The organism is Arthrobacter sp. 10N44_2 (genome assembly GCF_056394385.1).
In genome coordinates, this window is sequence record NZ_JBFTHT010000004.1 from 1 (window position 1) to 57,671 (window position 57,671).

Annotated in this window: 46 protein-coding genes and 3 tRNA genes; 22 read left to right on the forward strand and 27 right to left on the reverse strand. The window is 67.7% G+C overall.

The window, feature by feature from the left end; genetic code table 11:
- Nucleotides 1–295 precede the first annotated feature (295 nt).
- From AC1DBX_RS06040 to AC1DBX_RS06055, 4 genes are all read right to left on the reverse strand, one after another.
- Nucleotides 296–727, reverse strand: coding sequence for a DUF805 domain-containing protein (locus tag AC1DBX_RS06040; protein ID WP_476931287.1), 432 nt, complete (start codon nt 725–727; stop codon nt 296–298).
- Between the two features lie 173 nt (nt 728–900).
- Nucleotides 901–1,077: a hypothetical protein gene (locus AC1DBX_RS06045; protein WP_476931288.1), complete on the reverse strand. Its 177-nt coding sequence runs from the start codon at nt 1,075–1,077 to the stop codon at nt 901–903.
- A gap of 257 nt (nt 1,078–1,334) precedes the next feature.
- Nucleotides 1,335–2,075, reverse strand: a complete 741-nt coding sequence (locus tag AC1DBX_RS06050) for an HNH endonuclease family protein (protein ID WP_476931289.1) — start codon at nt 2,073–2,075, stop codon at nt 1,335–1,337.
- A gap of 148 nt (nt 2,076–2,223) precedes the next feature.
- On the reverse strand, nt 2,224–3,813 hold the full coding sequence (locus tag AC1DBX_RS06055; protein ID WP_476931290.1) for a cellulase family glycosylhydrolase: 1,590 nt from the start codon (nt 3,811–3,813) through the stop codon (nt 2,224–2,226).
- A 388-nt stretch (nt 3,814–4,201) separates the two neighbouring features.
- Here AC1DBX_RS06055 and AC1DBX_RS06060 point away from each other — a divergent pair, with 388 nt between their 5' ends.
- Entirely contained in the window at nt 4,202–5,515 is a 1,314-nt protein-coding gene (locus AC1DBX_RS06060) for an MFS transporter (protein ID WP_476931291.1), read from the forward strand.
- Here AC1DBX_RS06060 and AC1DBX_RS06065 read toward each other — a convergent pair.
- A complete protein-coding gene (locus tag AC1DBX_RS06065; RefSeq protein ID WP_476857935.1) occupies nt 5,512–5,985 on the reverse strand; it encodes a hypothetical protein in 474 nt (157 codons plus the stop codon). The genes AC1DBX_RS06060 and AC1DBX_RS06065 overlap by 4 nt on opposite strands.
- Nucleotides 5,986–6,071: 86 nt before the next feature.
- Here AC1DBX_RS06065 and AC1DBX_RS06070 point away from each other — a divergent pair, with 86 nt between their 5' ends.
- Together AC1DBX_RS06070 and AC1DBX_RS06075 are read left to right on the forward strand one after the other, a co-directional pair.
- A complete protein-coding gene (locus AC1DBX_RS06070) occupies nt 6,072–7,109 on the forward strand; it encodes a hypothetical protein (protein WP_476931292.1) in 1,038 nt (345 codons plus the stop codon).
- A gap of 36 nt (nt 7,110–7,145) precedes the next feature.
- The gene (locus tag AC1DBX_RS06075; protein WP_308443740.1) at nt 7,146–7,403 is read left to right on the forward strand and encodes a hypothetical protein; all 258 of its coding nucleotides are present in this window, start codon (nt 7,146–7,148) and stop codon (nt 7,401–7,403) included.
- Between the two features lie 195 nt (nt 7,404–7,598).
- Here AC1DBX_RS06075 and AC1DBX_RS06080 read toward each other — a convergent pair whose 3' ends face one another.
- The 7 genes from AC1DBX_RS06080 to AC1DBX_RS06110 all read right to left on the reverse strand — a co-directional run bounded on the left by AC1DBX_RS06080 (nt 7,599) and on the right by AC1DBX_RS06110 (nt 14,316).
- The gene (locus AC1DBX_RS06080; RefSeq protein WP_028276361.1) at nt 7,599–8,444 is read right to left on the reverse strand and encodes an aldo/keto reductase; all 846 of its coding nucleotides are present in this window, start codon (nt 8,442–8,444) and stop codon (nt 7,599–7,601) included.
- 153 nt (nt 8,445–8,597) lie between these two features.
- Nucleotides 8,598–9,065: a hypothetical protein gene (locus AC1DBX_RS06085; RefSeq protein WP_243181865.1), complete on the reverse strand. Its 468-nt coding sequence runs from the start codon at nt 9,063–9,065 to the stop codon at nt 8,598–8,600.
- Between the two features lie 7 nt (nt 9,066–9,072).
- On the reverse strand, nt 9,073–9,750 hold the full coding sequence (locus AC1DBX_RS06090) for a bacterial proteasome activator family protein (protein WP_028276362.1): 678 nt from the start codon (nt 9,748–9,750) through the stop codon (nt 9,073–9,075).
- A gap of 189 nt (nt 9,751–9,939) precedes the next feature.
- Entirely contained in the window at nt 9,940–10,131 is a 192-nt protein-coding gene (locus AC1DBX_RS06095) for a YbdD/YjiX family protein (RefSeq protein ID WP_476860400.1), read from the reverse strand.
- A gap of 13 nt (nt 10,132–10,144) precedes the next feature.
- Nucleotides 10,145–12,484: a carbon starvation CstA family protein gene (locus tag AC1DBX_RS06100; RefSeq protein WP_476931293.1), complete on the reverse strand. Its 2,340-nt coding sequence runs from the start codon at nt 12,482–12,484 to the stop codon at nt 10,145–10,147.
- Nucleotides 12,485–12,618: 134 nt separating this feature from the next.
- Nucleotides 12,619–13,155: a PadR family transcriptional regulator gene (locus AC1DBX_RS06105; RefSeq protein ID WP_223914389.1), complete on the reverse strand. Its 537-nt coding sequence runs from the start codon at nt 13,153–13,155 to the stop codon at nt 12,619–12,621.
- Between the two features lie 177 nt (nt 13,156–13,332).
- Nucleotides 13,333–14,316 (reverse strand): NAD(P)H-quinone oxidoreductase, encoded by a 984-nt coding sequence (locus AC1DBX_RS06110; protein ID WP_476931294.1) that lies wholly within the window; start codon nt 14,314–14,316, stop codon nt 13,333–13,335.
- A gap of 163 nt (nt 14,317–14,479) precedes the next feature.
- Here AC1DBX_RS06110 and AC1DBX_RS06115 point away from each other — a divergent pair.
- Nucleotides 14,480–14,567: transfer RNA gene (locus AC1DBX_RS06115), tRNA-Ser, on the forward strand.
- 759 nt (nt 14,568–15,326) lie between these two features.
- Nucleotides 15,327–15,608, forward strand: a complete 282-nt coding sequence (locus tag AC1DBX_RS06120) for a YciI family protein (protein ID WP_476931295.1) — start codon at nt 15,327–15,329, stop codon at nt 15,606–15,608.
- 54 nt (nt 15,609–15,662) lie between these two features.
- Here the strand turns inward: AC1DBX_RS06120 and AC1DBX_RS06125 are convergent, their stop codons facing one another.
- The gene (locus AC1DBX_RS06125; protein ID WP_476850606.1) at nt 15,663–16,550 is read right to left on the reverse strand and encodes a helix-turn-helix transcriptional regulator; all 888 of its coding nucleotides are present in this window, start codon (nt 16,548–16,550) and stop codon (nt 15,663–15,665) included.
- Nucleotides 16,551–16,781: 231 nt separating this feature from the next.
- Here AC1DBX_RS06125 and AC1DBX_RS06130 point away from each other — a divergent pair, with 231 nt between their 5' ends.
- Nucleotides 16,782–18,041, forward strand: coding sequence for an MFS transporter (locus tag AC1DBX_RS06130; protein WP_476931296.1), 1,260 nt, complete (start codon nt 16,782–16,784; stop codon nt 18,039–18,041).
- A 261-nt stretch (nt 18,042–18,302) separates the two neighbouring features.
- Here the strand turns inward: AC1DBX_RS06130 and AC1DBX_RS06135 are convergent, their stop codons facing one another.
- From AC1DBX_RS06135 to AC1DBX_RS06150, 4 genes are all read right to left on the reverse strand, one after another.
- Nucleotides 18,303–18,899: a PadR family transcriptional regulator gene (locus AC1DBX_RS06135; protein WP_476931297.1), complete on the reverse strand. Its 597-nt coding sequence runs from the start codon at nt 18,897–18,899 to the stop codon at nt 18,303–18,305.
- Between the two features lie 187 nt (nt 18,900–19,086).
- The gene (locus AC1DBX_RS06140; protein ID WP_476870957.1) at nt 19,087–19,821 is read right to left on the reverse strand and encodes a polysaccharide deacetylase family protein; all 735 of its coding nucleotides are present in this window, start codon (nt 19,819–19,821) and stop codon (nt 19,087–19,089) included.
- A complete protein-coding gene (locus AC1DBX_RS06145) occupies nt 19,818–20,816 on the reverse strand; it encodes a glycosyltransferase family 2 protein (protein ID WP_476870958.1) in 999 nt (332 codons plus the stop codon). The genes AC1DBX_RS06140 and AC1DBX_RS06145 overlap by 4 nt, the downstream gene beginning before the upstream one ends.
- A complete protein-coding gene (locus AC1DBX_RS06150; RefSeq protein WP_476931443.1) occupies nt 20,813–21,796 on the reverse strand; it encodes a glycosyltransferase family protein in 984 nt (327 codons plus the stop codon). The genes AC1DBX_RS06145 and AC1DBX_RS06150 overlap by 4 nt, the downstream gene beginning before the upstream one ends.
- A 372-nt stretch (nt 21,797–22,168) precedes the next feature.
- Here AC1DBX_RS06150 and AC1DBX_RS06155 point away from each other — a divergent pair, with 372 nt between their 5' ends.
- Both AC1DBX_RS06155 and AC1DBX_RS06160 read left to right on the forward strand, forming a co-directional pair.
- Nucleotides 22,169–22,972 carry a VOC family protein gene (locus AC1DBX_RS06155; RefSeq protein WP_230009777.1) on the forward strand — a complete coding sequence of 268 codons (804 nt, stop codon included), beginning with the start codon at nt 22,169–22,171 and terminating at the stop codon, nt 22,970–22,972.
- A gap of 374 nt (nt 22,973–23,346) precedes the next feature.
- Nucleotides 23,347–27,894, forward strand: a complete 4,548-nt coding sequence (locus AC1DBX_RS06160; protein ID WP_476931298.1) for an ExeM/NucH family extracellular endonuclease — start codon at nt 23,347–23,349, stop codon at nt 27,892–27,894.
- Nucleotides 27,895–28,124: 230 nt separating this feature from the next.
- On the opposite strand, the gene AC1DBX_RS06165 is transcribed toward AC1DBX_RS06160, so the two are convergent.
- Entirely contained in the window at nt 28,125–30,347 is a 2,223-nt protein-coding gene (locus AC1DBX_RS06165) for an FAD/NAD(P)-binding protein (protein ID WP_476931299.1), read from the reverse strand.
- A gap of 83 nt (nt 30,348–30,430) precedes the next feature.
- Between AC1DBX_RS06165 and AC1DBX_RS06170 the strand changes: the two genes are divergently transcribed.
- The 4 genes from AC1DBX_RS06170 to AC1DBX_RS06185 all read left to right on the forward strand — a co-directional run bounded on the left by AC1DBX_RS06170 (nt 30,431) and on the right by AC1DBX_RS06185 (nt 36,292).
- Entirely contained in the window at nt 30,431–32,710 is a 2,280-nt protein-coding gene (locus tag AC1DBX_RS06170; protein ID WP_476931300.1) for a prolyl oligopeptidase family serine peptidase, read from the forward strand.
- Between the two features lie 146 nt (nt 32,711–32,856).
- Nucleotides 32,857–32,944: transfer RNA gene (locus AC1DBX_RS06175), tRNA-Ser, on the forward strand.
- A 173-nt stretch (nt 32,945–33,117) separates the two neighbouring features.
- Nucleotides 33,118–34,749, forward strand: coding sequence for a phytoene desaturase family protein (locus tag AC1DBX_RS06180; protein WP_476860409.1), 1,632 nt, complete (start codon nt 33,118–33,120; stop codon nt 34,747–34,749).
- 73 nt (nt 34,750–34,822) lie between these two features.
- On the forward strand, nt 34,823–36,292 hold the full coding sequence (locus AC1DBX_RS06185; RefSeq protein ID WP_476931301.1) for an MFS transporter: 1,470 nt from the start codon (nt 34,823–34,825) through the stop codon (nt 36,290–36,292).
- On the opposite strand, the gene AC1DBX_RS06190 is transcribed toward AC1DBX_RS06185, so the two are convergent.
- Nucleotides 36,237–38,417 carry a RecQ family ATP-dependent DNA helicase gene (locus AC1DBX_RS06190; protein WP_476931302.1) on the reverse strand — a complete coding sequence of 727 codons (2,181 nt, stop codon included), beginning with the start codon at nt 38,415–38,417 and terminating at the stop codon, nt 36,237–36,239. The two genes, AC1DBX_RS06185 and AC1DBX_RS06190, sit on opposite strands and share 56 nt — an antisense overlap.
- A 123-nt stretch (nt 38,418–38,540) precedes the next feature.
- Between AC1DBX_RS06190 and AC1DBX_RS06195 the strand changes: the two genes are divergently transcribed.
- The 4 genes from AC1DBX_RS06195 to AC1DBX_RS06210 all read left to right on the forward strand — a co-directional run bounded on the left by AC1DBX_RS06195 (nt 38,541) and on the right by AC1DBX_RS06210 (nt 42,444).
- Nucleotides 38,541–39,959: a phosphomannomutase/phosphoglucomutase gene (locus AC1DBX_RS06195; RefSeq protein ID WP_223914399.1), complete on the forward strand. Its 1,419-nt coding sequence runs from the start codon at nt 38,541–38,543 to the stop codon at nt 39,957–39,959.
- 2 nt (nt 39,960–39,961) lie between these two features.
- Nucleotides 39,962–40,447: a hypothetical protein gene (locus AC1DBX_RS06200; protein ID WP_028278122.1), complete on the forward strand. Its 486-nt coding sequence runs from the start codon at nt 39,962–39,964 to the stop codon at nt 40,445–40,447.
- Between the two features lie 20 nt (nt 40,448–40,467).
- Nucleotides 40,468–40,917 (forward strand): RrF2 family transcriptional regulator, encoded by a 450-nt coding sequence (locus tag AC1DBX_RS06205; RefSeq protein WP_230009078.1) that lies wholly within the window; start codon nt 40,468–40,470, stop codon nt 40,915–40,917.
- Nucleotides 40,918–41,283: 366 nt separating this feature from the next.
- Entirely contained in the window at nt 41,284–42,444 is a 1,161-nt protein-coding gene (locus AC1DBX_RS06210) for a globin domain-containing protein (protein WP_476931303.1), read from the forward strand.
- Nucleotides 42,445–42,531: 87 nt separating this feature from the next.
- Here AC1DBX_RS06210 and AC1DBX_RS06215 read toward each other — a convergent pair whose 3' ends face one another.
- The gene (locus AC1DBX_RS06215; RefSeq protein ID WP_476931304.1) at nt 42,532–43,944 is read right to left on the reverse strand and encodes an FAD-binding oxidoreductase; all 1,413 of its coding nucleotides are present in this window, start codon (nt 43,942–43,944) and stop codon (nt 42,532–42,534) included.
- Between the two features lie 319 nt (nt 43,945–44,263).
- Nucleotides 44,264–46,099, reverse strand: a complete 1,836-nt coding sequence (locus AC1DBX_RS06220; protein ID WP_223914403.1) for a phosphoenolpyruvate carboxykinase (GTP) — start codon at nt 46,097–46,099, stop codon at nt 44,264–44,266.
- A 277-nt stretch (nt 46,100–46,376) separates the two neighbouring features.
- Here AC1DBX_RS06220 and AC1DBX_RS06225 point away from each other — a divergent pair.
- Nucleotides 46,377–46,450 (forward strand) — tRNA-Arg (locus AC1DBX_RS06225).
- Nucleotides 46,451–46,619: 169 nt separating this feature from the next.
- Here the strand turns inward: AC1DBX_RS06225 and AC1DBX_RS06230 are convergent.
- Nucleotides 46,620–47,348, reverse strand: a complete 729-nt coding sequence (locus AC1DBX_RS06230; RefSeq protein ID WP_476850662.1) for a FadR/GntR family transcriptional regulator — start codon at nt 47,346–47,348, stop codon at nt 46,620–46,622.
- A gap of 165 nt (nt 47,349–47,513) precedes the next feature.
- On the opposite strand from AC1DBX_RS06230, the gene AC1DBX_RS06235 reads away from it, so the two are divergent.
- The 5 genes from AC1DBX_RS06235 (at nt 47,514) to AC1DBX_RS06255 (ending at nt 53,234) form a co-directional block, all read left to right on the forward strand.
- Nucleotides 47,514–49,049 (forward strand): dihydrolipoyl dehydrogenase family protein, encoded by a 1,536-nt coding sequence (locus AC1DBX_RS06235; protein WP_476860421.1) that lies wholly within the window; start codon nt 47,514–47,516, stop codon nt 49,047–49,049.
- Between the two features lie 87 nt (nt 49,050–49,136).
- Nucleotides 49,137–49,895 carry an ABC transporter ATP-binding protein gene (locus AC1DBX_RS06240; RefSeq protein ID WP_230008012.1) on the forward strand — a complete coding sequence of 253 codons (759 nt, stop codon included), beginning with the start codon at nt 49,137–49,139 and terminating at the stop codon, nt 49,893–49,895.
- Nucleotides 49,892–51,928 (forward strand): YhgE/Pip family protein, encoded by a 2,037-nt coding sequence (locus tag AC1DBX_RS06245; protein ID WP_476931305.1) that lies wholly within the window; start codon nt 49,892–49,894, stop codon nt 51,926–51,928. The genes AC1DBX_RS06240 and AC1DBX_RS06245 overlap by 4 nt, the downstream gene beginning before the upstream one ends.
- Entirely contained in the window at nt 51,925–52,560 is a 636-nt protein-coding gene (locus AC1DBX_RS06250) for a TetR/AcrR family transcriptional regulator (protein WP_230008014.1), read from the forward strand. Before AC1DBX_RS06245 ends, AC1DBX_RS06250 begins: the two co-directional genes overlap by 4 nt.
- A gap of 17 nt (nt 52,561–52,577) precedes the next feature.
- Nucleotides 52,578–53,234 (forward strand): hypothetical protein, encoded by a 657-nt coding sequence (locus AC1DBX_RS06255; RefSeq protein ID WP_476931306.1) that lies wholly within the window; start codon nt 52,578–52,580, stop codon nt 53,232–53,234.
- Between the two features lie 73 nt (nt 53,235–53,307).
- Here the strand turns inward: AC1DBX_RS06255 and AC1DBX_RS06260 are convergent, their stop codons facing one another.
- From AC1DBX_RS06260 to AC1DBX_RS06280, 5 genes are all read right to left on the reverse strand, one after another.
- The gene (locus AC1DBX_RS06260; RefSeq protein ID WP_476860424.1) at nt 53,308–53,910 is read right to left on the reverse strand and encodes a hypothetical protein; all 603 of its coding nucleotides are present in this window, start codon (nt 53,908–53,910) and stop codon (nt 53,308–53,310) included.
- 137 nt (nt 53,911–54,047) lie between these two features.
- Nucleotides 54,048–54,575 (reverse strand): SixA phosphatase family protein, encoded by a 528-nt coding sequence (locus tag AC1DBX_RS06265; protein ID WP_018774262.1) that lies wholly within the window; start codon nt 54,573–54,575, stop codon nt 54,048–54,050.
- A 55-nt stretch (nt 54,576–54,630) separates the two neighbouring features.
- The gene (locus AC1DBX_RS06270) at nt 54,631–54,834 is read right to left on the reverse strand and encodes a dodecin family protein (RefSeq protein ID WP_230012628.1); all 204 of its coding nucleotides are present in this window, start codon (nt 54,832–54,834) and stop codon (nt 54,631–54,633) included.
- A gap of 388 nt (nt 54,835–55,222) precedes the next feature.
- Entirely contained in the window at nt 55,223–56,086 is an 864-nt protein-coding gene (locus AC1DBX_RS06275; RefSeq protein WP_018774264.1) for a winged helix-turn-helix domain-containing protein, read from the reverse strand.
- 547 nt (nt 56,087–56,633) lie between these two features.
- Nucleotides 56,634–57,578: a hypothetical protein gene (locus tag AC1DBX_RS06280; protein ID WP_476931307.1), complete on the reverse strand. Its 945-nt coding sequence runs from the start codon at nt 57,576–57,578 to the stop codon at nt 56,634–56,636.
- Between the last annotated feature and the right edge of the window lie 93 nt (nt 57,579–57,671).

Genomic DNA, 57,671 nt, shown 5'->3' on the forward strand with positions numbered 1-57,671 from the left:
CCGGACCAGCGCCCGTCCGCAAACCAGACATGTCAGAGATATACAAGCACCCCAGCCACCCTAAGCTTTCAAAGCTTAGCTACCCCTGATTTGCCCCGCCGTCACTGGGAAGCAGGACCAATCCATACACACGTTTTGTCCTATAACCCGGGTTTTTTGTTGGTTGCGGCGGGACGGGGCCGTACGGCGCCGCATAGGGCCAGGGCACACCTATGGCAGAAGAAGGCCCCGCAGCCCACGAGGGCGGCAGGGCCTTCTTGTAGTTCGTGCGGGGTCAGTGGGTGCGACCGGATGCTTATGCGGGGACGTCGAAGCGCTGGCCCTCGGGTTTTGATTCCAGCAGCGTGAAGACGAGGAGAATGATGCCGCCGATAAACGGGATGAGCACGATGAGGTACATCCAGCCGCTGAAGTTCGCGTCGTGGAGGCGACGGACCGTCAGGGCCAGCGACGGGACAATGACTGCCAGGAACCAGACGGCTGCCAGGATCAGCCCGACCATATAGGCCGGGCCGGGGACGCTGGCGCCGTTGGGGCCCAGTTTTGCGCCGGCCGCGCCACCGGCAAGCATGATGACGTTCAAGACGATCGAGACGAGTCCGGAGACGAGCATCCACCACCAGTATTCGCTCCGGCTGGCGCGGCCGGAGAACGTCCCGTACTTCCTGAAGAACCGCGACGCGGCCTCTGGCAGGGAAGCGCCGTAGAGCGGTGCCCAGAGTGGCACGGGCCCGGATCCCTGAGCCGGGTACGCCGCAGCGGCGTACGGGTTTGGCGCCCACCCTGGGTTCTGCCGGGGCTGCTCGCTGGGCCACATCTGCCGGCCGGTGCCTTGCTGAGAATTATGCGGATCTGACATGTGATGCTCCTTCACTGGTGTGGCGGGTGGATCCGGGAGGGTCAGGGGACGTCGGCCGCGGCGGAATCGCTGAAGTGTGGCGCCTGGCTCGGCGGGGGCTGGACATGGGTCTGGGCACGCTCGGCTCCGCGGCCTTGCGCGTTGTGGACCTCGAGGCGGTGACGGCCTGCGATGACGGAGCTTGGACTGCTGCCGAGTAGCTGGCGCGGTTGTGCCATGGTTCCCCCAATACCGGGCACCCCAGCGGGCCCCCGGCTGTCATGCTACCGGCGTTTTCGTCCCGTGGGCACTATGGCATCCCGGAATGTTTCCGCAGGTCAGGGAGCAGAACGGGCCGACACCTTGGTGTGCCGTCCTTAGGGACGGAAGCTGCTCGACGAGACGGACGTGTGGGCGCGGGTTGGGCGCGGTTGGGCGCGGGTTGGGCGCGGTTTAGGCGGCGCAGACGAAGGTAACCCTCAGAGATGCGGTGCCGCTATTTGCAGGTGGCGAGAATCCCGGCGATGGCGTCGTGCTCGGGACGGGTCATCCACAGTTTGTACTTGGCCTTCACGGCCGTCTGGCGGGCGACGTATTCGCACCGGAACGCCTTGTTGGCCGGGAGCCAAGCATCGGCCGAGGAGTCTGACTTCTGCTGGTTCGCGGGGCCGTCGGCGGACATCAGGTTCAGCGGATCGTTGGCGAGCTGGAGGCGCTGGCCGGCGCTGATCTGCTGGGCGCCGGTCTGCCAGGCCAGCGACAGGGGAATAATGTGGTCGATCTGGACGTCCGCCGAGTTCTCACCACGGGTGAAGGTGATGGTCTTGCCGGTGTATTTGTCGGCAAGCTTGCCGGAGGCGATGACGCAATCCCTGGTCCCGGGCTTGGTCGTCACGTCGGTGAGGTCACGGCGGAGCATGTCGTTGCGCGTGTCGCAGCCGTTGTGGTCCACATCGGACCAGGCGGGACCGAACTGCCCGCGGCTGTACCCGGTCTTTGGGGCCTTGCCCTTCACCGGGATGGACGCCAGCTGGGCTACGGCCGCGGCGGCCTCGCCCGGGTGCGCGGTGCCGGTGCCGGGAGCCTGGGACGCGGCCGCGCTGTGCACGGCGTCAGCGACTTTGGCGCCAACGTGGGCTGCGGCATCACAGCCGGCGAGGGAGCCTGCGAGAAGCAGGCCGGCAAGGACGGTCAGGGACTTGGTGGCGGCGGAGCGGGAGATGTTCATGCCTATCATGAGTGCGGCGAAAATGACCAGATTACCCGCGCCCCGTTCCGCGCCCGCGCAGGCCGGAGCATGGAGTCGCTCACGTGCAGCTGTGGCCGCGGCTCCAAGCTGCTTCTCGTCAACACGTTGCGCGGTGAGGGCGTCCTTGCACGGCCGGCTACTTCAGGGTGAGCACCGGGTTCACGGGAGCCTTCAGCGAATCCACCTGCAGGCCTACGGACAGTTTCTGGCCGGCGGCGACCTTGGTGGCCCAGTCCGAGCCGCTGCAGGTCACCGACACCTTGGGGAGTACCGTGCAGCTGATGCCCCAGGAGTTGGCCACCCGGGTGACGTTCGGATCGGGCCAGCTCACGCTCCAACCGGCCGCCGCCCGGAGGCCGGTGACCTCGATATTGGCCACGTAGCCGCCGGTCCATGAACTACCGAGTTTCCAAACCGCGCTGATCGGCGCGCCCGATGTAGGGGTGGGAGACGGCGAGGGCGTCGGCGTGGCGGTCGGCGTCGCCGTGGGCGTGGGCGACGGCGTGGCGGTCGGCGATACCGTCGGCGTCGCAGTGGCGGTCGGCGTCGGCGTCGCGGTTGCGGTTGCGGTCGGCGACGGCGTCGCGGTGACGGTCGGCGTCGGGGTGCCGTTCAGGATGGGCGCGAGCGCGGCCAGTTTGGCGGCCTCCGGGGTGCGCCAGTCCGCCTGGACAAGGCCTCCGGTAATGCCGCTGTTCGGGTTGAACGCCCAATACGCGAAGCTCATGGAATTGGTCCCGAGGTAGGAGACGATCTTCTCCATCCACTGCTTGTCCGACGTGGTCTGCAGCACGGTCCCGAACTCCCCGAGCAGAACCGGGGCGATGCCCTGCTTCTGGATGTAACCCCAGTTGGCATCCCACACGGCCGGCAGGTTGTTGGGGTAGGTGGGGTCGCTGAACCACTTCTGCGCAAACAGCGACGCCGGGTAGTCGTGCGGGGAATAGACCACGCGGTTGGGCGTGGCCAGGGTGACCGGCTTGTTCTTGACGTCGGCCAGGCCCCCGCCCCACCAGGTGGAAGTGCCGTTGCCCTGGTTCTCGATGCCCTCAACGATGATCAGCAGGTTGGGGTTTGAGGCCAAGACGGCGTTGCCGCCGCGGGTGGCCGCGGCCTGCCAGTCGGTGGCCGCGGCGCCGCCCCACGTCGCCGCCCCGGCAGGCTCATTGTGAAGGTCGGCGCCGATGACGGTGGGATCGTTCTTATAGCGGGCGGCGAGCATTTGCCAGTCAGCGATCCACTTCGACTCCGGGTAGGCGGAGGTGTACCAGAGCGGGGACTGGTCGGCAGAGGACGGCCGGTGCCGGTCCAGGATGATCTGCAGGCCGTTGGCCTTCGCGCGGGCGATCACCATGTCCATCAGGACCAGGGGCGTCTTGCCCTCCAGCGCGTAGGCGCGGTTGGCCCAGTAGTTCAGGTTGCCCTTGATGGATGCCGCTGCCAGGCACTCGTTGGAGAACGGAAGGCGGACGGTGTTGAATCCCATCGATTTGATGTTGGCCAGGGCCTCGTCGATGGTCAGGGTTCCCCAGAGCCCGTGCGGCATGCAGTCGGTGGTTTCCATGCCGAACCAGGACGCGGCCTTGATCGTATACGGGGCGTTGTTCGAGTCCAGGATCCTCGCGCCAGAGGTGTGCAGCCAGCCGGTGGGCGGCGGCGTTGTGGCGGCAGAGGCCAGGGGAAGCGAGGCCGCGGCGACGCCGGTGAGGGCCAGTCCGGCAGCCACAGCGATGCTCAGAAGTGTGGCAGTCAGGCTCGGGCGCCTTCCCCCGGCGTGGAGTGGGGGATTCGAAAACGGTTTCACAGTTCCTCCGTGAGAATGGCGTGCAGGTGCGGCCTGGTTGGTGCGGCTCTTGGCGCGCGGGGCGGCACCGAGGATGAGGGCCCCTTCCGGCGGGTGCCGGTGGGTGCCGTCCGAGCTCATGGGTGTGTTGCCTTTCAGTCCGTCATTGTGGGTCCCCCCGGCCCGCACAATACGGATCGGCTCTCAAAAAGTACCAAGCTGCCGCCCAGAAAGAACCTCTTTGGCCAATATTTCCTTCTGCGCCTCGACCCCGCGACAGGCCCCTGACCTGCGTATTGTCTTTTTCCGGGCCGTCCGTCAGCCTTAGGAAATGGAACGGCCCCGGCGCAGGATGCCAGCCGGCCAGCAATACCCGCCGTCGCGGTCCGGCCAAACCGGGAATTGGCGGCACCGGCTGTGGGGCCCGGTTGTCGGCTTCGGCCTGGTCAGCCTCGCCGCGGACATGGTGTCCGACGGCGCCCGCCCGCTCGGCGGTCCCCTGCTGGCCCAGCTCGGTGCGTCCGCGCTGTTCGTCGGCCTCGTGACCGGCGCCGCCGAAGCCGCGTCCCAGGGACTCCGGCTGGTGTTCGGCCCCTGGGCGGACCGCACCGGGAAGTACTGGACTTTCACGATGGCCGGCTATGTGCTGACGGCGGTGTGCGTCCCGCTGCTGGCATTGACGCCGTTCGCCGGGACCGCCGGGATGGCCCTGGCGGCCGTGCTCATCATCGGGGACAGGGTCGGCAAAGCCGTCCGCAGCCCGGCGAAAACCGTGCTGCTCGCCACCGTTGCCGGGCCGGTTGGCCGGGGCCGCGGCTTCGCCGTCCACAAGTCCCTCGATCTGGCCGGGGCGCTCTTGGGCCCGTTGCTCGTCTCGGCGGTGCTGGTTACCACCGGCTCACTGCCGGCAGCCTTTGCGGTGCTCATCATTCCGGCGGCGGCGGCGCTGGCGATTCTCGTTTGGCTGCGCCGCCGCGTCCGTGATCCCGGCGCGGACAGGCCTGCGGCCGACCCCTCCGACCTGCCGGAGCCGCCCCGCGGGAAACCCGCCGGGCGGCCGCCGTCGGCGCTCTCCAGCGACTTCATCTTGTTCGCGTTGGCCGGGTTCTTCTGGAGCGCCGGACTGGTCGCCTTTGGCGTCATCGCCTATCACCTGACGGCCGACGTGGCCGTCCCCGTCCCGGTGGTTCCGCTGCTGTACGCCGGCGCCATGGGAGCCGGCGCCGTCGGGGCCCTCGCCAGTGGCGTCCTGTACGACCGCGCCGGGGCGGCCGTGCTCCTGGCACTTCCCGTGCTGATTATGGGGGTGCCCGTGCTGGCCCTGGCGCCGAGCGCCGGGCTCGTGCTCGCGGGCGTCCTGGTCTGGGGCGCCGCCACCGGCATCCAGGACTCCACGGTCAAGGCGTTGGTTGCCGATCTGGTGCCCCAACCCCGGCAGGGCACGGCGTACGGGGTGTTCGCGGCGTTCGAGGGCGCCGGCGCCTTGGCCGGCGGCGCCCTGTACGGGTCACTTTACGGCGCACGGCCGGTGCCCATCGCTGCCGTGGCCACACTGCAGGCAACGGCCTTCGTCCTGCTGCTCGTCACGCTGCACCGGGCCCGGCACGCATCACCTGGCCAAGGGCCCGCGGATGGGCTGAGTTAGCGCGCCCAGACCGAGGCCGCGCCGGAATGTCCCGTGATGATGCTCTGGTAAATGAAGAAGCCCCCCGCGAGGGCGCCGGCAATCAGGACGGCTCCCCGGACAATCCGGTTGCTCCGAAGGCCGCCAAGGAACGCCAGGCGCCGGCCAAAGGGCTCGTAGGTGACTATCAACATTGCCGCGACCAGGACGAAGAAGATCACGGAAAGCACTTTGAGTACGTCACCTTCCTGGGCGTGCTCGTGGACCACCGCCGACGCCGGACGGACTTTCTCCAACTGCTCGCCTGCCTGCGCGGTCAGGAGTGTTACTGGCACCAGCCCCAGTGACAACACGCCCAGGGGCCAGGCCAAGTAGCCCCACCAGCGCCGTGCCACGGCATAAACGATGGCGGCAAGACCTGCGATGGGCGCTAATACCACTACGGCGTGGACGAGCAGGACATGGGCCGGGAGCCCACCAATTTCGATCAAGTGAAATCTCCTCCAGAACGTGACGGCACCGGGTCTGATGATGGGGCAGCGAACTCGCGGCGGGGCCAGACTCCTATGATTCTTGCATGGGATCGCGGGAACTAGCGGGCATTGCCGGACCGCTCTATGCATTGCCCTACGGGGATTTCGTGGCTGCTAGAACGGCGGCGGCCAAAGACGTCAGTTCCGCGGGCGTCACCGCCGCCGAGCAGCGTGCCCTGGCGGCCGCAGTCCGTGCCCTGCCCAAGCCGTCGGTGGCGGCGTGGGCGGTGAACATGCTGGCGGCGCACAGCCCCGAAATCCTGCGGGAGCTGGCTGCGCTGGGGACGTCGATGCAGGCCGCACAGGATGCCCTGGATGCAGCGGACCTCCGTCGCCTCGCCCAGCAGCGGCGCCAGCTCCTCGGCAGCACGGTGAAGGCGGCACAGGCCTTGGCGGCCCGGCACGGACGGGCCATCAGCGCCGCCGTCGCGACGGAAGTGGAGCAGACCCTGCGGGCCGCCACCGCCGATCCGGGGGCCGCCGCCGCCGTACAAAGCGGCTGCCTGCTCCGGGCGCTCTCGGCGGACGGGGTCGACGTCGTCGATCTCGCCGGCGCAGTGGCTGTCCCGGGGAGCCATGCGGCGACGGTGCCCGGCACTGGAGCCGCGCCTGAAACGGCCAGCGTCCGCGGGACAGAACCAGCGCCCGGCGCCGGCGGGACAGAACCGGCGGACCGGACCGCACAGCGTGGCACAACTGCCGGCGGAAAGCCGACAACGGAACAACCCCGCCTCCGGGCCGTCGGCACGGCACGGATGACGCCCACGCCGTCGGCGGTGGAACGGGCGCGGGCCGCCCTGGAGGCAGCCGAAGTGGCCGCCGCGGAAGCCGACGAGGAGGCAGGCCGCGCGGCCGCGGAGCTGGCGGAGGTGACGGCGGAAACCACCCTGCTGGCCGACGAGGTGCGCGAGCTCAGGCGGCGTCTGGACGCGGCAGAAGCCGGTCTCAAAACGGCCCGGAAGAATCACGAGCTGGCGACGGCTTTGGCGCAGCAGACGGCACGGGCCGCCGACCGCCAGCGCCGCAAGGAAGTCCTGGCGCGGGAACGGGTGCTGCGGCTCGGCAACACGCCGGAGGAGTGAAGTCTTAGTGTCGGAGGTCAGTCGCACACTGGAATCATGGAGAACAACCAGAATTTCCAGCAGAGTTTCCGCCATGATATCGAGTCAGATTTTGAGGCGGATTTCAACGACGCACAGGACGGCGCACTGTATTTCGCGGTCACCTACCTGGACACCGACTGCGGCCGGATCCGCACCGAGAGCTTCGATGACGCTGCCGCCGCAGACCGCTTCGCCAGCCGCTGCGTTGCGGGCGAAGACGGCTGGGCCGTGGTCGATGCAATTCCGGCGAAAGAGCGCCGGGCCGCCGCCTGACTCCCGAGACTTTCGGGACCGGCGCCTGTGTCCGGGCCGTCTTTCTCCGAGCGTGTGGGATTGGCCGGTCACGGACCCGGACGGAGGGAAGGGGCCGAACGGCGGGAAGGTCCCGGACGCCCGAAGGGCCTCCACCCCGTGCGGGGTGAAGGCCCTGTGTGATCGCCGGCTGGCTGCCGGCGTCATGGGAGGTGCTTAGGCGAAGTCGGAGACGGCCGGATCCGGACCGATCCGGCCAGCATCTTCGGCGGAACGGTCCAGCCCGTTAATGGCCTGGATGTCAGTCTCGTCGAGGCTGACGTCCAGGGCCGCGTAGTTCTCGCGGATCCGGGACTCGGTCACCGACTTCGGGATGACCACGTTGCCGATGGCCAGGTGCCAGGCGATGACAACCTGGGCCGGGGTGGCGCCGTGCTTGGCGGCAATCTGGGCAATGACGGGGCTCTCGAGGAGCTCGCCGCCCTGGCCCAGCGGCGACCATGCCTGGGTGAGGATGCCCTTGGACGCGTTGAATTCGCGCAGGTCGGCCTGGCTGAAGAACGGGTGCAGTTCGACCTGGTTGATGGCCGGAACTACGCCAGTCTCATCGATCAGGCGCTGCAGGCCTTCCTTGGTGAAGTTGGAGACGCCAATGGTCTTGACCCTGCCCTGCTTCTGGAGCTCGATGAGGGCCTTCCAGGTGTCAACGTATTTGTCCTGCTTGGGCTGCATCCAGTGGATCAGGTACAGGTCCAGGGTCTCGAGGCCGAGCCGCTCCATGGATTCCTCGAACGCCTTCAGGGTGGACTCGTAGCCCTGGTCCGCGTTCCACAGCTTGGTGGTGATGAAAATTTCCTCGGGCTTGAGGCCGGAACGCTCGATGGCGCGGCCTACGCCTGCTTCGTTGCCGTAGATCTTTGCCGTGTCGATGTGGCGGAAGCCGGCCTCGAACGCCTGGACAACCACCTTTTCGGCCACGTCATCTTCAACCTGCCACACGCCGTAGCCAAGCTGGGGGATGGTGTTGCCGTCATTGAAAGTCAGTTCCGGTGAAAAAGTCATATAAGTATCCTGCCAACTTCGGCGCCCTCCGGCCAGCGACAGGCCGCCGCTAAGCTAGGCGCGTAACCGGGAATACCCGGGGATTTCGGGAAATATCGGGAACCCCAGCCATGCCGGGGCGGGCCTGTGCAAGAGACTAATTCGCGTAGCGGCTCAGGCTGGCGTCGGCCCGCCGCCGTCGGCTTCCGCAAGCCGCCGCTCGGCGTCGTGGACCTGTTCCAGCACGGAATCGGCGCGCCGGCGCACCGACGCGGCACCCGCCGGGACCGGCCCCACTGCGAGCCGGAGCATCGCGGCCGCCTCAGCCGTCATGGCCAGGGAGTTGCCAGCCGTCGACAGGGCGCGGTGGACCCCTGCCAGCGGCCCCGGGATATCCAATCCATTGCTGGGAAAGCGCCGCTGGGCCTCCACGCAGACCTGCCGGACCCGGGGCGCGAGCGCGGAGAGCTGATTGGCGATCTCGACGAGCTCGCCGTACAGGGCCTCGTCTTCGACCCCCTCAAGGACCTGGTGGTAGCGGTCAAGTCCGCGGTTGAACCGGTCGTGGGCGCGCCGCCAGAGCCCCTTGCCAAGTTCTGCGTCGTCCCTGCGGCCTTGCCGTGCTGCGCTGAAGAAGCCCAAGGTCGCGCTAAAGGTACTGGCCCGGGCCATGGTCAGGGTCCGCGGGTTCGGGCGGCTCGGGGGACTCCGCGCCGTGACGCGGCGCGGCGGCGCGGACCGGTTCGCCGTTTTCCCCGATGATGACGCCCGGCGCGATCACGGTTCCGGGCGGCAGCTGGCGCAGCTGCATTTGGGCGTAGGTGTGCTCCCTGGCGGCGTGCTGCGCCGCGATGGCCGTCTGGATGCCGTGGAAGAGCCCCTCAAGCCAGCCGACCAGCTGGGCCTGGGCTATCCTCAGTTCCGCGTCGGAGGGGGTGGCGTTCTCCGGAAAGGGAAGGTTGATCCGTTCGAGCTCCTCAACGAGCTCCGGGGCCAGGCCGTCCTCGAGTTCCTTGATGGACCGGTCGTGGATTTCAGCCAGCCGGACGCGGGCCGCGTCGTCCAGGGGCGCGGACTTCACCTCGTCCAGCAACTGCTTGACCATCGTGCCGATCCGCATGACCTTCGCGGGCTGGTCCACGAGGTCCTGAAGTTCGCTGCCCCGGGGCGGCCTGGGCCCGGCACCGGATCCACCGGCGCGGCCGGGCGGCACTGCAGCCGGTGGCGCCAGGGGCGTCCCGGGCAGGGCGTCATCCACGGGTGTGCCTTCGACGGGCACGTCGTCGGCAGTTTGGGCGCGGGGCTGAGTGTCGTGCTGATCGCTCATGGCTTCATACTCTCACGCGCCGGGCGCCCCGGACCCGGCGTCCGCCAGGAGCGGAGGGGCGGCGTCGGACACCGCTGTGCCCCACGCCGCCCCTCCCCCGGCCCGGCCGGGCCAGCTGCCCAGCGGCACCCGCTTAGCAGCACCGGCTCAGCAGCACCAGCTCAACAACACCGGCTCAGCAGCACCGCCTCAACAACACCGCCCCTGCGGGTTGGTGTCCTGCCGGTCGGTCCGGTCACGCCAGAACTCCCGCTCGGTGAGGGGACTGCTGGTGTGCCCGGAGGCCTCATGGTGCTCCAGGTACTTCTTGTAGGCATCGGCGCCCAGCACACCGCCGAGGTACCCGGCAAACCCGCGGAACCCCGCGAGGACCGCGTTCACACCCGGCCCCGCATCAGTGGTGCCCGGACTTTTCGAGCCGGTCGCCGGCCGGGAGCTGGTTCCACTCAGCCACGAGGTCACGCTCCGCCGCTGTGGGGACAAACCCTGCCGGGGCGAAGACACGGGAGGCCCGGGCGGGGTCTTCGTTCTCGGCGTTGGGGAGCCCCGCGGCCGTGTTCCGCAGGGCCTTGATGGTCGCCATCACAGCCGTGACGATGACGACGATGCTCAGCACCACGAAGATGATCGACAGCCATCCCTGGATCATGGTGTTGCGGACCACGGCCTCCATGGCGGCCTGGGTCTTGGCGGTTCCGAAGGACGTCTTGCCGTCCGCCAGAGCCTTGGCGAAGGCTGCGTTGTTGGCGAAGTAGCCCACCGCCGGAACGGGCGAGAAGATCTTGTAGAAGCTCGCCGTGATGGTCACGACGGCGGCGAACGCCAGCGGCGCCGCCACGATCCACAGGTACTTCGGGGCGGTGCGCTTGGCGGCAATGGCCAGGCAGACCGAGAGGGCGATGGCCGCCAGCAGCTGGTTGGCGATCCCGAACAGCGGGAACAGGGTGTTGATGCCGCCCAGCGGGTCGGTGACGCCCATGATCAGGACCGCGCCCCATGCGGCCACCATGATGGCCGTGCAGAGCCAGGCACCCGGGCGCCAGGAGTGTTCCTTGAACTTCGGGACGAAGTTGCCGATCGAGTCCTGGAGCATGAACCGGGCAACGCGGGTGCCGGCGTCGACGGCCGTGAGGATGAAGAGGGCCTCAAACATGATGGCGAAGTGGTACCAGAAGGCCATCATCGCGGTGCCGCCGATGAACTGCTGCATGATGTGGGCAAGGCCGACGGCGAGGGTGGGCGCGCCGCCCGAACGCGACACGATGCTTTGCTCCCCGACGTCCTTGGCCGTCTGCGCGAGATCACCGGCCGTGATGTTGACGCCGGACAGGCCCAGGCTGTTGACCCACGCGGCCGCGGTCTCGACGGTCCCGCCGGTCAGCGCCACGGGGGCGTTCATGGCGAAGTAGATGCCGCGGTCAATGGAGATTGCGGCCACGAGGGCCATGATGGCCACGAAGGATTCCATGAGCATGCCGCCATAGCCGATCAGGCGCGTCTGGCGCTCCTTCTCGATCAGCTTCGGTGTGGTGCCGGAGGCGATCAGCGCGTGGAACCCGGACAGCGCGCCGCAGGCGATCGTGACGAACAGGAACGGGAACAGGGCGCCGGAAAACACGGGACCGTTGTCCCGGCCGGCGAACTCGCTGAAGGCCGGCACGGTGATTTCGGGGCGGACCACGATGATGGCCAGCGCCAGCATCACAATCACGCCGATCTTCATGAACGTGGAGAGGTAGTCGCGGGGGGCCAGGAGGAGCCAGACGGGCAGGATGGCTGCGATGAAGCCGTAGATGATGAGGCCCCAGGCGATGGTGACCTTGTCCAGGTGGAAGAACGCGGCACCCCATTCGGTGCCCGCCACGGCGCCGCCGCCGATGATGGCGGCCATGAGCAGCACGAAACCGATCACGGACACCTCCATGACCTTGCCCGGCCGGATGAAGCGCAGGTACACGCCCATGAAGAGGGCGATCGGGATGGTCATGCCCACCGAGAAGACGCCCCAGGGGCTCTCGCCGAGGGCGTTGACAACCACCAGGGCGAGGATGGCCACGATGATCACCATGATGAGCAGGGTTGCGACGAGGGCGGCCGTGCCGCCGATGACGCCGAGTTCCTCGCGGGCCATCTGGCCCAGGGACCGGCCCCCGCGGCGCATGGAGAAGAACAGGACGAGGTAGTCCTGGACGGCGCCGGCAAGGACGACGCCGATGATGATCCAGATCGTGCCGGGCAGGTAGCCCATCTGGGCCGCGATGACCGGGCCCACCAGGGGGCCGGCGCCGGCGATGGCGGCAAAGTGGTGGCCGAAGAGGACGTTACGGTCCGTCCGGACGTAGTCCTTGCCGTCGGCCTTGTATTCGGCCGGGGTGGCACGGCGGTCGTTGGGCTTGGTCAGGTAACGCTCAATGACCTTGGAGTAGAAGCGGTAGCCGATCAGGTAGGTGCAGACGGAGGCGAACACAAACCAGATGGCATTGACGGTCTCGCCGCGGATGATGGCGAGCATGAACCAGGCGATCCCGCCCAGCAGCGCAATGGCCGCCCACAGCGCGATCTTGGCGGGCGTCCAGGCGCGGTCCGCGGCGTCGCGGACCGACTCATCCACCGACGTCGGCGGGAGGGACGGGTCCGGGACGACCCCGTCGTCGAGTTGCGCGGTGCCACGCGCGCTGCCCTGCGTGAGGTTGTTTGTGCTTTCGCGTTGTGTGCCATCTGGCATTGTGCCCATGTCTCCTCCTTGAGAAACCCAGCTGGGCAGTCCACCGGTACAGAACTGCCCTCCGGCACCCTACCAATGCGGGCGGGTCCCGGTCGGGTCCCTGCGCCCGGCGGTGTGGATTGCGCGACGAGCGGTCGGCCCGGCTACGCCCGGAGGTTGCTGAGCTGCACGAGGCGGGCCTCGCAGAGGTCCAGCCAGCGCACCTCGGCTTCGGTCTGGAAGATGAGGGAATCCAGCACCAGGAGCCTGGCGGTGTCGGCCGGGCGCTGAAGCGCGGCCGTGTCGCGGCGGGACTTGGTGTAGTCCTGCAGCGCGCGGATGGAGACCGTCCGCTGGGCCTGGATGATGGCGCCGACGTCTGTCCCGGGAATTGTGAGGCCGAGGGCGAGCTTGATGGCCAGTTCATTCCGGGGCGGATTCGCGCGGGATACCGGGGCCGTGAACCAGGAGCCGACTTCGGTCCGGCCGGCCGTGGTGATGCTGTAGATGACGTGCCCGTCGCCGTCGCCGCCGTCTTTGCGGACCAGCCCGTCGCGTTCCAGCCGGTCCAGGGTGGTGTAGACCTGTCCGATGTTCAGCGGCCAGGAGGACCCGGTGCGGTCCTCGAATTCGGTCCTGAGCTGGTACCCGTAGCGCGGGCGGTCCTGCAAGAGGGCGAGGAGACTGTGACGGATAGACATGGCGCCCCCGGAATCGCTAAGTCACGAAATCACACAGCATACACGCGCCCCAAGACGCGTGTATACCGCGTATGGAACCACGCTATCGTCTTTGGTGTCCTTGCCGCAAAACAGCGCATGCCCCGCACGGAATAAGTCGGCCCGGACCTGCGGTTTCAGGCCGGATCCGGCACCCCGCTACATGACCAGCAGGACCTTGCCCACGTGGTCGCCGGAGTCGAAGTAGGTGTGTGCGGCAGCGACCTGGTCCAGCGGGAAGCTCTTGGCCACGAGGGGCCGGATCCTGCCATCGGTCAGCATCGGCCACACGGCGTCTCGGACGGCGTTCATGATCACGGTCTTTTCCTCGACCGGGCGGGGACGCAGCGCGGTGGCGATGATGGCGGCCCGTTTCTGCAGCAGCTGGCCAAGGTCCAGTTCCGCCTTCGCGCCGCCCTGCAGCCCGATCACCACGAGGCGTCCGTAGTCGGCGAGCGCATCGATGTTCTTCTCAAGGTACTTGGCCCCGACGACGTCGAGGATGACGTCCGCGCCCTTTCCGCCGTTTTGCGCGCGCAGGCTCGCCGGGAAGTCTTCCTCCGCGTAGTTGATGGCGATGTCCGCCCCGAGGAAGGCTTTGGCGGTGCCGACTTTTTCCGCGTTCCCGGCCGTCGTGGCCACGCGGGCGCCAACGGCCTTGGCCAGCTGGATGGCCATGGTGCCGATTCCGCCTGTGGCTCCGTGGATGAGGACAGTTTCGCCCGGCTGCAGCTGCGCCGTCATGATCAGGTTGGAATAGACCGTCGCCGCGACCTCGGGCAGCGACGCCGCTGTGACCAGATCCACGCCGTCGGGGATCCTCAGGACCTGCCCCGCGGGCACGGCCACCTGCTGGGCGTAGCCGCCGCCGGCGAGCAGCGCCACCACCTTGTCCCCCACGGAAAACGCCTTGGTCACGCCCGGACCGAACCCTGCGATCCGGCCGGAGACCTCCAGCCCGGGGACCTCGGAGGCGCCCGGGGGCGGCGGGTAGAAGCCCTTGCGCTGCTGGACATCGGCACGGTTAAGGCCCGCGGCCACGACGTCGATCAGCACCTCCCCGGGGCCGGCCACCGGAGCCTGAACCTCACGGACTTCCAGGACCTCGGGTCCGCCGGGCTCTGATATATAGACAGCCTTCATGGAGCACTCCCGATTCCTAACTGGCTCCGCGCACGTTCGCCGCGATCGCCAGGTCCGATCAACATCACTCCCCAGAATATGGCGGGGAGCTGCACGCGTCCGCAAGCGCACCGTGTTTTTGGTTTTTGTTGCAGCCGACTGCCTATGAAAGACTACTCGTTAGGGAAGGTTGTCCGAGCGGCCGATGGAGCTGGTCTTGAAAACCAGTGTGCGGTGACCCCGTACCAAGAGTTCGAATCTCTTACCTTCCGCGGGAGCGCAGATCTTGCGCGGTTCAGAGGCCGGCCCGGGGCGATCGAAAGATCGTTCCGGCCGGCCTTACTCGTCTCCGCCCCGGGAGTGAAACTCCCGACCGGCCCAAGAATCATCTGCTGTCAATGTTGGCCGTGTTGGCGGCCAACTGGCAGCCCAAGGTAACGGTTCTGCACCGTCTTCCAGACCTGACAATAACTTCCGGCCGCATACCTGATACTGAGGTCTCGAGCGGGATAATCACCCCGCCGTCGCAAATATTGGGGGAACAAAAAGTGGGTCTCAACCGCACCGGGTTTTACGCGCATGTCACAATGGCGGGCATTGCTCTCAGCCTCGTCCTTGCCGGATGTGCATCACGGCCAGGAACTGATCCTGCCGCTGCCGCTCCGCGCTCGACCACCGGGGCCACGGCTGGGGCCGCGCCGACCGTGACGGCCACACCAACCGCCACTCCAGCACCGGTGGCGCCGACCGCCAGCGCGGCACCCCCGGTGGCGGCGCCTGCCCCGTCAGCGAAGCCTGCAGCACCTGCGCGGAAGACGTTCACTTTCCCGGATGGCCACATTTCCTTCACGTATCCGTCGACCTGGACCGTGCGCACGGTCCTCCCGCCTGCCCGAACCGTCCCCGGCGTTGAAGCGATCGTTTCCGACGGCGCCGGCAACGATCTGCTCTCACTACAAAATGGCTTTACCACTGGTTGTGCAGCTGCGCCCACCTCCCGCGAAGTGTTCGATAAGGCGCAGGCTCCGGGAATGACCGCACCAGACGGCACTAATCCTGTTTTTGGGTTCGCCGTGGAATCCTCTTCGACCCGCGATTTTTACGGAATGGGTCTCCGCGATCCTCGATACCTGGAGCAGGGCAAAGGCGTCACCTCAAGCTGCGGGCTCCTTGCAACGGGGAACGGAGGGCTCACCACGAGTGTTCTTTTCAACAACCCCGCGTTCCCGACCCGGGCCGCCGCTAAGGCCTGGATGGCAACAGACCAATACGCCCAGCTCAAGGCGCTGCTCGTCAGCCTGAACTACGTCTAAGGCAACTCCGGCGCCGGGTAACACGCTCTCTGGCGGCACGGAACTTTCCCTCCTTCAGCTGGTTGCCCGGCGCCGTTCGATCGTGGCGTCGTCGCTTGCACTCCAGCTGGCGAGGAGGTGCAGCCGTTCCGCTGAGGGCGAGCCCGGCTCGGCGGTGTAGACCAAGAGGACCAGGCCCGGTTCCGCGGTGATCGCCAGTTCCTCGTAGGCCAGCGTGAGTTCGCCGGCCACGGGGTGGTGAAAGCGTTTCGTGCCAGACCCGTGAGTCCGCACATTATGGGCGCCCCACAGTGTCCGAAACGTCTCACTGCGGGTCGACAGTTCGCCGACCAGGTCCTGCATGGTGCGGTCGTGGGGGTCGCGGCCGGCTTCAGCGCGCATGATGCCGACGCACATTTCGCCGAACAAGTCCCAGTCGGGGTAGAAGTCGCGCGAGGCGGGGTCGAGGAACTGGAACCGCGCCAAGTTGGGGGTGCGGCCGCCGTCCCCGATCACCGGAGAGTAGAACGCCCGGCCCAACGCGTTCGTCGCGAGCAGGTTCTGGTACGGGTCGCGAACGAATGCGACGCCCTCGGTGATCGCTTCCAGCGCCCACTGCAGGCTCAGACGCGCCCCTGCCTGGACGGTCGCGCGCCTGCGCGACCGTCCAGAGGTCGGGATGCCGTCTGCGGCGCGGGCCAGATCGAACAAGTGGGCACGCTCGGTGTCGTCAAGCCGGAGGGCCCGGGAGATGGATTCGAGCACGGACGAGGACGCACCGGCGATGGAACCGCGCTCCAGCTTGGCGTAGTACTCCACGCTGACGTCGGCGAGGACCGCAACCTCGCTGCGCCTCAATCCGGCCACCCGTCGGTTCGAGCCTGCCGCAAGGCCCGCTTGTTCCGGCGTCAGTCGTGCACGGCGCGACATCAGGAACTCACGCACTTCACCCCGGTTATCCATGCATCAAGGGTAAATCGCTGCGGCCAAACAAGGGGTTCCCTCCCGGTACACGTCTCACCGGGGACTCCCCCGCCCGCGGAAATCGGGCTTGACTGGCCAGAGCGTTGACTGTGCTTCCCGGCCTGCGGAACGGTCGACGACGTCGGGCGAGGCGCCGCTTCCGGTGGCTACGCAGCCACGCTTGACCAACCCCAACGCTGAGGCATTGCCGCCACCCACGAAAGGACCCGCATGACGACCGCCCCCACCCGAACACCGGCACAGGAAGCCAGTGCCTTGGTCGACGCCACACCAGAGGGCAGCGCACAAGAAAACAGAGAACAAGAAGACAACGCACAGCAAAGACTGCCCCTGACCGCACTCGTGGTCCTGGCCGCCATGGGATTTATCCTCGTCGCCACCGAGACCATGCCTGCCGGCCTGCTTCCTGTCATTGCCGCCGGCCTCCACACCGGCGAAGGTACGGTGGGTCTGCTGGTCAGCGCATACGCCCTCGGAACGGTCATCGTCACCATCCCCGCGATCATGCTGACGCGTGGCATGCGACGAAAGCCGCTGCTGCTCGGCGGTATCGCCGGTCTCGTGCTTGCCACCACGGTCACCGCAGTCTCACCCGATGTGACGTTGTCACTCGTGTCACGATTCTTTGCGGGCGCGTTCTCGGGAATCATCTGGGGAATGCTCGCCGCTTACGGGCGCCGCATCAGCCCGCCCCGGCACGCAGGGTTGTCCTTGGCCATCGTGTCCACCGGGGCGCCCCTCGGATTCGCGTTCGGCACCCCACTCGGCGCCTGGATCGGAACAGCTTTCGATTGGCGCTGGTCCTTCGGTGCCCTGTCCGTCCTGGGGGTCATCGTGGCTGCGCTGATCCTGGGGTGCGTCCCCGACGCCGCCGGCCAACCGCGGGCGTCACGGCTCCCCCTGGGCCGGGTGTTCAAAATCCCCGGCGTCGCCGTCATCCTGGCCGTCATCGTCGCCTGGATGCTCGCCCACAGCACCATCTACACCTACATCGCCCCCTACCTCCGGGCCACCGGCACCGGCCTCTCCGCCAGCCTGGTCCTGCTGGTCTACGGCATCGCGTCCGTCGTCGGGGTCGCCGTCACCGGTGCGCTGCTGGACCGCCACCCGAGGCCCCTCCTTCACCTCAGCGTCACCGTGTTCGTCGCTTCCGGACTCATTCTGCTGATCGGACATGCATCGGCAATGGCCATCCTGATCGCCGCCGCGCTCTGGGGCCTTACCTTCGGCGGCGCATCAGCCCAGGTCCAGGGACCACTCACCACCGCCGGAGGCGACAACGCCGACGTCGCCAATGCATTCCTCCCGGTCGCCTTCAACCTGGCTATCTTCGGCGCAGGCATTCTCGGCGCGCTCCTCCTGACCCCATTCGACGGGCTGGTGCTCCCGGTCGTCATGATCGCCCTCGGCATCACCGCCCTGCTGCTCACCCTGTACGGCCGACGCTCGGCATTCCCGCGCCGGCTCTGACTGGCTATTGGTGCCAAGAACAGCTACGGCAATGATCCCCGGAACGTTCCGGGCTGACCGGTGTCCATGCCTTGCGACAATGGTGACGGGACAAGAACGGCCGGCTGGTAGGCCGGCCGTTCCGGTTTCTCCTCGGCAAAGGAAACGGATTCAGCCCAGCTGAATCCTTCTTGTCCTGCGTCCAGGCCGCGATGGAGGTTGTTGCCCCTGGTTAGCGCGGCACGGTTCCGCAGCTGGTGAGTGGTTGCTGTGCCCCTAGCCTCAGGCGCCTGCTTCCGCTCCGTAAAGCCTGTCGAGCAGCCGCAATCCCCGGTGCGCCCAGGAAATTTCGGCTTCAGAATCGAGAATCAGCCCCTCGTAGGCATAGCGTTTGAAAGCCCGGGTACCTTCTCGGTCCTCCGGTGCCATTTTCTCGAGCCGACGGTTAAGTATGGGGAAGGCGCCGGAGTCGATCTGGTAAAGGATTTTCTCCCATCCTTGGATCTGGTCACTGTGGTGCTCTATATGCGCCCGAAGCTGTGCCCGAGCTGCCGAGGGCTCCGCGGTTTCCATGTAAGTCGCACGCAGGCGGACCTGGTCGCGCTCAGGCTGATAGGTGTTGGGTGTGTTCATCCAGGCCGCAAAGGCCTCTTTCCCTGACGCCGTGATGTGGTAACGGCGTTTGGTTCCGGAGCGCCCGCCCGGCATCTCCTCCCCCTCAAGGAGCCATTCACGTTCCATCTTGCGCAGTTCGGGATAAATCTGGGAGTCAGGCGCGTACCAGACATGGCCGACCGAGGCCTCAAAGTGCTTGTACAGGTCGTAACCAGACATCGCGTCGGCCTCGAGGATGGCCAGCAGTGCGTAACGCAGACTCATTGAACTCCTAGTGGTGGCGGTGCTGCGACGTCGGTTGTAGCGTCTCGCTCCGGCCAGGCCACTTTAGCCCCTATGGGTCCTGTGCACCCCTGGCTGAAGGTAAGCGCGGAACCATCGAAAGATCGTTCGGGCCGGCCTATACTCGTCTATTCAGTCAGCATCTTTGGCCGGATTGTTGGCCACAGCATTACTTCTTGAACCATGCAGCGCGCACAGGAGTTCCGTGTTGCAGGGAATCCCGCAGCGACCAGGCACCCAGTCCGCGATCTTCGCACGCATCGACGATCCCGGCGGTTAGCTCTCCCCTGTCCAGCGATGGTGAGGGTCCGTCGTCGACCCCGTCTGCCGGGCCAGCGTGACCGTCGTGCGAAAGGAGGATAGCCCCGGGGACCGCACCGGTCATTGCCTTGCGGATACGGTCGGATTGGGGCATCTCCCTGGAATCCCAACTCGTGGCACCCCACATGACGGGCATAAGCCCGGCGGACTGGACCGCGCGCCAACTAGCCAATGTCTGCCGGCCGTATGGCGGACGGACCCACTCGACCCGGCTGCCGATCAAATCTTCGAGCTCGGCGCGGCCATCCCTGGTCCTTTGAGCAACTTCACGAAAAGAAAAGCCAGTGAGCCGCCGATGGTCAAGTCCGTGGAGGGCTATCTCATGGCCCGCAGCTGCGACTTCGCCCAGCAAGCCCGGATGCCGGCGTGCTCGGCTGAGCAGCACGAAGAACGTGGCGCTCAACTGCCGTTCATCAAGCACCTTCAGGATGCTGTCTGTCCCGCCTGGCTCTGGGCCGTCGTCATAGGTCAGGACAATATTCCGGACCGCCGTGTCGACGGCCACGACCGAGCCGACAAAACCTGAATGTGCGCGGATGATGGGCTTGGCTGCGCGAACTACAACCCGCGCCAGGTGCTTCATCCGCTATTCCCCGGCCGGCGGACGGCTGGCCGCCTGAACCACGTCTGCGAGCGTCTTTCGCGCGAGTACTCAAGATAGGCGACTCCAATCGCCCCGGCGAGCATCCCTGCACCGCGGTAGGCTGTCCGCAATCCTCGCGCCTGATGGCGGTGGGATGCCATGAGCGTCCCGAAGCCGAACCGCAAGGACCCGCCGCACATTCGCAGTATGCCGCGGAAAACCGACATCAGGCGCGCCACCCCCCTTTGCATGGCTCTTTCCGCCGAGTGGATGTCGACCAATGCGGCCGAATTTCCGTGGCTCCATGCTCTTCGGAGAACCCAGTTCCGGGTCGTGCGATCAGCGGGAACGAAGTCCGTCGCCACCGATTCGTCGCACCAGAGAATCGTTCCGCCCGCCCGCACAAGCAACCGACTGAAAAGAGTGTCCTCGCCTCCTGAGAGACCGAAATTATTGTTGAAACGTACACCGGCTTTCCGGACTTGGCGCATGTCTAGCAAGAGATTGCCCGCCGCCGCCACCGGCACCACCGTCCCGGTCGGCAGCCTCCGGCGGCGGAAGAAAGAACCAGCGGCAATCCAGGGATCAAGTTCAGCATCAAACTGCGAAACCACTCTTCCCATGACTGCGGCTGGACGGGTCTGCCGCCACGTGTCCAGCAGCGGCTCCAGCCAGAGTTCCTGAGGCTCCTCGTCGTCGTCGATGAAGACGAGCAAATCATGGTTGGCGGCTTCGTCCAATGCTCGATTTCGACCAGCCGATATGCCGGGTACCGGCTCGGGAACGTACCGGATCAGGTCGGAATGAAAGCCGATGACTGTGCTTCTCGCGCTTTCAGCCGGATCGTTGTCGACGACGACGATACTGGGCGAAATCGCCCGGTCCGTGTCCCGAGCGAGTTTCTCAACATGCCGGAGCATGGTTGCGAGGCCCCGTTCAAGTGTTGCGGGGCGTCGATACGTCAGCACTGCGACGAGCAGCGTCTGTTGTTTCACGGGTGGCCCGCATTCTGCGGCTGCGGTGAGCGGCCAACACCATTGGCAAGCGCCCGTTCATAGGCCTCCCTGTGGGCCACCGAGCCCGCTTCCCAGTCCCGCGAAGAGAGGTCCGGGCGCCTGCGGCGACCCTCCGCTGCAATTGACGACAACGTTTGAAGGATTATTTCGGGCGTTAGCGCCCCGGTGTACTGAAACACCCATCCCGGTCCGACTTCGACGGCCAACGCTTGGTTGACGTCATTGGCCGGAACCAGCACAGGTCGATCCAAAGACAGGGCGGCCAGGGTTCCGCCGGAATTGTGCATAAATCGGTACGGGAGGACCACGAGTTCCGAGCTCGAGATGGTGTCAACGAGCTCCGCGTCGGAGACATACTGCAAATTGAGGCTTATCCTTGGGTCGTCTTGCGACAAGGCCGTCATGGCTTGCCCCAGCTCCCCGGTGGAGGGTTTACCCCCCAACCGAAGTGATAGCTCGGGGTGGGTGTCCGCCGTTGCCCTAAACGACGTGATCAGGTCCTCAACGCCCTTATAGCGCCGGATCAGGCCGACGTAGCTTATGCGACCCGGTATCTGCTGCGCCTTCGGAAAGTCGGCGAACCATTCACGATAGTGGCCATGTGGAATCGTGGCGCTGGGCCGGTCCGTCGGCAGCTGCGTCCTCGAGTTCAGCCGAACGTAAAACGTGGTTTTGCGGTCAATAAGGCGGAGGAGAAACACCTCCCGGACGGAGATGCCCTCGGGTAGCTCTACGTTGTGGACAGTTCGCACTATGGGCGTCCTAGCCAGAGCGAGCCTCCCGAGGAGAGCCAGCGTGAGCACCTGTCGCCCGAGTTTTTTCAGCGGACTATGACCGCTGACCAAGATTTCAGGCCAGTGGATGTGGAAGACGTCGTACTTGGCAAAGAGAGCAGCGCGCCAGCTGAAGTTAATGACGCTGATATCGGGCAGTTCTTGCAGGCCGCCGGCCAGTTGCACCAAATAGGGATTGGTCGTGGATCGCGGCGCTGGGAAAGACTGCAGGACTGTTAGCGAAGTGTTCAATGGTCACCTCTCGCATTCGAGCAACATTAATGCGACACCCCGCCATTGGCATGCGGCGTGGTCGTATCCTCTCACAATCTGGCCAAATTGCTAGACACTGCAGCGTCGGGCATCAAGGTGGCCATGGTTGGGTACAGAGTCAACGACACGCCGGCGTTGGCCGCTGCCCCAACCCCTCGCTCGACCCACCTGTTGAAACTGTCCGTGCCCCGTCATAGTCTCTCTGTGTCTCCACCACCCCATCTCCACACAAACCAGAGTCCGGCGGCCGCACGTCAACGGCCCCCACAGAGAGCAGGAGCCTCCATGCCCACACCCGAGCACTCCAACGGCGCACCATGTTGGATCGACCTCATGACATCCGATGCCGAGAAGGCCAAGTCGTTCTACGGTGCGCTGTTCGGTTGGACGTACCAGACCGGCGACGAAGCAAAATACGGCGGCTACATCACCGCCTGGAAGGACGGCAAGTCCGTCGCCGGCCTGATGCAGAAGCAGGAGGATCAGGCCGCGTGGCCGGACATGTGGTCCACGTACCTGCGCTCGGAGGACGCCGCCGCCACCGTCAAGGCTGCAACGGAACACGGCGGCCAGGTCTACATGCCGCCCATGGACGTCCCCGAACAGGGCAGCATGGCGATGATCGCCGACGCCACGGGCGCGTCGGTCGGCGTGTGGCAGCCGGCGGAGATGAAGGGCTATGAACTGGCGGCCGAGCCCGGTGCCCCGGCGTGGCACGAGCTCCACGCCAAGGACTACGCCGCCGCCGTCAAGTTCTACCAGGACGTGTTCGGCTGGGACACCGACGTCATGAGCGACACCCCGGAGTTCCGCTACACCACCCTGGGCGCGGGCCCGGCGGCCAAGGCCGGGATCATGGACGCGTCTGCCTACCTTCCCGCCGAGGTCCCGTCCAACTGGCAGGTTTACTTCGCCGTGGAAGACGCCGACGCCTCCATCGAGACGGCAGTGTCCCTCGGCGCCAAGGTCATCGACGGGCCGGACAACACCCCGTTCGGCAGGCTCGCCACACTGACCGACCCCACGGGCGCGATGTTCAAGATCGTGGCCGACACCGGACAGGGCGGGCAGTCCGCCACGGACGCCTAACCGGCCAGGACGCCAGAGCTCTTCCCACCTAATTACAAAAATTGTTGTAGGAAATACCGGCCAGAGCCTTCCCCGAGGGCTACTGGCCGGTATTCTGCTGTGGAGCGTCCGGTGGAGGCACCCGGACACCGCTCACCCGTATCACCAGTCACCATCGCCCGGGGCTTTCGAGCCGCTCCGGGAAGGCTGCGGCGCGTCCCGCTGGGGGGCGTCCCGCCGAATGCACGTTTAGTCCATACGTTGTTCATTCACCCCTGTTTGGATGGGCCCGGCACGACTTGACCAGGAGTTCTGGCCGGCCACTGTCCGCTGCACCCTGCGGACGCACTGCACCCTGCCCTTTACCCGGGGCACCCTAATGAGAGTTAGAGCGGATGAAAATAACACCCTGGAAAACAGCGCTGGGCTCAGCACTGTCGGCGGCGCTGATAGCAGCTCCACTGGCGGCGGCCGTGCCGGCTAACGCCACCGAACCGTTGCCGGCAGCAACCGGAACCTCGCCGGTGGTCATCAACGAGGCCTATCTCAGCGGCGGCAGCTCCGGCGCGGCCTTCAAGAACAAGTTTGTCGAGCTGTACAACGGCTCCGACGCACCGGTCTCACTGGAGGGCTGGAGTCTCCAGTACCGCTCAGCCCCGGGCACCGGTGCGCCGAGCTCGGTGGCAGCCCTGGCGGGCAGCATTCCCGCCAAGGGCTACTACCTGCTCAAGGGCGGCAGCAACGGCACGGCCGGCACCGACCTGCCGGCCGCCGACGCCACCGCCACCGGTTTCAACCCGGCCGGTGGCGGCGGCACGATCGTGCTGGCCAAACAGGCCACAGCACTCAACCCGCTGCCGACAGGCTCGGTCATCGAACCGACCAACGTCGCGGACCTCCTCGGCTACGGCACCTCGAACACCTTCGAGGCCCAGGCGGCCGCGGCGCCGTCGGGAAACACCGACGTCAAGAGCATCAACCGCAGCAACGGCGGGGACACCAACAACAACGCCGCCGACTTCGCACTGAACGCAGCCATCACGCCGACGGCGGCCAGTGGCGCTGCCGGCCCCGTGGACCCGGGGCCGGGCACGCCTCCGGCCGCCAAGACCATTGCCGAAATCCAGGGCAACGGCACCGCAAGCCCGCTGGCAGGATCCTCGGTCACCACCCGCGGCAGGGTCACTGCCACGTTCCCCACCGGCGGCTTCGCCGGCTACTACGTCCAGACCCCCGGCACAGGCGGCGATCTCACGCCGGCCAACCACGCGGCGTCGGACGCGGTGTTCGTCTACTCGCCGTCCACAGTCGACGCCGTCAGGATCGGCGACTACGTCGAACTCACCGGCGCAGTCAGCGAATTCTTCGGCATGACCCAGCTGAACGTCGCCGCGGCGGCCGATCTGAAGAAGCTCACCGAGGCCGCCCCCGAGGTCAAGGCCACCGGCTTCGCCCTGCCCGCCGACGAGGCCTTCCGTGAGTCCCTCGAAGGCATGCTGCTCACCCCGCAGGGCCCCGTCACCGTGGCGGACAACTTCTCGCTGAACCAGTACGGCGAGATCGGCCTGGCCGGCGGCACCACCGCGCTGGCGCAGCCCACCGCCGTCGCGCCGTTCGGCTCCGCGGAGTACACCGCCACGGTCGCGGCGAACGCCGCCCGCGGCATCAAGCTCGACGACGGCGCCACCACGAACTTCCTCAAGGACGCCGCCACCAAGGCCCAGGCGCTCCCGTACCTGACCACGGCCGATCACGTCCGGGTCGGCGCGCCGGTGACGTTCAAAACCAACGTGGTGCTCAGCTACGCGAACAATGCCTGGAAGTTCCAGCCCCTGACCCAGCTGACGGCCGCCAACGCGGACACCGTCCAGCCGGCCAGCTTCGGCGCCACCCGCGCGGACACCCCCGCGGCGGTTGGCGGCAATCTCAAGCTTGCCTCCTTCAACGTGCTGAATTACTTCCCCACCACCGGCGACCAGATCTCCGGCTGCACGTTCTACCCGGACCGGGACGGCAACCCCATCACGGTCAAGGGCGGCTGCGACGTCCGCGGCGCGGCGAACGCGGAGAACTTCAAGCGGCAGCAGGACAAGATCGTCGCGGCGATCTCCAAGTCCGGGGCCGACGTCGTCACGCTCATGGAGGTCGAGAACTCGGCCCAGTTCGGCAAAAACCGGGACGACGCCCTCGCCAAGCTCGTGGATGCCCTGAACATCGCCACCCCGGGAATCTGGGACTACGTCCGCACGCCCGCCAACGCACCCCCGCTGGCGGACGAGGACATGATCCGCACCGCGTTCATCTACAAGTTGGCCGCCGCCGAACCGATCGGCGAATCCATCATCCACAACGACACGGTCGCGTTCGCCAGCGCCCGCAAGCCGATGGCCCAGGTCTTCAAGCCGGTCGGCGCCGCCGATGACAAGAAGTTCATCGCGATCGCCAACCACTTCAAGTCCAAGGGCTCCGCCGCGACGCCGGATGACACCGACAAGGGCCAGGGCGCCTCGAACCTGGCGCGCACCGCCCAGGCCAAGTCCCTGCTGGCGTTCGCCGACGAACTGCAGAAGTCCAAGGGCACGGACAACGTCTTCCTGATCGGTGACTTCAACTCCTACGCCAAGGAGGATCCGATCAACGTCCTCACGGGCGCCGGGTACGTCAACCAGGATGAGAAGGCCAAGAACGCCGACGGGTCCGCCAAGCACTCCTACCTGTTCGGCGGCCTCGTGGGCTCGCTGGACCACATCCTCGCCTCCCCGGCGGCCAACGCCGCCGTCACCGGCGCGGACATCTGGAACATCAACTCCGTGGAATCCGTGGCGCTGGAGTACAGCCGCTACAACAACAACGTCACCGACTACTACGCTCCGGACCAGTTCCGCGCCAGCGACCACGATCCCGTGGTGGTGGGCCTGAACTTGCCCGTCACCCCGGCCAGCGTTGAGCTGAACTTCCTGGGCATCAACGACTTCCATGGCCGCATCGATTCCAACACCGTGTTCTTCGCCGGGACCATCGAGAAGCTGCGCACCGCTGCCGCCCCGGGCGCCACCGCGTTCATCTCGGCCGGCGACAACATCGGCGCCTCGCTGTTCGCCTCGGCGATCGCCAAGGACCAGCCGACCATCGACGTGCTGAACGCCCTGGAGCTGCGCACCTCCGCGGTGGGCAACCACGAGTTCGACGGCGGCTGGGCTGACCTGCGCGACCGCGTCACCGCCGGCGGGACCAACGCCAAGTTCCCGTACCTGGGCGCCAACGTCTACGCCAAAGGCACCACCACCCCGGTCCTGCCGGAATACACGGTCCTGGACATGAACGGCGTGAAGGTCGCCGTGATCGGCACGGTTACGCAGGAGGTGCCGTCCCTGGTCACGCCGTCAGGCATCGCGGACCTTGAATTCGGTGACCCCGTCGACGCGATCAACCGGGTCGCGGCGAAGATCAAGGCGGACAAGCTCGCCGACGTCATCATCGTGGAGAACCACGACGGCGCCGGGTCGGGCGCACCCGACGGCGCCACTTTGGAGCAGGAAATCGCCGCCGGCGGCCCCTTCGCCAAGATGGTCCAGAAGGTCACCCCGGATGTGGCGGCGATCTTCAACGGCCACACCCACAAGCAGTACGCGTGGGACGCCCCGGTCCTGGATGCGGCGGGCCAGCCCACGGGCAAGACCCGCCCGATCGTCCAGACCGGAAACTACGGCGAGTTCATCGGCCAGATCCAGCTGACCATCGACACCAGGACCATGTCGGTGACCGGGTACAAGGCCGGCAACGTCCAGCGCACCACCAGCGCCGCGCAGCCGGCAGCCGATCTTGTGGCGCAGTACCCGCGCGTCGCGGCCGTCAAGGCCATCGTGGACAAGGCCCTGGCCGACGCCGCGGTGGTCGGCAACCAGCCTGTCGGCAAGGTCACGGCGGACATCACGACGGCGTTCGCCGGTTCCCCGGCTGTGCGCGATGACCGTGCCAGCGAGTCCACCCTCGGCAACCTGGTGGCAGACTCCCTGGTGGATGCGCTGAAGGCGCCGGACCTCGGCGCCGCCGAAATCGGCGTCGTCAACCCTGGCGGCCTGCGCAACGAGCTGTACTACGCGCCCGACGGCACCATCACGTACGCCGAGGCCAACGCCGTGCTGCCGTTCGTGAACAATCTGTGGACCACGTCCCTCACCGGTGCGCAGTTCAAGACCCTGCTGGAGCAGCAGTGGCAGACCAACCCGGACGGCACGGTTCCCAGCCGTGCCTACCAGCAGCTGGGCCTGTCCAAGAACGTGAACTACACCTACGACGCCGCCCGCGCCGCCGGTGACCGGATCACCTCGATCCGGGTCAACGGTGCACTTCTCGACCCGGCGAAGTCCTACCGGATCGGGACGTTCAACTTCCTGGCCACCGGCGGCGACAACTTCCGCATCTTCAAGGAAGGCGCGGGCACCAAGGACTCCGGGCTCGTGGACCGCGACGCCTGGATCAAGTACCTGCAGAACCACAACCCGGTCTCGCCGGACTTCGCCCGCCGCTCCGTGGCTGTCGTGAACACGACGGCGGCCGAGGTCAAGGGCGGCGAATCCATCACACTGGCGGTTTCAAAGCTGGACCTCACCTCGCTGGGCAGCCCGGTGAATGCCTCGCTGCGCGCCGAGTTCACGGACGCCGCCGGCACCGTGACGGGCCTGGGCACGGTACCGGTGACCGCCGGCGCCGCCAACGTGAGCGTATTGGTTCCCGCTGGCGCCGCCGCCGGCACGGGCACCCTGGTGCTTACCGCCGTCGAATCCGGCACTGTGGTGAAAACGGCGGTGAAGGTCGCGGCCAGCGTCCCCGTCCCGCCGAAGTGCACGCCGCCGGTCAAGCCGACCAGGCCCGGGGATCTCGTGGGCCAGGTGAACTACGGGACAGCCATGGCCGCCTACCGGAAGTGCCTCAAGGGCTGATGCCTTAGCCCGGACTTCCTGGTCCCCCACCACGGCACATGCCCTCCCCTGGCCCGCAGCACTGGACATAAGCACCAACTGTCCACTGCCCGGCCCCAGGGGAGGGCATGCCCACTCTTGGAGGCAGGCGCGCCGGAGGACATGTCCACTCTTGAGCGGCTCCGGAGCTACGGGCTGCGGGCTGCGGGCTACGGGCTCCGGGCTACGGGCTACGGGCTACGGGCTACGGGCTACGGGGCCAGGATGTCGCGGGCGATCTCGTCGGCGTCGCGCAGGGTGCGCTGGCCGCTGCGGTAGACCGGGCCCGACTTCGGCCGGGCCTCGGCGGCGATGGCCGTGCCCCATTGCGTGGCGGAGAGCTGAAGCCCGAGCACGTAAAGCCCCGGCGTCACGGACCCATTGGCACCCAGCGGCCGGTAAGGATGCGGGACGACGTCCAGCCCGGAAGTCTGCACCGGGGTCCCCTCCACGCTCATCATGAGGCGCGGCCGCACCAGCCCCTCGGCGAGCAACTGCTCCAACAAAGGCGAAGAGTTAACGGCCACCCGGTTGGCCGGGGCCAGCGCCTCGATCATCGCCGCCGCGGACACGGCCCCCGCCCCGGAACCGGACGCGGCGGCCGCCCCAAATCCGGACACAGCGTTCTCCGTCCGGTCCCTTACCGCACCCGCGTGCGCCGTCCCTGATCCAACACCGATCACGCCGGCACTGCCCACAAAACCGCGGACCCCAGCACCGCCCGCGGCAGCACCACCGACGCCGGCAGGCTCCATCGCGGCACCTTCCGCCCCGCCGTCGGCGCTTTCATCCATTCCGCCGCCCACCCATGGTGACGCCGCGGTGAACATCCGGGCCCGCCTGTCCACGCCGAACTTGGGGTCAGGGCCCACGAAGCGCACGATTCCCGCCCGGGCCAGTGCCGCGAGCTGCGCGGAGCGCAGCGCCGGCGGACCGCTCGCCAGGCCTTCCACGAATGATTCGAACCAGCCCCGGAGGCCGGCGACCCAGGATTCGTCCGTGATGCCGCTATCGGCCACAGCGGTCTTGAGCACGGCCCGGCCGTGGTGCAGCGCGCCGATCGCCATCTTCACCGGATCGTCCTCACCAAGGGCCGAGCGCCGGGCGTCGTCGAGCAGGTAGTCGACGACGGCGGCGTCCAGTTCGGCTCTGGAGTCAAACGAGCGCCCGGCCAGGGGCGCCGCGAGGCCGAGCAGGTCCAGGCGGTGGGATGCCCGGACATGGACGGCAATCACCGATTCCGCCGTGTGCTCCCATTTGACGGTCGAGTGAGCGTGCGGCCGCAAAGACTCGTCCAGGGCGCGCAGGAACTCGGCCGGGCCGGTCAGGATGGCATCGGGCTGCGAGCGCGCGAGCGTGGAGTAGTAGGCCCAGACCGCGTCCCGGTGCAGGAGCGGCCAGAGGTCGTAGTCGAAGGAGGGCCGGATTCCGGAGTCGGCGAACTTCGCGATCGCGCCCTCAGTGCAGTAGCGCAGCCGGACCGTTCCGGGGTAGTAGCCGGTGAGTGTCGCCTTCGCCCGGTAGGGGGTGCCGCGGCGTGAGGCGGCGATGATGAGCGGTTCGCGGCCGGACGGCAGATACGTCAGTTCAGCGTTGCCCTCTCCGGCAACGAACCGGCCGCCGCGCCCTTCCGTCAGCTGTCCCATCACGTCAAAGAAGTTCAAGCCCATGCCGCGCACCAGGACAGGTTTGCCTCCCGGCACCCGGGACCAGTCGACGTCGGCGGGCGCCGCCGGCGGCACGTACAGGAGACCGAGTTCCTCCGCCGCGGAAAGCAGCTCCCGCTGTTCAGGGTTCAACCGCGCGTCGAGGTGGCCCACGGCCAGCACCACAGAGTCGACGGTAAGTACGGTGCCGTCGTCGAGCACGACGTCGAACCGCACCGCAGCGTCCTTCGCGCCGGCCGGCCCGGAGGCGGCCAGGTCCGGGCCCGGCGCCGCGGCGGCCTCCGCGGCGGCGTGGCGGACGGACGTCGCCCTCGCCGCGTGGAAGTCCACGCTGACGCCGGCCGGCAGCACGGTGAGCAGTTCCTCGAGGGTGGACCGCAGGTAACGGCCGTAAAGGGCCCGGCTGGGGAAGTCCGCCTCGCCGAGCCGTGAGAGCTCGGCACGTTCGTCGTCAGTGAGCGAAGGGTGCGGGTGGGCCTGCTGGAGTTCGCGCCACTGGTCGAATGTGCGCCCGGCCAGGGGCGGCACGAGTTCCGGGTCTTCGGGGACCACGGTGGGATAGAAGGACTGCGTGTTCATCAGGTACAGCCGCGACTGTCCGGGCTGCCAGACGTGCCCCGGGCCCGCTGGGTAAGGGTCCACCACGTCGATGTGCAGGGTGTCCGCGGAGCCGGCGGAGGCCCAGTTGGCGAGGAGCCGTTCCAGCATGCTCGTGCCCCGGGGACCGGCGCCTATCACTGCCGTCCGGATGCTTCGAGATATGCCCACGGCATCCAGCGTATCGGCAACCGGCCGCAGGCTTGACCTCGGTGTGACTTGCCACTGCCGCACCGATGTTCTTGGATGGGAAAATGACCACCACAGAAGCTGACCACCCGTCCGCGTCCGGCGAGGCCACCGGCGCCCTCCCTGCTGGAGGGACTTCCCCCGAACCCGTCGACGAAAACATCTGGCTGGAGGACATCTACGGCCAGGAGCAGCTGGCGTGGGTCCGTGAACAGAACGCCCGCACCGAGGAGCTCCTCGAGGACGCCGACTACGCCGATCTGGAAGGCCGGATCCTGGAGGTCCTCGACTCCACCGACCGGATCCCCATGGTGGGCAAGCACGGCGAGTGGTACTACAACTTCTGGAAGGACCGGGACAACCCCCGGGGCCTGTGGCGGCGCACCAGCTGGGACAGCTACCGGGCCGGGACCCCCGAGTGGGATGTCCTGCTGGATGTCGACGCCCTCGCCGCCGCCGAGAACCAGGACTGGGTCTTCCACGGCGCCAACTTCCTCCGCCCGGCCCCGGGTGAACCCCACCGGCGGGCCCTGCTGGCGTTCTCCCCCGACGGCGGGGACGCCAACCGCCACCGGGAGTTCGACGTCGAGGCCCGCGGCTTCGTGGACCCGGCCGACGGCGGCTTCGACCTCCCGACCGGCAAGGGCAACGCCTCCTGGCTGGACGGGGACACCCTGCTGGTCGCCACCACCGCCCACGATCTGCCGCGGACCACCTCGTCCTATGCCCGCACCGGGGTGAAGCTGCGCCGCGGCGAGTCCCTGGCCCAGGCCGAGCAGCTGTTCGACATTCCCGAGGACCACATGATGGCGATCGTGGCCCACGACTCCACGCCGGGCTTCGAACGCACGTTTGCCGTCGACTGGATCAGCTTTTTCGAGAAGAACACCTCGGTGCTGCGCGATGGTGCATGGGTGCAGATCGACGTGCCGGCGGACGTGAACCTGAGCTCGCACCGTGAATGGCTGCTGTTCCGCCCGCAGCGTGACTGGACCGTCAACGGCACCACCCACCCGGCGGGCTCCCTGCTCGCGGCCGGCTTCGAGGACTTCCTCGCCGGCTCCCGGGACCTCGCCGTGCTCTTCACCCCCGATCCGCACACCTCCCTGCAGTCTTGGAGCTGGACGCGGGACTTCCTGCTGCTGAACCTGCTCCGGGACGTGTCCTCGGAGATCCACGTCCTGGATCCGCGGCGCCCCGGTAAGGACGCCGCGTGGGCCGCCACCGTGCTGGACGCCTGCCCGCCCCTGCACGACGTCAATGCCTTCGCGGTGGATGACGAAGACGACGCCGAAGGCTCGGACGACGACGGTACCGGCGGCGCCGCCTCGGTCGCCGATGGCGAGGCGCCGGGCGCAGGGAACGACTTCTGGCTGGTGGCCACCGGCTTCACGACGCCGACCACCCTAACCCGCGGGACACTAGCCCGCGACGGCGGATCGGTGACCAGCACGCACGAGGTGATCCGGACCTCCCCGTCATTCTTCGACGAGGCGGGCTACGAGGTCCAGCAGCACTTCGCGGCCTCCAGCGACGGCACGAAGGTTCCGTACTTCCAGGTGGCCGCCAAGGACCTGGTGCTGGACGGCCAGAACCCGACCCAGCTTTCCGGCTATGGCGGCTTCGAGATTTCGCGGACGCCGGCGTACAGCGGCGCGATCGGCCGGGCGTGGCTGGAGCGGCGGACCGCGGAGTCCAGCGGCGTAGAGGGCGAGGGCACGCACCGCCGCGGCGGCGTCTACGTGGTGGCGAACATCCGCGGCGGCGGCGAGTACGGGCCGGACTGGCACCGCGCCGCGCTGCAGGGCAACCGCCACCGGGCGTACGAGGACTTCGCCGCCGTCGCGAAGGACCTGATCTCCCGCGGCGTCACGTCCCGTCAGCGGCTCGGCTGCGTGGGCGGCTCCAACGGCGGGCTGCTGGTGGGCAACATGCTCACCCAGTACCCTGAGCTTTTTGGCGCCGTGTCCTGCGGGGTCCCACTCCTGGACATGCGCCGGTACACCAAACTGTCCGCGGGCTATTCCTGGATCGGCGAATACGGCGACCCCGACGTGCCCGAGCAGTGGGAGTTCCTGAAGACGTTTTCGCCGTACCACCTTCTCAAGGACGGCGTGGACTACCCGGAGACGTTTATTTGGACGGCGACTTCGGATGACCGGGTGGGGCCGGTCCAGGCCCGGAAGATGGCGGCCCGCATGCAGGCCATGGGCATCCCCAATGTCTGGTTCCACGAGGCGCTCGAGGGCGGCCACGCGGGGGCTTCGGACAACCGGCAGGCGGCGGCCCTGCAAAGCCGCAGCCAGCATTTCCTGTGGCGGGCCCTCGCCGGCACCGAGGCGTAAGGCCCACACCCAAGCAACGCGGGGTCACTTAGCGCCCATCCGGGGGCCCCGCATGGGCCGGATCTGACCCCGCGTTGCTCTGGAGCGGCCGTTTTGCACTGCGTGGCACCTTCTGCGTATCCTTGGTTGGCTAGTTATTAGCAATTGGAGACGTGCCAGAGCGGCCGAATGGGCTTCACTGCTAATGAAGTGTGGGGCACAACTCCACCGGGGGTTCAAATCCCCCCGTCTCCGCGTTTGGCCCCGGTCCTCGGACCGGGGCTTTTTGCGTTCCCGGGCAGATCAGGGCGGATCGACGGCGTTCATTCGCGCTGGTCTGCCCCCAGCAGTCACGTCCCCCCGGCCCGGCCCGTCCGGTGGCCGGACGCCTCACGCCCGCCGGCGGATCCGGATGGCAGGATAGGCCCATGTCGAGCAACACGGAATTTGACGCCATCATCGTCGGCGGCGGCCACAACGGACTGGCCGCGGCCGCGTACCTGGCCAAGGCCGGGCGGGACGTCTTGGTCCTGGAAAAGCTGGAACACGCCGGCGGCGCAGCAGTATCCGCGCACGCGTTCGACGGCGTCGACGCCCGCCTCTCGCGCTATTCGTACCTCGTCAGCCTCCTGCCCCGGCAGATCATCGACGACCTCGGCCTGCGCATCACGCTGGCGCGGCGGCGCTATTCCTCCTACACCCCGGACCCCGCGGATGCCAGCCGGGCCCTGCTGGTGGACAACGGGGACGAGGCCGCCACGGCCGCGTCGTTCGCCGCCGTCGGCGCTCCCGACGGCGAGTTCGGCGCCTTCACCGCGTTCTACGCCGCGTGCCGGCAGCTCACGGAGGCACTCTGGCCCACCATGACCGCGCCGCTGCTGGCGCGGTCCGACGCGCGGGCCCTCGCCGGCCGGGCCGGGGCCGACGCGGCGTGGGAGGCCATGATCGAGCATCCCATCGGACAGGCGATCCGCCGGGAGCTGGGCAGCGACCTGGTCCGCGGTGTGGTCCTGACGGATGCGCTGATCGGTACCTTCGCCCGGGCTGACGATGAGGACCTGCAGCAAAACATCTGCTTCCTCTACCACCTGATCGGCGGCGGGACGGGGGACTGGGACGTGCCGGTCGGCGGCATGGGCGCGGTCTCCGGCGAGCTGGAGCGGGCCGCGCGCGACGCCGGCGCGACCATCCTGACCTCCGCGGACGTGACCGCCGTCCGGCCCGGCGGCGCCGTGGACTACCGCCACGGCGGGCGGGACCATTCGTCTTCCGCCCGGTGGGTGTTATCCAATGTGGCGCCGGTGGTCCTCGACCGGCTGCGCGGCCGGCCTGCCGCCGACCTGTCAGCCGGCGCCCCTGCCGGCCCCAACCCGAACCATCAGCGCGAGGGTGCGCAGGTCAAGGTCAACCTCCTGCTCAAACGCCTCCCGGAGCTGCTGGACGGATCCGTCAGCCCCGAGGCCGCGTTCGGCGGGACGTTCCACATCAACGAGACCTGGTCCCAGCTCGACGCCGCCTACAGCACCGCCGCCGCCGGATCCGTGCCCTCGCCGCTGCCGTGCGAAATCTACTGCCACTCGCTGACCGATCCCACCATCCTGTCCCCGGAACTGCAGGCCGCCGGCGCCCAGACGCTGACCGTCTTTGGCCTGCACGTCCCGGACCGGCTGGTCACGGCGGAGAACAACGAGGACCGCCGCACCGAACTGCAGGCAGCCGTCCTGGCCTCCCTGAACTCCGTCCTGGCTGAGCCCGTCGAGGATCTGCTCATGACGGATCCGGACGGGCGGCCCTGCATTGAAACCAAGACCACCCTGGACATTGAACGCGCCGTCGGGATGCCCCGCGGCAATATCTTCCACGGCGGCCTCGACTGGCCGTTCGTGGAGGACGGCGAACCGCTGGACACCCCGGCGCGCCGCTGGGGCGTGGCGACGGATGATCCGCAGATCCTGCTCTGCGGCTCCGGTGCCCGCCGCGGCGGCGCCGTCAGTGCGATCGGCGGACACAACGCCGCCATGGCCGTGCTGGAATCGGAACCACCCCTGCGCCATGGGTGAACCGGTGCAATGGGTGAATCAGTGCAGTGGATGAGCCGGCGCTATGGGTGAGCCGGACCATGGAGACACGCGCATGAACGCCTCCCCGCGCGGCGCGGACCCGGCCGGGGGCAGCTGGAGCCCGCGGCTGGCCCTGCTGGTGGCCGCGACGTTCTTCATGGAATTCCTCGACGGGACCGTCCTGACGACCGCCATACCCAGTATCGCCGCCGATTTCGCGGTGCCGGCCGCCGACGTGAACATCTCCATGACCGCCTACCTGATGACGGTGGCGATGGGCATCCCGCTCAGCGGCTGGCTCGCGGAGCGGCTCGGTGCCCGCCGGGTGTTCTGTCTTGCCATCGCCATCTTCACGGCCGCGTCATTGCTCTGCGCGCTCAGCCAGGACCTGACCATGCTGACGCTGAGCCGCGTCCTGCAGGGTACCGGCGGCGCCATGATGGTCCCGGTGGGCACGCTGGTGGTGCTCCGCGGCACCCCGAAGAAGGATCTGCTGCGGGCTACGGCCTTCCTCGTGTGGCCCGGGCTGCTGGCCCCGGTCCTCGCCCCGCTGGTGGGCGGAGCGCTGACGACCTACCTGTCCTGGCACTGGATCTTCCTGGTCAACCTCCCCCTGGGCCTGGCGGCCTTCCTGGCCGCGCTGCGCCTGGTCCCCCCAGTCCGCGGCGACAGCACGCGGCGCCTGGACTGGCTCGGACTGGTCCTGACCACGCTCGGGGTGGGATCCCTGCTGGTCGGCCTGGAATTGATGGGCGGCCGGGACGCCGGACTGCTGGCGGCCGCGGGGATCGCTGCGGGCCTGCTGCTCCTGGCCGCCGCCGCGGCCTGGATGCGGCGGACCAGCACGCCGCTGTTCAATCTGTCCGTCTTCGGCACGCGGACGTTCCGCGCGACGGCGACGGGAGGCTTTGTGTACCGCCTGACCATCAGCGCGGTGCCGTTCCTGCTGCCGCTGATGTTCCAGGTCGGTTTCGGCTGGGACCCGCTGCGCGCCGGGGCGATGGTGTCGGCCGTGTTCGTGGGGAACATCGGGATCAAGCCCGCCACGACGCCCCTGATCCGGCGTTTCGGGTTCAAGCCCGTCCTGGTGTTCGCGTCTCTGGCCTCCGCGGCCACTTTTGCGCTGTGCGCGCTGCTCGACGCCGGCACGCCGGAACCGCTGATTGTCGCGGTGCTGGTGGCCAGCGGGGCGTTCCGCTCGATCGGGTTCTCGGCGTACGCATCCGTGCAGTACGCCGACGTCGTCCCGGCCCAGCTGCCGTCCGCCAACGCCGTCTCCGCGACGCTCGTGCAGCTCGCCACCGCGGCCGGGATCGCGGTCGGGGCGCTCCTGCTGCGGGTCTTCGAGGCAGGCAGCCGCGCGGGATCCACCGGGGTCCCCGGTGATCCGGCGGCGCCGTACCGGGCGGCGTTCCTGGCCATCGCGGTCCTGATGCTCCTGAGCACCCTGGACAGCCTGGTCCTCCCCCGCCACGCCGGTGCTGAGGTCAGCCGGCCTGGCCCAGCACCAGCGGCAGAACGGCGCCGGCGCCCGCGAGCCTGAGGGCCCGCCCGGAGACGGTGAGGGTCCAGCGGCTGTCCACGAGGTCGTCCACCAGCATGACGCTCTGGCCACGGATTCCAGCCAGGGCCTCCTCCAGCTCCGGTCCCACCACCAGGCGGTCCCAGACGCCGGCGAGCCGGTAGGCGCTGTTCCCGCCGCGGCCGCCGGTGGGTCCGCCGTGATTGAGCTGCAGCTGGCCCAGATACGGGATGCGGCCAATCTCCGAGATCCCGCGGGCCAGGGAATCCACCAGCAACGGCTTCCCGCGGGAGGGCAGGCTGATGATCGCGGCAGGCCGGCCGGCCCCGCTCCAGCCAGCGGTCCGGGCATCTCCGGTGCCCCACTCCCGGAGCACCTGGACGCAGGCCTGCAGCATGCCCGGGTCCACGGGCCGGTCGGGCGCACCGGCGGCGAAGGCCTCCCGCAGGGCCCCGCCCCAGCCAAGGTCCGTCAGGCGCGCCAGCACCCGGCCGTCCGCGAGGGCCTCATCCGGCTTGATCTTGCCCTTGACCGGCACGCCCAGGCGGTCCATGCCGCTGGGCCACTGCAGCCGCGGTTCCAGGGCGACGCCGGCCCGGCGCAGGGTCTGCCCTGCGGTCTCCGTGGCGTCCTCGGCGATGTCGGCGCGGAACCAGCGGCCCGCGCAGTTGTCGCAGCGGCCGCAGGCGCGGGCCGTTTCATCGTCCAGCACCGAGGTGATGTATTCCATCCGGCAGCCGGCCGTGTCCTGGTAGATGACCATCGAGTCCTGTTCATCCACCCGGGCCTCGGCGATCCGGCCGTATCGCTCGGCGTCGTAGTTCCACGGTTGTCCCGTGGAACGCCAGCCGCCGCCGACGCGTTCGACGGCGCCGTCCACGGCCAGGACTTTCAGCAGCAGCTCCAGCGGGGTGCGGCGCAGGTCCACCCGCGCCTCGAGCGCCACCGTGGACACCGCCGCGCCTGCCTCGGCGAGGGCCGTCAGGACCGCGGCAGCTTTCTCCTCGGACGGCATGGATGCGGTGGCGAAATACTGCCAGATGTCGCGGTCCTCGGATCCTGGCAGCAGCAGGACGTCGGCGTTGGCCGCGCCACGGCCGGCGCGGCCCACCTGCTGGTAGTACGCCACCGGCGACGACGGCGCGCCCAGGTGCACCACGAAGCCGAGGTCCGGCTTGTCGAAACCCATGCCGAGGGCGGAGGTGGCCACGAGCGCCTTGACCTGGTTGTCCTTCAGGAGCTGCTCGGCGCGTTCCCGGTCCGCGGGGTCCGTGCGGCCGGTGTAGGCGAGGACCTCGTGCCCCGCCTCAGCCAGCAGGCGGGCGGTGTCCTCGGCGGCCGAGACCGTGAGGGTGTAGATGATGCCGCTGCCCTGCAGATCCTGCAGGTGGGTCAGCAGCCAGCCGAGGCGTTCGCGGGAATCGGGCAGGGTCAGGACACCGAGCCGGAGCGAATCCCGGCCCAGGGCGCCACGGATGGTGAGCACGTCCTTGCCGAGCTGTTCCTCGATGTCATGCACCACCCGGGAGTTGGCCGTGGCGGTGGTGGCGAGCACCGGGACGGTGTCCGGGAGCTGCGTGATGAGGTCCGCGATGCGCCGGTAGTCGGGGCGGAAGTCGTGGCCCCAGTCCGAGATGCAGTGGGCCTCGTCAATCACCAGCAGACCGGTCCGGCGGACGAGCTCGGGCAGCTGGTTTTCCCGGAAGGACGGGTTGGTGAGGCGTTCGGGCGAGACCAGCAGGACGTCCACTTCATCGGCGGCGAGCTGCTCGCGGACAGTGTCCCAGTCCAGCTGGTTTGCTGAGTTGATCGCCACCGCCCGCACCCCGGCCCGCGCCGCGGCCGCGACCTGGTCCCGCATGAGGGCCAGGAGCGGGGACACGATCAGGGTGGGCCCGGCGCCGCGGCGGCGCAACAGCAGGGAGGCAACAAAGTACACGGCCGACTTCCCCCAGCCGGTGCGCTGCACCACCAGGGCCCGCCTGCCGCCGTCGACCAGGGCCTCAATGGCCTCGAACTGGCCGTCATGGAACTCGGCTTCAGGATGGCCCACGAGCTCCCGCAGTACATTCTGGGCCTGTTCCCGGGTCGAGGATGGGGTGCCGGCTAGGGCCGTGCTGGAAAGGGCGTTCTGGTTACTGGCCATTGCTTCAGTATCCCAGCCCCCTCCGACAGCCACGAAGCCGGTACCCGCTATGTGCACAATCCGGCGTGTAGACAAGGGCGGGGACAGGCCGGCGCGTCAGGGCCGCAACGTAAGATAAGACGCGTGACTACGGACAAGACAAAGACTTTTGACCTCTCGACCTCGTTCAAGGCCTACGACGTGCGCGGAATCGTGGGGCAATCCATCACCGCGGAGATCGTCGAAGCCGTCGGTGCCGCCTTCGTCGACGTCCTGGAACTCACAGGGCAGACCGTGCTGGTGGGCGGGGACATGCGCCCCTCCTCCCCCGAGTTCGCCAAAGCCTTCGCGAACGGCGCAGCCACCCGCGGCGCCAACGTCCAGCTGCTGGACCTGATCTCCACCGACGAGCTCTACTACGCGTGCGGGGCCCTCAACGCCGCCGGCGCCACGTTCACCGCGAGCCACAACCCGGCCGAATACAACGGCATCAAGATGGCCAAGGCCGGTGCCGTGCCGATCTCCTCCGAAACCGGGCTCATGGAAATCCAGGCCCGCGCCGAGGAATACCTCAACGCCGGCGCCATCCCCGCGGCCGGCAGCACTGGCCTGATTGGCGTGCAGGACGTCCTCAAGGGCTACGCGGAGTACCTGCGCTCCCTGGTGGACCTGCGCGGTTCCCGGCCGCTGAAGGTTGTGGTCGATGCCGGCAACGGCATGGCCGGCCTCACCACCCCGGCCGTGCTTGGCGATGCCCTGCTGCCCAAGCTTCCGCTGGAGATCGTGCCGCTGTACTTCGAGCTCGACGGATCCTTCCCGAACCACCCGGCCAACCCGCTGGAACCGGAAAACCTGCGCGACCTGCAGGCCGCCGTCGTCGAACACGGCGCGGACATCGGCCTGGCCTTCGACGGCGACGCCGACCGCTGCTTCGTGATCGACGAGAAGGGCGAGCCTGTCTCGCCGTCGGCCATCACCGGCATGGTGGCCCGCCGCGAAATCGCCCGTGCCCAGGGCCTCGGTGAAGACACGCCCACCGTCATCCACAACCTGCTGACCTCCCGCGCGGTGCCCGAACTCGTCGAACGCCACGGCGGCCGGCCCGTCCGCACCCGCGTGGGGCACTCCTTCATCAAGGCCGTCATGGCCGCGGAAGGGGCCATCTTCGGCGGGGAACACTCGGCCCACTTCTACTTCCGCGACTTCTGGAATGCGGACACCGGCATGCTGGCCGCCATGCACGTCCTCGCCGCCCTGGGCGAACAGGAGGGCCCGCTCTCCGAACTCGGCCGCGAATACGAGCCGTACCGGTCATCCGGCGAGATCAACTCGGAAATCGAGGACAAGGCCGCCGCGGTCGAGCGGGTCCGCGAGGACTTCCACGACGAGGACGTCGAGGTCGACTACCTCGACGGCAGCACCTTCATTGCCACCGACGGCAGCTACTGGTTCAACCTGCGCCCGTCCAACACCGAACCGTTCCTGCGCCTCAACGTTGAAGCCACGGACGCCGCCACCATGGAACGCGTCCGCGACCGCGTCCTGGCGCTGGTCCGGGGCTAGCGGTGGCAGTACACCCGGAAGAATCCGCCAACACCGGATCCTGGCGCGAGTCCGTGCCGGACGCCAGCGCCACGGACCTGGAGAACCTTCTCGGCACCGGCGTCGGTGCCGCGCAGGAGCAGCTGGAACGCAACGGCGGCTTTCTGCCCTTCGCCCTGGTGGTGCAGAACGACGGCGAAGTCCGGCTGGTGGCCGTGACACCCGCGGACGCGAGCGACGGATCGGACGCCGACTTCGACGCGGACGCCATGATCCGGGACCTCCACGAGTTGCTCCGGCAGCACCGGGAGGAGTTCCGGGCCGCCGCCGTCGTCTGCGACATCACGCTGCTCGAGGAAGACTCGGACGCCATCCACGTCGCGGCAGAGCACCAGGACGGCTCCCTGTTCGCCGCCGTGCTGCCCTACGCAGCGAACGCCGGGACGCACGAACTCGAGTTCGGCCAGCTGGCCGCCGATACCAACGAGCCCGCCGTCTGGGTGGACTAGACCGCCCTTAGGCTGGGGATATGAAGATCAATGCGTTCGCCGATGTGAGCCTTCGCGCTTTGCTGGTGCTCGCGGCCGCTCCGGACGGCGGGCTCCTGACCACCCAGAGCATCGCCGACGCTGTCGGCACGCCGTACAACCACGTCAGCAAGGCGATGGCGAAGCTGCGCGCACTGGGCCTGATCGACGTCGAACGCGGCCGCAACGGCGGATCCCGGCTGAGCAGCGCCGGCCGGACCGCAACGGTCGGCCAGCTGCTGCGGCAACTCGACACCCGCATGGACCCGGCCGACTGCATTGCCACGGGCGGGACGTGCCCGCTCATCACCGAATGCCGGCTCCGGGCCGCGCTGGCCCGGGCCCGCGAAGCCTTCTATGGCGAACTCGACGGGATCGTGATCGCGTCGCTGCCGACCTCCCGGCAGATGGCGCCCGTCTTTGCCGCGATCGGGCTGCGCCCGGGGCTTTGAGCGGCCCGGCAGGTTCGGGCCGCTGTCCGGCGGGATTCCGGCCCAATCTGGGGAAAACCTTTGGTTTGGCGTCCAAACGCCCTTCCTGGCGGGCCTGGCCATTGACTTCAGGCAGGCACGGGATGACCGGCATGCCAGGCTCAGGCACGGTACCGGCGCTCTGCCCCACCGGGATCCGGTTCCTTCTCCGGCAGCGACACTTGTCACTGACACCCGCCTTCTCCCGCCGCCGCCACGCCCGGAATCCGGTCGATTTGGAATAGATTTCTACGCGGTGTAGAAATGAGGCATAGATATTTGTATTTGAAATGCAAGTATCGCCGCGGACCCGGCTGAAGACGCCGGGCCACTATCTCAGGAGTCAGCATGCTCTCGGACAAGTCCTTCCCCGTCATCGAGGCCACCCTGCCGCTGGTCGGTTCCCGGATCGGGGACATCACCCCCAAGTTCTACGCCCGCCTCTTCGCCGCCCACCCCGAACTGCTGGACGGCCTGTTCAGCCGCTCCAACCAGCGCTCGGGCAATCAGCAGCAGGCCCTGGCCGGAAGCATCGCCGCCTTCGCCAGCCACCTGGTGAACAACCCGGACACCCTGCCGGAGACCGTGCTGTCCCGGATCGCGCACCGCCACGCTTCCCTCGGCATCACCGAACCGCAGTACCAGGTGGTCTACGAGCACCTCTTCGCCGCCATCGCCGAGGACCTGGCCGAGGTCATCACCCCGGAAATCGCCGAAGCCTGGACCGAGGTCTACTGGCTCATGGCGGACGCCCTCATCAAGCTCGAGAAGGGCCTCTATGCCGCACAGGCCAACGCCAAGATGTGGACCCCCTGGAAGGTTGCCGCCAAGACTCCGGCCGGCACCGGCTCCATGACCTTCACGCTGGAACCGGCAGACGACACCCCCATCACCGCGGCGCTGCCGGGCCAGTACGTCAGCGTCAAGGTCACGCTTCCGGACGGGCTCCGCCAGGTCCGCCAGTACTCCCTCTCCGGCGACGCCGGCACCAGCCGCAGCTTCACCACCAAGCTCGACGACGGCGGCGAGGTCTCCCCCGTGCTGCACAATGACGTGGCCGTGGGCGACGTCATCGAAATCTCGAACCCCTACGGCGAAATCACGCTCAAGGAAGGCGACGGCCCCGTGGTCCTGGCCTCGGCCGGCATCGGCTGCACGCCCACGGCGTCCATCCTGCGATCCCTGGCCGAGTCCGGCTCGGACCGCCAGGTCCTGGTCCTGCACGCCGAAAGCAACCTGGACAGCTGGGCGCTGCGCTCCCAGATGACGGACGACGTCGAACGTCTGGACGGCGCCGACCTGCAGCTCTGGCTCGAGCAGCCCGAAGCCGGTTCCAACGCGGGCTTCATGTCCCTGCGCGAGGTGGACCTCCCGGCCAACGCCTCGCTCTACCTGTGTGGCCCGCTGCCGTTCATGAAGAACATCCGCAACGAGGCCATCAACGCCGGCATCCCGGCCACGAAGATCCACTACGAGGTCTTCGGCCCGGATATCTGGCTCGCCAGCTAAAACACTCATCGACGGCGGCCCCGCACCTCTTCGTGAAGGTGGGGGCCGCCGTCGTGAAGCGGTGCCCCGGAGTCCGCGCAGAGCGCGTCAGCCCGCCGACGGCACCCCGGTGATCGCGTGACCGAAGCGCAGGAGGTTACCGGGATCGTACGTGGACTTCGCGGACCGCATCCGCTCATAGACCGCGGGCGTCCAGGCCCGGGCCCGGTCCTCCTCGTCGCCCGGCGCGCCATGGAAATTGACCAGCGTGTACCCGGTGGAGTGGGGAGCCATCGCGGCCAGGATCCCGCTGATGGAGGCCGATACGGCCTCGGCAAGGGGCGGTATCTTGAACCCGACGAGGAACAGCAGGAAGGCCGCGTCCCGCCCCGACACGGCGTCCGGCACCGCATCCGGCATAGCCCCCGGCCGGGACAGTGCAGTCCGGGCCAGCGCGCCGCCGAGCGGCCGGACCTCCACCAGCAGCAGCGGGCAGTCCGAACCGTCCCCGGTGAGCTCGAGCAGGTCAGCCACCGCCTCTTCGCCGAAATCCTTCAGGAGCGCGCCGCCGTCCATGAAGGGCAGCGGGTCCGCCGGGTCCATGTGGATCTGGTCAACGTCGAGGTAACTCATGGGCCCGGCCGTGTCCATCAAGGGGGTCGAGACCGCCCGCATCGGGGCAAGCAGCGCGTCGCCGGCCTCGCGCTTGCCCAGGAAGGCAAAGCGCAGGTGCACGACGAACTGGTTCCGCAGCGGCTCAGGAACGAAGTCCATGTCCGGAAGCCGCAGCAGCGAGATCGAGGGTGAGGCATCTTCGGGCAGCGTGGGCAGCCAGTGACGGAAGGCAGCCAGGACGGTGGCCGCATCCGCCCCGGGATAGATGATGCCGCCGCCGTAGAAATCACTGAACGGAAAGAGACTGAACTCGAGGGCGGTCACGATCCCGAGGTTGCCCTTGCCGCCGCGCATCAGTGCAAACAGCTCGGCCTCGGCGTCGGCGTCGATCCGCCGCAATTCGCCGTCGGCCGTGACAACCTCCATGCTGCGGACATGGTCCGCCGCGAAGCCGTGCGCGCGGCCGAGCACGGGCAGCCCGCCGCCGAGCGTGTAGCCGACGACTCCGACGTCGGTGCTGGAGCCGTGCAATCCGAGGAGCCCGTGCGGCACGCTGGCCTCCAGGAGGGTGCGCCACTTCACCCCGGCGCCGACGCGCGCGGTGCGTTCCTCCGGATCGATCTGCACGTCCTGCAGCCGGCGCGTGTTAATGAGCAGGCCGCCATCGATCGCAGATTCGGCGCCGTGCCCAGTGGACTGGACGGACACGGGAAGCCTGCGCTCGGCCGCCCACTTAACCGCGGCCACGACGTCCCGGGCATCTGCGGCCCCCAGAACGACCTCGGGCCGGTGCACTGTTGCGACGTTGAAGGCGAACGTCTCCGCCGCGAATTCGGGGCTGTCCGGCAACGCGACCGGGCCGCTGACAGCGCTGGACAAAGCATCGATGTCGTCGTTGACAAGCATGAGGAACTCCTGAGTCTCGCTTACCGCGAGCAGGTCGGGGGCGCGGCCGCACCCGCCCGGGATGCCCCCAGCGCACGCTCCACTCGTCGGCCGGCCCGGCTGATGGAATGCGGACAAGCCTAGGGATCCGGCCGGACGCGGCCTAGGGACCTAAGTCCCGGCGTCACGCACCCAACGAAAACGGCGGCCCCGCATCTTCCGAGAGGTCCTGGGTTCTAACGGTCGCTGGTTAAACCGCAACGCGGGGTCACTTACGGTCCATCCACGGTGGTGGGATGGGCCGTAAGTGACCCCGCGTTGCTTTGTGTTCTGCCGGCTGCTACTGCTCGGCAGCCATGCGCTCCTTCAGTCCTGCGAGTTCGGCGCGCAGCGCCTCGGGCAGCGAGCTGCCGAAGTTGGCGAACCACTCCTCGATCGAGGCCAGCTCGGTGGTCCACTCTGCGGGGTCGACACGGACGGCCTCTTCAACCTGGGCCGGGGTCATGTCCAGGCCCTTGAGGTCGATCGCGTCAGCGGTGGGGACGAACCCGATGGGGGTCTCCACGGCGTCGGCCTTGCCCTCGAGGCGTTCGATGGCCCATTTCAGGACCCGGGCGTTGTCACCGAATCCGGGCCAGGCGAATCCGCCCTCGGAATTGCGGCGGAACCAGTTGACCAGGAAGATCTTGGGCAGCCGCTCCGGGTTGGCCTTCGCGGAGAGGTTGACCCAGTGGTTCAGGTAATCGCCTGCGTCGTAGCCGATGAAGGGCAGCATGGCCATCGGATCCCGGCGGACAACGCCGACGGCACCGGCTGCCGCGGCGGTGGTCTCCGAGGACAGGGTTGAGCCCATGAAGATGCCGTTGGACCAGCTGCGCGCCTCGGTGACCAGCGGGATGGTGGTCTTGCGGCGGCCGCCGAACAGGATCGCGGAAAGCTCCACGCCGTCCGGGTTGTAGTACTCCTCGGCCAGCATGTCGATCTGGTCGATCGGCGTGCAGAAGCGGGAGTTCGGGTGGGCGGCGGGCTTGTCCGAATCCGGGGTCCAGGAGTTGCCCTGCCAGTCGGTCAGGTGCGCGGGCACCTCGTCGGTCATGCCCTCCCACCACACACCGCCGTCGTCCGTCAGGGCGACGTTGGTGAAGATGCTGTGGCCCTTGGCGATGGCGCGCATCGCGTTGGGGTTGGTGCCCCAGCCGGTGCCCGGAGCCACGCCGAACAGGCCGGCCTCGGGGTTGACGGCGCGGAGCTCGCCTTCCTTGCCGAACCGCATCCAGGTGATGTCGTCACCGAGGGTTTCGACTTTCCAGCCCTCGATGGTCGGATCCAGCAGCGCGAGGTTGGTCTTGCCGCAGGCCGACGGGAAAGCGGCGGAGATGTAGTAGTTCTTCTGCTCCGGCGAGGTCAGCTTGAGGATGAGCATGTGCTCGGCCAGCCAGCCTTCGTCGCGTGCCATCACCGAGGCGATGCGCAGGGCGTAGCACTTCTTGCCGAGCAGGGCGTTGCCGCCGTAGCCGGAGCCGAAGGACCAGATGGAGCGCTCCTCCGGGAAGTGGACAATCCACTTGTCCGGGTTGCAGGGCCACGGGACATCGGCCTGGCCGGGGGCCAGCGGGGCGCCCAGGGAGTGCAGGGCGGGGACAAAGAACGCGTTGGTCGCGGTGATCTTGTCCAGGACCTCGGTGCCGATGGTGGCCATGATCCGCATGGAGGCGACAACGTAGGCGCTGTCGGTGATCTCGACGCCGAACTTGGGGTCCTCGGCGTCGAGGTGGCCCATCACGAAGGGGATCACGTACATGGTGCGGCCGCGCATGGAGCCGGCGAACAGGCCGTGCAGCTTTTCCTTCATCTGCGCCGGGGCCATCCAGTTATTGGTGAAGCCTGCGTCGTGCTCGTTCTCGGAGCAGATGAAGGTCTGCTCTTCGACGCGGGCCACGTCGGCGGGGTCGGAGAAGGCCGCGAACGACTTGGGGAAGAGGTCCTCGTTGAGGCGGGTCAGGGTGCCGGCGGCAACGAGCTCGTCCGTCAGCCGGGTGTTTTCCGCTTCGGACCCGTCAACCCAGTAGATCCGGTCCGGCTGGGTCAGTTGAGCTACCTCTTCTACCCATGCCAGTAGACCGGCATGTGTGGTGGGTGCTTTTTCAAGCAACGGCAGTCGCGCCAGATCTCCCATTACGGTTCCCTTCCTCGGGTTCAGTGGTGTGTCCTAAATGCTAGGGCTCGGCAGGGGGCCCATTTCGGGCCCGGACGTGGGATGACCGGGGCCGAGCAAATCAAAAACCGCGGAAATTCAAGGAACTGGCCGGCCATCATCCCTCCTTTTTGTGACTAAGGTCACGTAGACCGGTCTAGTCAGCTAGATTACACCCGCTTCGATTTGTAACTGGGCCCGGGCTCGCGTAAAGTAATTCGAGGTTCGGGGAGAGAGAAGTTCTCCAAGAGCCGAGAATGCGCCCATAGCTCAGCTGGATAGAGCGTCTGTCTACGGAACAGAAGGTCAGGGGTTCGAATCCCTTTGGGCGCACAGATGAAGATCCGCCCCGGTTCACCGGGGCGGATCTTTTGCTTTAACCGCCGGATGCCCTAGGCGCCAGGGCGCCGGCCCGGCTGCTTTAGGCGCCAGGCTGGGCGCCGGCGCGGCCGCCTTAGGCGCCGGCGGCAGCTGTTGGGCCGGAGCGGCCCGGCAGCAGGTCTCAGGCCGTGGACCGGACGATGATGTTGCGGATGTCGTCGAAATGCGTGCTGAGCCGCTCGGAGGCGAGTGCCTTGTCCGCCGTTGCGACAGCCTCATAGATCCCCCGGTGCACTGCGGCCGTTGCCTGCAAGTCGACGGCGTACGGCCCGCCGAGTTCGAGGTGGATACGGCGGTAGACCTTCCAGAAGACGTCCATCAGGCTGATCAGCAGGTCGTTGTTCAGCGGCTCGAAAAGCCTGCGGTGGAACTCCGCGTCGGCCTCGATGAACGGCTCCCCCGCGTCGGCCAGCGCTTCCATGCGGTTCACGGACTCCTCCACGGCGGCCAGCTGTTCGGCGCTGATCCGGTCCATGGCGGCGCCGACCAGGCCGGATTCGAGTGCCTGCCGGACCTCCACGAGCTGCAGGGCTTCCTCGCCCTGGTGGCGCAGCGACAGCCGGGCGCGGAAGGTGAGCCCGTCGGTCAGGGCCTCGAAATTGCTCGGCGCCACGAACATGCCGAATCCGTGGCGGATCTCAATGACACCCAGCGCCTGGAGCGCCTTCAAGGACTCCCGCAGGGTGTTGCGGCCGACGCCGAGTGCCGCCGTCAGCTCGTTTTCGGTCGGCAGCGGGTCGCCGGGAACCAGGTCGCGTTCCAGGATCAGCTCCAGGATGTCCGACTGGAGCGCCCGGAGCCGGGCCTGGGCGCTGAACCTTGCCAGCGGTATGGCCGGGCCTGTTGTCATGTTGCGTGCGGCCATGGCCGCCTCCTCCCCCAAGTATGGTCCCAACAGTATCGACCGTCCCCCGTCCTGCAAAGGGTTCGGCCCGGCACATTACGCCGGAAGCCCGCATCTCCGGAGCCCGGAGCTCCCCCGGATCCGGCCGTGGCCCCGGCGTAGGCTGGTGCCATGACGGCACAGATTGAGCGGGAATTCGATGTCATTGTGATCGGCGCCGGGGCCGTGGGCGAGAATGTGGCGGACCGCGTGGTCCGCGGCGGCCTGACAGCAGTGCTCATCGAGGCGGAGCTGGTCGGCGGCGAGTGCTCGTACTGGGCCTGCATGCCTTCGAAGGCCCTCCTGCGGCCGGGCACTGCGCTGCATGGCGCGCAGACGGTCCCCGGCGCCCGGGAAGCGGTCACCCGCACCCTGGATCCGGCAGCCGTGCTGAAGCGCCGGGATTACTTCACCTCGAACTGGCAGGACGACAGCCAGGTCAAGTGGGTGGAGGACACAGGCATCGAACTGATCCGCGGCCACGGCTGGATCACCGCCCCGCGGCACGTCGAGGTGGCCGGGCTGGACGGCAACGGCTACGCACTCACGGCCCGGCACGCCGTGGTGGTCGCCACGGGCTCCGCCCCGAACCAGCCGCCGGTCGAGGGGCTTCACGACGTCGAGTACTGGACCACCCGGGAGGCAACCTCAGCCCGCGCGGTTCCCCCGCGGCTTGCGGTCCTCGGCGGCGGCGTTGCCGGCGTCGAACTCGCCCAGGCCTATGCCCGGCTTGGTTCGTCCGTGACGCTCGTGGCCCGCGGCGGGCTCCTGGGTGTTTTCCCGGAGCAGGCCGCGGATCTGGTCGCTGCCGGCCTGCGCGCCGATGGCGTCGATCTCCGCCTGCACACTGGCACGCGGAGCGTGCATGAGAACGAGGACGGCTCCCTTACGGTCGTGCTCGACGGCGGCCCCAAGGGCGGTCCCACGGGCGGCCCCAAGGACGGCCCGGGCGCCGGGACCGCTGACGGCACGGCCCATGGCGCCACGATCACGGCGGACAAGCTGCTCGTCTCCACCGGCCGGCACCCCGCCCTAGAGGGACTCGGCCTGGACAGCGTCGGCCTCCCGGCACCCGAGGGCGGGACCCTGCGGCTCACCACCGATTCCACCGGACTAGTCCACCACGCCACCGAGAACGATGTGTCCGGCAACCCGTGGCTCTACGCTGCCGGCGACGCCGCCGGACGGGCCATGCTGACGCACCAGGGCAAGTACGGTGCGCGGGCCACCGGAGACGCCATTGCCGCCCGGGCCAAGGGCGAACTCCGCGGCGAGCCGGCACCGTGGAGCCGCTTTGCCCAGACGGCCTCCGAGCACGCGGTGCCGAACGTGGTGTTTACCGATCCGGAACTGGCGAACGTCGGCCGGACCATGGCGCAGGCGGAGAAGGACGGCTTCCGGGCCTCCGCCGTGGAACTCCCCATCCAGGTGGCCGGCTCTTCGCTGCACGCCGAACACTATGAAGGGTGGGCGCAGCTGGTCATCGACGAGGACCGCAAGGTGCTGCTGGGCGCCACGTTCGCCGGCCCGGATGTCGCTGAACTCCTGCACGCAGCCACCATTGCGGTGGTGGGGGAAGTCCCGCTGGACCGGCTGTGGCACGCCGTGCCCTCCTATCCGACCATCAGCGAAGTTTGGCTCCGCCTGCTGGAGGAGTACGGCCTCTGATCCGTTGATCACAAGCGGCTGTTCTATTTGAACTGACCAGTCAGTTCGGTTAGCCTTGAAGCAGACCAGACCCTGCGAAAGGCTTACATGCTCTCCGTGCAACAGCTCCGTGTGAACGGGCGCCGGAATGACCTGCTCCCACCCACGTCCCTTGAGGTACGTGCCGGGGAGCTGCTCTTGGTTGAAGGCGACGGCCAGGACCAGCGAACAGCCCTCGCCCTCACACTCAGCGGCCGGATGAAGCCCTCCGGGGGAGTGCTCAGCTGGGACGGAAATTCCAAGATTAAGCGCCTCCGGTTGGCCAGTGCACTCGTGGACTCCCCCGGTGTCAACGAGCCCGAACAGCATCTCAGCGTGGGCGACCTCGTCACCGAGGACCTCGCGCTCATCCCCCGGCGCTATCGTGGTGCTCTGCTGAGCAAACCCTGGCTCAAGGTCAACCGCTTCGAGGACATTGCCGGCCTCTGGACCGAACAGATTCCGGCCCGGCGACGCGTCGAACTGCTCACCGCCCTTGCCCTGGCCAACCCCGGAACAGATCTGCTGGTGGTCGATTCTCCGGACAGGCACAGCGCAGATCCCGCGGACTGGCTTCCCAGGCTGGAAGATCTGGCGCACGACGGCGGCCGGCCGCTCGCCGTCGTCGTCACCGTCGCGGCACTGCCGGACGGCTGGACCGGGCCCTCCGCCGCAATCGGGAACGCCGTTGAGGCTGCCGCCGCAACGGTTTCCATCGTTGACGCATCCGCGGACCCCTCCCAGCCTGATGCGCAGAAGACAGAAGGCCATCCCGCGAAACACCGGAACCCTGAACACATCCCGTTCGAAACCGAGGCCCTAAAGTGACTGTTCTGCGGCTGGCCCGCTCCGAGCTCAAGCGCATGACTGGCGGGCTCCTGCCCAAACTGACCATCCTGGCGCTGACCATGGTGCCTTTGTTGTACGGCGCGGTGTATCTCTACGCCAACTGGGATCCGTACGGGAACCTGGACCAGATCGACGCCGCCTTGGTAGTCGAGGACACCGGCGCGTCCGCCAGCAACGGGACCCGGCTCGAGGCGGGGAAAAAGGTCGCCGACAGCCTCGTGGACGGCCACGTCTTCAACTGGCAGAAAGTCACCACCGCCGCGGAAGCGGACCAGGGCGTGAGCAGCGGCAAGTATGCGTTCGCGCTCAAGATTCCCAAGGACTTCTCGGCCAACCTGGTTTCCCCGGGCAGCTTTGACGCCGCGAACCAAGCCATGCTGAATGTCACCACCAACGATGCCAACAACTACGTCCTCAGCAACATCGTGGACAAGCTGACCACTGCCGTGCATTCGACGGTTGCCAAGGAAGTGGGCGAGGAGACTGCGAACCAGCTCCTGACGGGCTTCGGCACAATCCATACTCAAATAGTCCAGGCCGCCGACGGGGCCGGAAAACTCTCCGACGGCGTTGCCAGACTCCGGGACGGGGCAGCCAGTTTGCATTCCGGAACGAGCCAGCTGAACGGCGGAGTCGCAGAACTCGCCGCCGGCCAAATGAAGCTGCGCGATGGCGCCAACCAGCTCAATTCAGGCGCCGGCCAGCTCAGCGCCGGCCTGACGCAGCTGAAGGACAGGACGGCCACGCTCCCTGCCGACTCACAGAAACTCGCGGACGGCGCCGCGCAAGTCGCGGCAGGAAACGCGGCATTGAACACGAAAGTCCAGGACGTCGTCGGGCAACTCAGCGCTGCCGACAAGGGCCTCCGGGACCGTGTGGTGCAATCCAACAGCCGTCTGGTTGCCGCCGGGATCATCACCCCCGACCAGGCCGGCAAAATCCTGGCCGATTTCGATACCGCCGCAGCCTCAAGCCCGGTGGCCGATGCGAAGTCCAGAATCCAAACAGATGCAGCCCAGATCCAGCAGCTTGCCGACGGATCCGCCGCCGTAAGTTCCGGGGCGGCCAAACTTGCGGGAGCGACGCCGGCCCTGACTGATGCCATCTCAAAGGCTTCAGACGGCGCCAACCAGCTCTCAGCCGGCTCGGCCGCGCTGGCCGCGGGCGAGCAGAGCGCTGTCGACGGCACTGCCAGGCTCGCAGATGGCGCCCGGCAGCTCGACGACGGGGCGGGCCAGCTGGAGGACGGCGCCCGCACGGCCTCGGATGGCGCCGCCACCCTGGCCTCAGAGCTGGACAAGGGTGCCGGGAAGATCCCCAATCCCGATGATGCCCAGAAGAACAGCCTGTCAAAGGTGATCGCGGACCCTGTTGCCGTCAGCGACGTATCCCAGGCCAAGGCTGCGTCGTACGGTGCCGGCCTGGCGCCATTCTTCCTGACCCTGGCCCTGTGGATCGGCGTATTCATGCTGGTCCAGGCCATGCGGCCCATCACGCAACGCGCACTGGCGTCCAACGCCCCGTCATGGAAGATCGCCGTCGGCGGCTGGCTGCCATTCTTTGCCGTTTCAGTCATCCAGGCCACGCTGCTCACCCTCGTGGTGGACCTGGGCCTGGGCCTCAAGCCCGCCCACCCGGTGCTGATGTGGTTGTTCATGTTGGCGGCCGCTATGGCCTTCAGTGCCATCATCCAGGGCGTCGTGGCCCTGCTGGGAACTCCCGGAAAATTCGTGGTGCTTATCCTGCTGGTCCTGCAGCTGGTTTCCTCCGGCGGAACCTTCCCGTGGCAAACCACCCCGCAGCCGCTGCACTTTGTCCACGAGGCGCTGCCTATGGGTTATGTGGTGGCCGGCATGCGGCACCTGATCTACGGCGCGGACCTTTCCTTGATCGTGCCCACGGTGGTTGGCCTCCTTGGGTACACTGTGCTCGGGGCGGCGCTTTCCACACTGGCCGTTCACAAGCACAAGTTCTGGACCCTGAAGTCCCTAAAACCGGAGATCGCCGTATGAGCACAGTGGGGGCCGGGGAGAAGAAACTCCGTCCCGCCCGCACGAACGCCACGAAGCAGAAACTGTTCGAGGCGTCCATGGATCTGATCGGGGAGCGCGGCGCGGCGGGCGTGACGGTGGACGAGATCGCCACGGCAGCCGGGGTGTCCAAGGGCACGGTGTATTACAACTTTGGCAGCAAGTCGGACCTGATCGCCCAGCTGCTGCGCCACGGCGTGGACATCCTCCTGGCGCGGCTGCTGAGTGTCCGCGACGGCTCCGCCGACCCCCTCGCCGCCATGGAGGAAATGATCGGCCAGGCCATGGACTTCATGGCCGAGTACCCCTCCTTCGCCCGGCTTTGGGTCAGCGAAAGCTGGCGGACCCCGAGCGAATGGCAGGACACCTTCGCCGAGCTCCGCGGGCGCCTGCTCGCGGTGATCGGCTCTGCCATCGACGGGGTCGCCGCCGTCTATCCCGTGGATTCCGCCGTTTCCCGGGGCAGCCTGGAAACGGCAATCTTCGGGGCCTGCTTCGTGGTGGGACTGGACCGCCAGACGTACAACCCGGAGCGGACCAGGGAGCAGAGTGTGGCCGCAATCATGGCCTCCATGCGCGGCTACGTCGTGAAGCAGCCGCCTGCTCAGGCATGATTATTCACATGCGTCACATGGGTACCAACGGGAAAGTCGCCATCGGAGCGTTTCTCACTGCCCTGGCACTTCTGGTCCTGACCGGAATCACCCTGCAAGAGTGGGTGCTGGTGTGGTTCGTCGGGGCGGCCGCGACGGCCTATGTGGCCTGCGTGGCGGAGGTGGTGGTCCGGCGCCGGCACAAGACTTTGGCCGCGAGCGGGGTAGGCAGCATCCTCTTCATCGCGTTCGGGGTCGCTTTCCTGCGTCAGTGGGGGCTGGCCTTCAACCCCGATCCCGACGCCCTGTCCACGCGCGTCGATTCCGAGCATCCGGATTTGTACTTCTATCTGGCCGCGGCCGCCGGAGCCGTCACCTTACTGTTGCTGTTCGCCGGCACTGTACTGCCTGGCAGGAGCCGCGGCCGGCGTTCCCCGGGCCGTGCTCCGCGACGCCGCCCGGCGTCCGGCGCGCGGGGAGCGGGGGCCAGGTCTGCGAATCCGCGGCTCTCCGCACCGCGGCCGACGTCGAGAGGAACCGCCGCGCGCCCGGCGGCTCCGCGGGCGGCTGCTCCGCGGGCCACTGCCCGGCCCGCGGCCAAGTCACCGGCGAAGACACCGGTCAAGCCGGCAATGAAGGCACCGGCCAAGTCGCCTGCCCCGAAATCACCAGCCCGGGCCTCGGCCCGCCGCTGAGTCCCGCGCATCACCACCCGGCGGAGAGGTTCAGCACAGGAGTTTCCGCCGGAAGGCAGCCCAGGAGTTCAGCTCAGAGGTTTCGAGGCCTGTCTTCCCGTGGGGTGGCATCCGGACCCGGGGCCGTGTCGGTCCGGGTTACGTCCTCGCGGCTGCGCTGGTCGGCTGACACTGGCTCGCCGGACGCTTGCTCGCCGGAAGACGCTGGCTCGCCGGAAGACGCTTGCTGGCCGGACGTTTGCTGGCCGGGGACGTGGCTGCCCGTTGTGGTTTCGGCGGCGGCCCTCTCGGCGCGCAAATCCCCGCGGGTCGGCATCTGCCCGCTTTCGCCGCCGCGTTCAGATGTGACTACGTCCGGGTCCACTTCGTCGGCTTTGCGCAGTTGCTCCTGCGCGCCGGAGCGGACGCTTTCGGCTTCTTCCTGGCGCTTGCGGGCTTCCTGCCGCAGCCGCTCGGCCTCGAGGTCGGCCTCCTGCGCGTCGGCCTCGGCACGGGCCGCCTTGGCGTCGCGTTCCCGCGCAGCGAATTCGTCGGCCTTGGCCTGTTCACGCATCTCGGCCGCACGGTTCCGGTCTGCGGCCACCTTGCGTTTGCGGCTGACCATGACCGCCACCGCTACGATCGCGAGCACCACGACGATGCCGACAATAATTCCTATGAGCTGCCCTGAATCCACGTTGATCACCTTTTCTCCGGGTTGCAACAGATGCCCCAAAACCACTGGAAAAAACCACATGACTAAACAGCATCAGTAAACCGCAGATCGGCGCAGGTTGCTATGGATTCCGCAGCCCTCACCGGGCGGACCTGCGGCTATTTGGCGCGGGGGACCTTGAAGTGGGTCAGCTTGGCGTCCTGCCCGTCCAGTTCGGCCCAGGACTTTTCCGTTTCCAGGATGGTCAGCCCGCTGGTCGGATAGCGCGTGGCGGCGTCCATGTAGGCATCGTGGTCGGAGTCGCGCGACGCCAGATGCATCGCAAGGTCCTGCACCCCGGGCATGTGGGAAATCACCATGAGGGTGGTGACGGTGTCAGGGACGTGGTTGATGACGGCCAGCATGCGCAAGGCGGAGGCGGCGTACAGCCCATCCTCGAGCTTGGGCGTCGGCGCCTTGTCTCCGAGGGCGTGGCACACCCACGTGCAGGTCTGGCGGGTCCGCAAAGCGCTGGAGCAGAGGATGAAATCAGGAACCACGCCGTGCTTGAGCAGCCACTTTCCGGCGACTGGGGCGTCCTTGTGGCCGCGTTCTTCGAGCGGCCTTTCGTGGTCGGCAACCCCGCCGGGCCAATCGGACTTGGCGTGCCGCATGATCACCAGCCGTTTGATGTGATGCGCGCTCATGCCCCAATCCTAGTGCGGCGGCTGGCCCACGGGCGCGCATCCCACCAGCGTCCGTTCAGTCTTCAAGGACAAAGGTCACTTCCAGCACGACGTGCCAGGCAACGACGGCGCCGTCGCTGATTTCGACCTTTTGTTCCTTCACCCATGCCCCCGTGACATTGCGAAGGGTCTTATTGGCCCGGTCGACGCCCTCCTTGATGGCGGCATCAAACGAGGTCTTGGAGTTCGCGCTCAGGGTAGTAATCCGTGCAACAGACATGTCTTCCTCCCAATAGTCGGCTCAACGGTCCGAGACTACGCCGGACCCCCGAAAGGCAACAGAGTCCAACCAAAACCACCAGCAGCGGCGGCAAAGGCCCGTCAGCCAGACCGCGCAAAGCCACGTTCCGGGTAGTGAGGGCGCTGTAGCGCAGCGGCACGTCCCGAAAGCGCCGTTGTCGCGTGAGCTCCGCCGTCGGGGTTCCCTGACCGTGGGCCCACGCCGGCGGGGGACCCGGCCTGAGCTTGCGAAGGCTGGGAGCCGGTGGGGACGTGCGAGGTTAGGGGGACGGCGGGAAGGGGCGAGCGCAGGCGCCGAGGGATCGTGCCGCGAAAGCGAAAGCGCCCGCTCCCTGGGCAGGGAACGGACGCTTTGCGTGGGCTAGAAGCTAGATCGAGTATTCCGGAGCGGCCCAGACAACCACTTCGGGGTGCTCGTAGAACCGGTAACCCTGGCCGCGCACGGTGCGCACGGTGTTGGCGAGGCGGCCCAGCTTGGAACGCAGGCGGCGGATGTGGACGTCGATGGTCCGCTCATTCGGGACCTCTTCGGCGTTCCGCCACAGGCCTTCGAGGAGCTCGTCGCGGCCCACGGTGCGGGTGCCGTTCTCTACGAGGTAGTTCAGGAGCTCGAATTCCTTGAACGTGAGGTTCAGGGATTCGCCGTCGAGGTGCACCTCACGGCGGGCGAGGTCGATCAGCACCCCGGACGGCCGCGGATCCTGCGGCTGCTGCAGGCGGGCGGTCTCGGTGCGCTGGCGGGCCCCCGCAGTGGGGTCACCGAAGGTCGAGCGGACGACGTCGAGGGCGGAACCCGGGGCACTGGCCGGCGCGACGGCGACGGCGGCATAGCTTTCGGCGCCGGCCACGAGCGACTGTGCGTAGGCCCGGATTTCCTGGGCAAGCTTGGCGATGGATGTGCCGGCTGCAGCCGCGGTTTCCTCGTCGATGCCCATGTACAGCACGAAACCACGGGCGACGTTGTCGCTGGGGGCCGGACGGACCGGGCTGCCGGCACCCGGGGCGATCACCGGGGTGGGCGCCGTGGCGGGGGCGGGAGGGACGGCACGGAGCTGGCCGTAGGAGTCAGGGTTGTAGCCCTGCGCTGCATATCCGGGGGCGGGGAAGCTGCCCGTGGATCCGGCGGGGGCGAACGCGGAGCGCCCGCCAAAGCCCTGGCGGATCCCTGAGGCCTGGCCGGCCTTGCTGGCGTTACGGACGGAGATGTGGACGTATCCGGATGCAACTGACATGGAATGCTTACCTCAATGTGAATGGCCGTCATCGCGGCTCGAATGCTTCTTTCCCCGCAATGAAATTGGGGAGGGGCGCCCGACTCTGGGCTGGGGGGCGAATACCTGGAAACCTTTAGGGGTGTAAAAGTTAGGCGTGCATTCGACAACAGCGCATCTCGGTACCAGCGGGTGTGCTGATCCAGGAAGCTGCGGCTGCAGGTGCTGTTGAGTTCTTGTTCACAATTGAAGTGTGCAACGTAACAATGTAAACGTGCAAGTAACAATGGACCCCAGGTTCCACATAGTGAGACAGATCGAGGATTTGTAGCGCAAGTCACAATTCTGCAGCGGCAATAAAATAACAAGTGTTTTACTGACCGGAAGGTCAGCAAGTGCGCTTTCTCGAATATTATTCGGTCAAGGCCGACTGCATCAGGCAAATCATTCACAGCACGGCGAGTTGGGCCAAACCGCGCCTGCCCACCGCCGCCTGCGAGGCGGTCCACGGAGTGGGCAGCCGGCATCGCCGCCGGTCAGGCACGGTGGCGATGGCGGCTGCGGCGGGTCAGTTCGACTGGCCGGTGGCCGTCGCCGCGACCACCATGACGGAGGCCGCCGTGTAGCCGGAGCCGTCCTTGGCCGCCACGATCCGCACCGTCCCGCCCGCCACGATGTCCGCGACGCTCAGCTGCGTGCCCGCGCCGCCGGCCTGCTGGCGCCGCTGTTGCAGATTACTCACCACGACGTCGCTGCCCAGCGCATAGCTGCGCGTGAAACCGTCGCTGCTCTTGACGGTCACGGAGGACGAGCTGACCTCGCTCACTGTGCCCAGCTGCTCGGCCATCGTGGTGTACGCGCTTCCTTGCAGCACCACGTATTCGGCGTGTACTGCCGCGGAAAGCCCGCTGCCCATCCCCCCGGCAGCGAAGTCGCCGGGACCGCCCTGCCCCGGCATGCCGCCGCCCGCGAAACCACCTTGCGCGGAACCGTCTTGCGCTGAACCTGGCGCGCCCGGGGCGACACCCTGGCCGCCGGGTCCGCCGGCGCCCGCCCCGCCGGCCGCACCGGTGGCTGCCGTTGCGCTTGAGGTGAGGGCATAGACGCCCGCCCCGGCGCCGACGGCCAGGACTGCGGCGGCTCCGGCGACGGCGAGCCCCCGCTTGAGGGTCCATGGCTTTGCCGCCGAGGCCGTCTTGGCGGAAGTTCCCGGCGCGCCCCAGCCTGTGGCTGCGGCGGGCACAGGTTCCTGCCGGGGCATGCCCCAGGCAGGTTCCGAGGCCGGAACCGTCCAAACCGGGGGCGCGCCCCAGCCGCCGGCAGCGCCTGCTTCCGGCCGCCCGCCGTCAGCGTGCCCGGTTTGGACTGTTCCGGCGTCGGTGTGTCCGGCGCCGTACTGCCAGGCAGTACGGGGTGTGGTTACCGGCGCGGGCGCCGCTGGCGCGCCGGTGGTGGGCGTGGGGGCTGGCTCGGGGGCTGGTCCGGAACCGGCTCCGGGATGCTGACCGCTCATGGTATTTCTCCTTTAGGGTGCGGATCGGTGTTCACCCCAGAGTGGTGAGCGATCCTGTGCCTGGGCTGTGCGGGCCGACAGCCCGGCCTGTGA

What these genes read in the sequence shown, in the direction of transcription:
- AC1DBX_RS06265 (WP_018774262.1), bottom strand. Translation starts at nt 54,575, where the DNA reads ATGAGCGCGCATCACATCAAACGGCTGGTGATCATGCGGCACGCCAAG.
- AC1DBX_RS06160 (WP_476931298.1), top strand. Translation starts at nt 23,347, where the DNA reads ATGAAAATAACACCCTGGAAAACAGCGCTGGGCTCAGCACTGTCGGCG.
- AC1DBX_RS06240 (WP_230008012.1), top strand. Translation starts at nt 49,137, where the DNA reads ATGCTCTCCGTGCAACAGCTCCGTGTGAACGGGCGCCGGAATGACCTG.
- AC1DBX_RS06280 (WP_476931307.1), bottom strand. Translation starts at nt 57,578, where the DNA reads ATGAGCGGTCAGCATCCCGGAGCCGGTTCCGGACCAGCCCCCGAGCCA.
- AC1DBX_RS06255 (WP_476931306.1), top strand. Translation starts at nt 52,578, where the DNA reads ATGGGTACCAACGGGAAAGTCGCCATCGGAGCGTTTCTCACTGCCCTG.
- AC1DBX_RS06070 (WP_476931292.1), top strand. Translation starts at nt 6,072, where the DNA reads ATGGGATCGCGGGAACTAGCGGGCATTGCCGGACCGCTCTATGCATTG.
- AC1DBX_RS06045 (WP_476931288.1), bottom strand. Translation starts at nt 1,077, where the DNA reads ATGGCACAACCGCGCCAGCTACTCGGCAGCAGTCCAAGCTCCGTCATC.
- AC1DBX_RS06075 (WP_308443740.1), top strand. Translation starts at nt 7,146, where the DNA reads ATGGAGAACAACCAGAATTTCCAGCAGAGTTTCCGCCATGATATCGAG.
- AC1DBX_RS06185 (WP_476931301.1), top strand. Translation starts at nt 34,823, where the DNA reads ATGAACGCCTCCCCGCGCGGCGCGGACCCGGCCGGGGGCAGCTGGAGC.
- AC1DBX_RS06120 (WP_476931295.1), top strand. Translation starts at nt 15,327, where the DNA reads ATGACCGCACCAGACGGCACTAATCCTGTTTTTGGGTTCGCCGTGGAA.
- AC1DBX_RS06050 (WP_476931289.1), bottom strand. Translation starts at nt 2,075, where the DNA reads ATGATAGGCATGAACATCTCCCGCTCCGCCGCCACCAAGTCCCTGACC.
- AC1DBX_RS06180 (WP_476860409.1), top strand. Translation starts at nt 33,118, where the DNA reads ATGTCGAGCAACACGGAATTTGACGCCATCATCGTCGGCGGCGGCCAC.
- AC1DBX_RS06275 (WP_018774264.1), bottom strand. Translation starts at nt 56,086, where the DNA reads ATGTCAGTTGCATCCGGATACGTCCACATCTCCGTCCGTAACGCCAGC.
- AC1DBX_RS06205 (WP_230009078.1), top strand. Translation starts at nt 40,468, where the DNA reads ATGAAGATCAATGCGTTCGCCGATGTGAGCCTTCGCGCTTTGCTGGTG.
- AC1DBX_RS06215 (WP_476931304.1), bottom strand. Translation starts at nt 43,944, where the DNA reads ATGCTTGTCAACGACGACATCGATGCTTTGTCCAGCGCTGTCAGCGGC.
- AC1DBX_RS06270 (WP_230012628.1), bottom strand. Translation starts at nt 54,834, where the DNA reads ATGTCTGTTGCACGGATTACTACCCTGAGCGCGAACTCCAAGACCTCG.
- AC1DBX_RS06140 (WP_476870957.1), bottom strand. Translation starts at nt 19,821, where the DNA reads ATGAAGCACCTGGCGCGGGTTGTAGTTCGCGCAGCCAAGCCCATCATC.
- AC1DBX_RS06130 (WP_476931296.1), top strand. Translation starts at nt 16,782, where the DNA reads ATGACGACCGCCCCCACCCGAACACCGGCACAGGAAGCCAGTGCCTTG.
- AC1DBX_RS06100 (WP_476931293.1), bottom strand. Translation starts at nt 12,484, where the DNA reads ATGGGCACAATGCCAGATGGCACACAACGCGAAAGCACAAACAACCTC.
- AC1DBX_RS06230 (WP_476850662.1), bottom strand. Translation starts at nt 47,348, where the DNA reads ATGACAACAGGCCCGGCCATACCGCTGGCAAGGTTCAGCGCCCAGGCC.
- AC1DBX_RS06220 (WP_223914403.1), bottom strand. Translation starts at nt 46,099, where the DNA reads ATGGGAGATCTGGCGCGACTGCCGTTGCTTGAAAAAGCACCCACCACA.
- AC1DBX_RS06155 (WP_230009777.1), top strand. Translation starts at nt 22,169, where the DNA reads ATGCCCACACCCGAGCACTCCAACGGCGCACCATGTTGGATCGACCTC.
- AC1DBX_RS06135 (WP_476931297.1), bottom strand. Translation starts at nt 18,899, where the DNA reads ATGAGTCTGCGTTACGCACTGCTGGCCATCCTCGAGGCCGACGCGATG.
- AC1DBX_RS06110 (WP_476931294.1), bottom strand. Translation starts at nt 14,316, where the DNA reads ATGAAGGCTGTCTATATATCAGAGCCCGGCGGACCCGAGGTCCTGGAA.
- AC1DBX_RS06125 (WP_476850606.1), bottom strand. Translation starts at nt 16,550, where the DNA reads ATGGATAACCGGGGTGAAGTGCGTGAGTTCCTGATGTCGCGCCGTGCA.
- AC1DBX_RS06190 (WP_476931302.1), bottom strand. Translation starts at nt 38,417, where the DNA reads ATGGCCAGTAACCAGAACGCCCTTTCCAGCACGGCCCTAGCCGGCACC.
- AC1DBX_RS06060 (WP_476931291.1), top strand. Translation starts at nt 4,202, where the DNA reads ATGGAACGGCCCCGGCGCAGGATGCCAGCCGGCCAGCAATACCCGCCG.
- AC1DBX_RS06250 (WP_230008014.1), top strand. Translation starts at nt 51,925, where the DNA reads ATGAGCACAGTGGGGGCCGGGGAGAAGAAACTCCGTCCCGCCCGCACG.
- AC1DBX_RS06210 (WP_476931303.1), top strand. Translation starts at nt 41,284, where the DNA reads ATGCTCTCGGACAAGTCCTTCCCCGTCATCGAGGCCACCCTGCCGCTG.
- AC1DBX_RS06080 (WP_028276361.1), bottom strand. Translation starts at nt 8,444, where the DNA reads ATGACTTTTTCACCGGAACTGACTTTCAATGACGGCAACACCATCCCC.
- AC1DBX_RS06090 (WP_028276362.1), bottom strand. Translation starts at nt 9,750, where the DNA reads ATGAGCGATCAGCACGACACTCAGCCCCGCGCCCAAACTGCCGACGAC.
- AC1DBX_RS06105 (WP_223914389.1), bottom strand. Translation starts at nt 13,155, where the DNA reads ATGTCTATCCGTCACAGTCTCCTCGCCCTCTTGCAGGACCGCCCGCGC.
- AC1DBX_RS06235 (WP_476860421.1), top strand. Translation starts at nt 47,514, where the DNA reads ATGACGGCACAGATTGAGCGGGAATTCGATGTCATTGTGATCGGCGCC.
- AC1DBX_RS06170 (WP_476931300.1), top strand. Translation starts at nt 30,431, where the DNA reads ATGACCACCACAGAAGCTGACCACCCGTCCGCGTCCGGCGAGGCCACC.